This is a genomic window from Gordonia amicalis NBRC 100051 = JCM 11271, from assembly GCF_000332995.1.
GTDB classification, from domain to species: Bacteria; Actinomycetota; Actinomycetes; order Mycobacteriales; family Mycobacteriaceae; genus Gordonia; species Gordonia amicalis.
In genome coordinates this window covers 1-56,873 of sequence record NZ_BANS01000004.1, presented here as the reverse complement: position 1 = coordinate 56,873, position 56,873 = coordinate 1, and the positions used below count along the sequence as shown (strand labels likewise).

General features: G+C 67.6%; 53 protein-coding genes, 2 tRNA genes and 1 pseudogene (1 of these 56 running past the window's edge). 20 read left to right on the top strand and 36 right to left on the bottom strand.

Annotated elements, in window-relative coordinates:
• The 12 genes from GOAMI_RS02595 to GOAMI_RS23945 all read right to left on the bottom strand — a co-directional run.
• A protein-coding gene (locus GOAMI_RS02595; protein WP_040004518.1) for a hypothetical protein crosses the window boundary here: on the bottom strand, window positions 1–579 show its 5' portion. 168 nt of this gene lie to the left of the window's left edge; only the first 579 of its 747 coding nucleotides appear in the window; it begins with the start codon at window positions 577–579; its stop codon lies beyond the left edge, outside the window.
• A 59-nt stretch (window positions 580–638) separates the two neighbouring features.
• Entirely contained in the window at window positions 639–2,051 is a 1,413-nt protein-coding gene (locus GOAMI_RS02590) for a ComEC/Rec2 family competence protein (RefSeq protein ID WP_006434825.1), read from the bottom strand.
• A 4-nt stretch (window positions 2,052–2,055) separates the two neighbouring features.
• Window positions 2,056–3,057 carry a ComEA family DNA-binding protein gene (locus GOAMI_RS02585; RefSeq protein ID WP_040004517.1) on the bottom strand — a complete coding sequence of 334 codons (1,002 nt, stop codon included), beginning with the start codon at window positions 3,055–3,057 and terminating at the stop codon, window positions 2,056–2,058.
• 103 nt (window positions 3,058–3,160) lie between these two features.
• On the bottom strand, window positions 3,161–4,021 hold the full coding sequence (locus GOAMI_RS02580; RefSeq protein WP_006434822.1) for a DegV family protein: 861 nt from the start codon (window positions 4,019–4,021) through the stop codon (window positions 3,161–3,163).
• 59 nt (window positions 4,022–4,080) lie between these two features.
• Entirely contained in the window at window positions 4,081–4,830 is a 750-nt protein-coding gene (octT, locus tag GOAMI_RS02575; RefSeq protein ID WP_006434820.1) for a diglucosylglycerate octanoyltransferase, read from the bottom strand.
• On the bottom strand, window positions 4,827–5,540 hold the full coding sequence (locus GOAMI_RS02570; RefSeq protein WP_006434819.1) for a histidine phosphatase family protein: 714 nt from the start codon (window positions 5,538–5,540) through the stop codon (window positions 4,827–4,829). Before GOAMI_RS02570 ends, octT begins: the two co-directional genes overlap by 4 nt.
• Window positions 5,537–5,899, bottom strand: coding sequence for a ribosome silencing factor (gene rsfS / locus GOAMI_RS02565; RefSeq protein WP_006434818.1), 363 nt, complete (start codon window positions 5,897–5,899; stop codon window positions 5,537–5,539). Before rsfS ends, GOAMI_RS02570 begins: the two co-directional genes overlap by 4 nt.
• Window positions 5,900–5,917: 18 nt before the next feature.
• A complete protein-coding gene (gene nadD / locus GOAMI_RS02560) occupies window positions 5,918–6,679 on the bottom strand; it encodes a nicotinate-nucleotide adenylyltransferase (RefSeq protein ID WP_006434817.1) in 762 nt (253 codons plus the stop codon).
• 30 nt (window positions 6,680–6,709) lie between these two features.
• On the bottom strand, window positions 6,710–8,095 hold the full coding sequence (locus GOAMI_RS02555; RefSeq protein WP_006434816.1) for a vWA domain-containing protein: 1,386 nt from the start codon (window positions 8,093–8,095) through the stop codon (window positions 6,710–6,712).
• Window positions 8,095–9,018, bottom strand: a complete 924-nt coding sequence (locus GOAMI_RS02550) for an AAA family ATPase (protein WP_006434815.1) — start codon at window positions 9,016–9,018, stop codon at window positions 8,095–8,097. Before GOAMI_RS02550 ends, GOAMI_RS02555 begins: the two co-directional genes overlap by 1 nt.
• Window positions 9,018–10,301: a glutamate-5-semialdehyde dehydrogenase gene (locus GOAMI_RS02545; protein WP_006434814.1), complete on the bottom strand. Its 1,284-nt coding sequence runs from the start codon at window positions 10,299–10,301 to the stop codon at window positions 9,018–9,020. The genes GOAMI_RS02550 and GOAMI_RS02545 overlap by 1 nt, the downstream gene beginning before the upstream one ends.
• Window positions 10,302–10,412: 111 nt before the next feature.
• Window positions 10,413–10,571 carry a DUF8730 family Cys-rich protein gene (locus tag GOAMI_RS23945; RefSeq protein ID WP_085950431.1) on the bottom strand — a complete coding sequence of 53 codons (159 nt, stop codon included), beginning with the start codon at window positions 10,569–10,571 and terminating at the stop codon, window positions 10,413–10,415.
• A gap of 114 nt (window positions 10,572–10,685) precedes the next feature.
• On the opposite strand from GOAMI_RS23945, the gene GOAMI_RS02540 reads away from it, so the two are divergent.
• On the top strand, window positions 10,686–10,922 hold the full coding sequence (locus GOAMI_RS02540) for a YgaP family membrane protein (protein ID WP_006434813.1): 237 nt from the start codon (window positions 10,686–10,688) through the stop codon (window positions 10,920–10,922).
• Between the two features lie 110 nt (window positions 10,923–11,032).
• Here the strand turns inward: GOAMI_RS02540 and GOAMI_RS02535 are convergent, their stop codons facing one another.
• Entirely contained in the window at window positions 11,033–11,323 is a 291-nt protein-coding gene (locus GOAMI_RS02535) for a metal-sensitive transcriptional regulator (protein ID WP_374978496.1), read from the bottom strand.
• Between the two features lie 134 nt (window positions 11,324–11,457).
• Here GOAMI_RS02535 and GOAMI_RS02530 point away from each other — a divergent pair, with 134 nt between their 5' ends.
• The 3 genes from GOAMI_RS02530 (at window position 11,458) to GOAMI_RS02520 (ending at window position 14,753) form a co-directional block, all read left to right on the top strand.
• Complete coding sequence (locus GOAMI_RS02530; RefSeq protein WP_006434811.1) at window positions 11,458–13,620, top strand: MMPL family transporter; 2,163 nt, start codon at window positions 11,458–11,460, stop codon at window positions 13,618–13,620.
• Window positions 13,621–13,696: 76 nt separating this feature from the next.
• Window positions 13,697–14,101, top strand: a complete 405-nt coding sequence (locus GOAMI_RS02525; protein ID WP_006434810.1) for a DUF302 domain-containing protein — start codon at window positions 13,697–13,699, stop codon at window positions 14,099–14,101.
• 46 nt (window positions 14,102–14,147) lie between these two features.
• Window positions 14,148–14,753, top strand: coding sequence for a mycothiol-dependent nitroreductase Rv2466c family protein (locus GOAMI_RS02520; protein ID WP_006434809.1), 606 nt, complete (start codon window positions 14,148–14,150; stop codon window positions 14,751–14,753).
• 10 nt (window positions 14,754–14,763) lie between these two features.
• On the opposite strand, the gene GOAMI_RS02515 is transcribed toward GOAMI_RS02520, so the two are convergent.
• The 3 genes from GOAMI_RS02515 to GOAMI_RS02505 all read right to left on the bottom strand — a co-directional run bounded on the left by GOAMI_RS02515 (window position 14,764) and on the right by GOAMI_RS02505 (window position 19,599).
• Window positions 14,764–15,552 (bottom strand): HNH endonuclease family protein, encoded by a 789-nt coding sequence (locus GOAMI_RS02515; RefSeq protein WP_006434808.1) that lies wholly within the window; start codon window positions 15,550–15,552, stop codon window positions 14,764–14,766.
• Between the two features lie 148 nt (window positions 15,553–15,700).
• Window positions 15,701–17,953, bottom strand: coding sequence for an ATP-dependent DNA helicase RecG (gene recG, locus GOAMI_RS02510; RefSeq protein ID WP_006434807.1), 2,253 nt, complete (start codon window positions 17,951–17,953; stop codon window positions 15,701–15,703).
• Window positions 17,950–19,599 (bottom strand): DAK2 domain-containing protein, encoded by a 1,650-nt coding sequence (locus tag GOAMI_RS02505; RefSeq protein ID WP_040004515.1) that lies wholly within the window; start codon window positions 19,597–19,599, stop codon window positions 17,950–17,952. The genes recG and GOAMI_RS02505 overlap by 4 nt, the downstream gene beginning before the upstream one ends.
• Before the next feature lie 276 nt (window positions 19,600–19,875).
• On the opposite strand from GOAMI_RS02505, the gene rpmB reads away from it, so the two are divergent.
• Window positions 19,876–20,067, top strand: a complete 192-nt coding sequence (rpmB, locus tag GOAMI_RS02500) for a 50S ribosomal protein L28 (RefSeq protein WP_004023092.1) — start codon at window positions 19,876–19,878, stop codon at window positions 20,065–20,067.
• Between the two features lie 167 nt (window positions 20,068–20,234).
• The gene (locus GOAMI_RS02495; RefSeq protein ID WP_006434805.1) at window positions 20,235–21,005 is read left to right on the top strand and encodes an enoyl-CoA hydratase-related protein; all 771 of its coding nucleotides are present in this window, start codon (window positions 20,235–20,237) and stop codon (window positions 21,003–21,005) included.
• 79 nt (window positions 21,006–21,084) lie between these two features.
• On the opposite strand, the gene GOAMI_RS02490 is transcribed toward GOAMI_RS02495, so the two are convergent.
• From GOAMI_RS02490 to GOAMI_RS02475, 4 genes are read right to left on the bottom strand one after another with little or no spacing between them, the layout of a single operon-like run.
• Window positions 21,085–21,768 (bottom strand): uracil-DNA glycosylase, encoded by a 684-nt coding sequence (locus tag GOAMI_RS02490; RefSeq protein ID WP_006434804.1) that lies wholly within the window; start codon window positions 21,766–21,768, stop codon window positions 21,085–21,087.
• A 39-nt stretch (window positions 21,769–21,807) separates the two neighbouring features.
• A complete protein-coding gene (locus GOAMI_RS02485) occupies window positions 21,808–22,329 on the bottom strand; it encodes a gamma carbonic anhydrase family protein (RefSeq protein ID WP_006434803.1) in 522 nt (173 codons plus the stop codon).
• A 50-nt stretch (window positions 22,330–22,379) separates the two neighbouring features.
• Entirely contained in the window at window positions 22,380–23,744 is a 1,365-nt protein-coding gene (locus GOAMI_RS02480; protein ID WP_040004525.1) for a type I glutamate--ammonia ligase, read from the bottom strand.
• A gap of 58 nt (window positions 23,745–23,802) precedes the next feature.
• On the bottom strand, window positions 23,803–24,837 hold the full coding sequence (locus GOAMI_RS02475; protein WP_051349696.1) for a thiamine-phosphate kinase: 1,035 nt from the start codon (window positions 24,835–24,837) through the stop codon (window positions 23,803–23,805).
• Window positions 24,838–25,042: 205 nt separating this feature from the next.
• Between GOAMI_RS02475 and GOAMI_RS02470 the strand changes: the two genes are divergently transcribed.
• Window positions 25,043–25,288, top strand: coding sequence for an Lrp/AsnC ligand binding domain-containing protein (locus tag GOAMI_RS02470; protein WP_006434800.1), 246 nt, complete (start codon window positions 25,043–25,045; stop codon window positions 25,286–25,288).
• Window positions 25,289–25,345: 57 nt separating this feature from the next.
• The gene (locus GOAMI_RS02465; RefSeq protein WP_006434799.1) at window positions 25,346–25,978 is read left to right on the top strand and encodes a DUF3515 domain-containing protein; all 633 of its coding nucleotides are present in this window, start codon (window positions 25,346–25,348) and stop codon (window positions 25,976–25,978) included.
• A gap of 9 nt (window positions 25,979–25,987) precedes the next feature.
• Here GOAMI_RS02465 and GOAMI_RS02460 read toward each other — a convergent pair whose 3' ends face one another.
• On the bottom strand, window positions 25,988–26,995 hold the full coding sequence (locus GOAMI_RS02460; protein WP_006434798.1) for an NAD(P)H-dependent glycerol-3-phosphate dehydrogenase: 1,008 nt from the start codon (window positions 26,993–26,995) through the stop codon (window positions 25,988–25,990).
• 125 nt (window positions 26,996–27,120) lie between these two features.
• Here GOAMI_RS02460 and cofC point away from each other — a divergent pair, with 125 nt between their 5' ends.
• From cofC to GOAMI_RS02445, 3 genes are all read left to right on the top strand, one after another.
• Window positions 27,121–27,870: a 2-phospho-L-lactate guanylyltransferase gene (cofC, locus tag GOAMI_RS02455; RefSeq protein ID WP_006434797.1), complete on the top strand. Its 750-nt coding sequence runs from the start codon at window positions 27,121–27,123 to the stop codon at window positions 27,868–27,870.
• Between the two features lie 114 nt (window positions 27,871–27,984).
• Window positions 27,985–30,183 (top strand): RNA degradosome polyphosphate kinase, encoded by a 2,199-nt coding sequence (locus GOAMI_RS02450; RefSeq protein ID WP_006434796.1) that lies wholly within the window; start codon window positions 27,985–27,987, stop codon window positions 30,181–30,183.
• Window positions 30,184–30,223: 40 nt separating this feature from the next.
• Window positions 30,224–31,147 carry an NUDIX hydrolase gene (locus GOAMI_RS02445; protein ID WP_006434795.1) on the top strand — a complete coding sequence of 308 codons (924 nt, stop codon included), beginning with the start codon at window positions 30,224–30,226 and terminating at the stop codon, window positions 31,145–31,147.
• 85 nt (window positions 31,148–31,232) lie between these two features.
• Here the strand turns inward: GOAMI_RS02445 and GOAMI_RS02440 are convergent, their stop codons facing one another.
• The 3 genes from GOAMI_RS02440 to leuC form a co-directional block, all read right to left on the bottom strand.
• A complete protein-coding gene (locus GOAMI_RS02440) occupies window positions 31,233–31,853 on the bottom strand; it encodes an HU family DNA-binding protein (protein WP_006434794.1) in 621 nt (206 codons plus the stop codon).
• A gap of 184 nt (window positions 31,854–32,037) precedes the next feature.
• The gene (gene leuD / locus GOAMI_RS02435; protein ID WP_006434793.1) at window positions 32,038–32,631 is read right to left on the bottom strand and encodes a 3-isopropylmalate dehydratase small subunit; all 594 of its coding nucleotides are present in this window, start codon (window positions 32,629–32,631) and stop codon (window positions 32,038–32,040) included.
• A 49-nt stretch (window positions 32,632–32,680) separates the two neighbouring features.
• Complete coding sequence (gene leuC, locus GOAMI_RS02430; RefSeq protein WP_006434792.1) at window positions 32,681–34,117, bottom strand: 3-isopropylmalate dehydratase large subunit; 1,437 nt, start codon at window positions 34,115–34,117, stop codon at window positions 32,681–32,683.
• 95 nt (window positions 34,118–34,212) lie between these two features.
• Between leuC and GOAMI_RS02425 the strand changes: the two genes are divergently transcribed.
• Complete coding sequence (locus GOAMI_RS02425) at window positions 34,213–34,947, top strand: IclR family transcriptional regulator (protein WP_006434791.1); 735 nt, start codon at window positions 34,213–34,215, stop codon at window positions 34,945–34,947.
• 66 nt (window positions 34,948–35,013) lie between these two features.
• Window positions 35,014–35,502 (top strand): annotated as a pseudogene (locus tag GOAMI_RS02420) (PPOX class F420-dependent oxidoreductase); the annotation flags it as partial.
• 135 nt (window positions 35,503–35,637) lie between these two features.
• Here the strand turns inward: GOAMI_RS02420 and GOAMI_RS02415 are convergent.
• The 5 genes from GOAMI_RS02415 to GOAMI_RS02395 all read right to left on the bottom strand — a co-directional run bounded on the left by GOAMI_RS02415 (window position 35,638) and on the right by GOAMI_RS02395 (window position 39,040).
• Window positions 35,638–35,710: transfer RNA gene (locus GOAMI_RS02415), tRNA-Glu, on the bottom strand.
• A gap of 54 nt (window positions 35,711–35,764) precedes the next feature.
• Window positions 35,765–35,836 (bottom strand) — tRNA-Gln (locus GOAMI_RS02410).
• An 86-nt stretch (window positions 35,837–35,922) separates the two neighbouring features.
• Window positions 35,923–37,401, bottom strand: a complete 1,479-nt coding sequence (gene gltX, locus GOAMI_RS02405; protein WP_006434790.1) for a glutamate--tRNA ligase — start codon at window positions 37,399–37,401, stop codon at window positions 35,923–35,925.
• 44 nt (window positions 37,402–37,445) lie between these two features.
• Complete coding sequence (locus GOAMI_RS02400) at window positions 37,446–38,270, bottom strand: alpha/beta fold hydrolase (protein ID WP_006434789.1); 825 nt, start codon at window positions 38,268–38,270, stop codon at window positions 37,446–37,448.
• Window positions 38,267–39,040, bottom strand: coding sequence for a fumarylacetoacetate hydrolase family protein (locus GOAMI_RS02395; protein WP_006434788.1), 774 nt, complete (start codon window positions 39,038–39,040; stop codon window positions 38,267–38,269). Before GOAMI_RS02395 ends, GOAMI_RS02400 begins: the two co-directional genes overlap by 4 nt.
• Before the next feature lie 147 nt (window positions 39,041–39,187).
• Here GOAMI_RS02395 and GOAMI_RS02390 point away from each other — a divergent pair, with 147 nt between their 5' ends.
• Window positions 39,188–40,417, top strand: a complete 1,230-nt coding sequence (locus GOAMI_RS02390) for an MFS transporter (protein WP_006434787.1) — start codon at window positions 39,188–39,190, stop codon at window positions 40,415–40,417.
• A 99-nt stretch (window positions 40,418–40,516) separates the two neighbouring features.
• On the opposite strand, the gene GOAMI_RS02385 is transcribed toward GOAMI_RS02390, so the two are convergent.
• On the bottom strand, window positions 40,517–41,527 hold the full coding sequence (locus tag GOAMI_RS02385; RefSeq protein ID WP_006434786.1) for a 3-isopropylmalate dehydrogenase: 1,011 nt from the start codon (window positions 41,525–41,527) through the stop codon (window positions 40,517–40,519).
• Window positions 41,524–43,119, bottom strand: a complete 1,596-nt coding sequence (gene serA, locus GOAMI_RS02380) for a phosphoglycerate dehydrogenase (protein ID WP_006434785.1) — start codon at window positions 43,117–43,119, stop codon at window positions 41,524–41,526. Before serA ends, GOAMI_RS02385 begins: the two co-directional genes overlap by 4 nt.
• A 333-nt stretch (window positions 43,120–43,452) precedes the next feature.
• Between serA and GOAMI_RS02375 the strand changes: the two genes are divergently transcribed.
• Window positions 43,453–44,118, top strand: coding sequence for a chymotrypsin family serine protease (locus GOAMI_RS02375; RefSeq protein ID WP_006434784.1), 666 nt, complete (start codon window positions 43,453–43,455; stop codon window positions 44,116–44,118).
• A gap of 209 nt (window positions 44,119–44,327) precedes the next feature.
• Here GOAMI_RS02375 and ilvC read toward each other — a convergent pair whose 3' ends face one another.
• From ilvC to GOAMI_RS02360, 3 genes are all read right to left on the bottom strand, one after another.
• Window positions 44,328–45,341 (bottom strand): ketol-acid reductoisomerase, encoded by a 1,014-nt coding sequence (ilvC, locus tag GOAMI_RS02370; RefSeq protein WP_006434783.1) that lies wholly within the window; start codon window positions 45,339–45,341, stop codon window positions 44,328–44,330.
• 95 nt (window positions 45,342–45,436) lie between these two features.
• Window positions 45,437–45,940 (bottom strand): acetolactate synthase small subunit, encoded by a 504-nt coding sequence (ilvN, locus tag GOAMI_RS02365; protein ID WP_006434782.1) that lies wholly within the window; start codon window positions 45,938–45,940, stop codon window positions 45,437–45,439.
• Window positions 45,937–47,916 carry an acetolactate synthase large subunit gene (locus GOAMI_RS02360; RefSeq protein WP_006434781.1) on the bottom strand — a complete coding sequence of 660 codons (1,980 nt, stop codon included), beginning with the start codon at window positions 47,914–47,916 and terminating at the stop codon, window positions 45,937–45,939. The genes ilvN and GOAMI_RS02360 overlap by 4 nt, the downstream gene beginning before the upstream one ends.
• Window positions 47,917–48,250: 334 nt before the next feature.
• Between GOAMI_RS02360 and GOAMI_RS02355 the strand changes: the two genes are divergently transcribed.
• The 3 genes from GOAMI_RS02355 to ilvD all read left to right on the top strand — a co-directional run bounded on the left by GOAMI_RS02355 (window position 48,251) and on the right by ilvD (window position 52,277).
• Window positions 48,251–48,730 (top strand): PH domain-containing protein, encoded by a 480-nt coding sequence (locus tag GOAMI_RS02355; protein WP_006434780.1) that lies wholly within the window; start codon window positions 48,251–48,253, stop codon window positions 48,728–48,730.
• 77 nt (window positions 48,731–48,807) lie between these two features.
• Window positions 48,808–50,151, top strand: coding sequence for a magnesium transporter (gene mgtE, locus GOAMI_RS02350; protein WP_006434779.1), 1,344 nt, complete (start codon window positions 48,808–48,810; stop codon window positions 50,149–50,151).
• 281 nt (window positions 50,152–50,432) lie between these two features.
• Window positions 50,433–52,277, top strand: coding sequence for a dihydroxy-acid dehydratase (ilvD, locus tag GOAMI_RS02345; protein ID WP_006434778.1), 1,845 nt, complete (start codon window positions 50,433–50,435; stop codon window positions 52,275–52,277).
• Between the two features lie 84 nt (window positions 52,278–52,361).
• On the opposite strand, the gene GOAMI_RS02340 is transcribed toward ilvD, so the two are convergent.
• Window positions 52,362–53,606 (bottom strand): DoxX family protein, encoded by a 1,245-nt coding sequence (locus GOAMI_RS02340; protein WP_006434777.1) that lies wholly within the window; start codon window positions 53,604–53,606, stop codon window positions 52,362–52,364.
• Between the two features lie 106 nt (window positions 53,607–53,712).
• Between GOAMI_RS02340 and GOAMI_RS02335 the strand changes: the two genes are divergently transcribed.
• Window positions 53,713–54,816 (top strand): PQQ-dependent sugar dehydrogenase, encoded by a 1,104-nt coding sequence (locus tag GOAMI_RS02335; protein WP_006434776.1) that lies wholly within the window; start codon window positions 53,713–53,715, stop codon window positions 54,814–54,816.
• A 209-nt stretch (window positions 54,817–55,025) separates the two neighbouring features.
• Here the strand turns inward: GOAMI_RS02335 and gatB are convergent, their stop codons facing one another.
• Window positions 55,026–56,531 (bottom strand): Asp-tRNA(Asn)/Glu-tRNA(Gln) amidotransferase subunit GatB, encoded by a 1,506-nt coding sequence (gene gatB / locus GOAMI_RS02330; protein WP_006434775.1) that lies wholly within the window; start codon window positions 56,529–56,531, stop codon window positions 55,026–55,028.
• A gap of 115 nt (window positions 56,532–56,646) precedes the next feature.
• Between gatB and GOAMI_RS02325 the strand changes: the two genes are divergently transcribed.
• A partial coding sequence (locus GOAMI_RS02325) for a PspC domain-containing protein (protein ID WP_006434774.1) occupies window positions 56,647–56,873 on the top strand: 227 nt, incomplete at its 3' end.

Below are 56,873 nucleotides of genomic sequence, written 5' to 3'. Positions count from 1 at the left end.
GAGCGATGCCCGGCTGTCGGCGACGCGCCAGATGTACAGAGGTGTTCCCCGGAACTCGGGCCCGTTGGGGGTCCGTGCACACATCCGGACTCGGCCGGCACGCAGCATGATGGTTGCCATCGGTCCCACCGCGTGCAGCACCGCCCGGCTGCGCCACGCTGCTGCGGGCGTCGCACCGCTCAGCGCTGTCATCACGCGCGTCGTGGGTGACGAGGTCAGCTCGATCTGCCAGGTGAGGGTGTTGCCGAGTGTCACCTCGAACGTGTGGTCATCGGCCCACCCGACATCGATCGCCGGAACCTGACGGGTCGTCGCGTCCGCATCGAAATACCGCGGGCAGCTCCGCCCGGGTTCTGTTGTCGTATAGATCGTCCAGTGTCCGTTCGGATCTCGGTGCCATACGGACCGGTACGCCGGACCGATGGAACTGGCGATCATGTCACGCAGGGCCAGATAGTGGCCCGACCTGAACGGCAGGCCCATGACGCCGTATCCGGCGAAACGTTCATCGTCGCCGTCAGCGAGTCGCGGGTGAGCGCGGACATCGGTGACGACCTCTCGGGGTGTTCGTGTGTTCATGACCCCAGAGTCGTCCGCCATACGCCTCACCCGCGTGGGGCATCTGCCTCATCTTCCCCTCACCCCAGCACCTCCACACTCGCCCACCCCAGCACCTCCACACTCGCCCACCCCGGCCCGCCGAAGGTGTGCGCGCACCAGATCATCCACCACAGTTCCGGCCCCAGAGCTCGGACCAAGAGTTCGGCGATCCCGGCACCGAGGCCGTCGGGCGGACCGATCGCACCGATGAGGGCGGCAGCGGTACCGACGACGCTGATGATCGCGACCACGGGTGCGACGAGGAGGTTGGCCACGATCCCGACCACGGACAGCTGACCGGTCACCAGCACGACGATCGGTGCGGTCACCACCTGCGCGGTGACCGCCATCGCGATCACCTCCGCCAATCCCGGCGGACAACGCCACGCCCGCAACCGATCCCGGAGACGAGGCGCCCACAGCACGATGGCGCAGGTGGCCGCCACCGACAGCGCAAAGCCCGGCTGCAGCGCCAACTCCGGCCACCACAGCAGACCGCCGATCACTGCGGCCCCCAGAGCAGGCAGCGACTGCGAGCGTCGCGACGCGAACAGAGCCAACACCCCGACCCCACCCATCAGCGCCGCGCGCAACACGCTGGGTGTCGGCCGGACGAGCATCACGAAACCGACGATCACCACGAGGCCGACGATCGCCGACGAGCGCGGCGGCACCCCGATGCTGCGGACGATGAGAAGCGCTGCGCCGCAGACGATCGCGAAATTCGCTCCGGACACCGCGGTGAGATGGCTCAGGCCCGCGGCCCGGAAGTCATCGCGCAGTCCCTCGTCCACCCCGCTCTCGTCGCCGAGCACGAGCCCCGGCAGCAGACCCGCGGCCTCCGGACCGAGGGCGCGGGTCGCCACCAGTTGTAGGCGTTGCCGGATCGATCCCGCGACGGTCTGGTACGCGGGCGGTCCGCCGACGAGCTTCGGGGAAGACGCGGTGAGGGACGCGACGAGAAGAGTTCGGTCCGGTGGTGGCCGCACCTTCACGACGGCGACGACTCGTTGACCGGGCAGCAACCCCGCCCATGCCTGCGTTGCACCACGAAGGTCTGCCGGCGCGGTCGAGACCCGCTCGGTACCGATCTGTTCGACGTCGACGCGCGCGCGGATGCGTCCCTGCCCCGTCGGGCCGATCGGCAACGGATCGCTGCGAAGAGTCATGACCACCGTCGCCTTCCCCGACACATGCGACAGCGGATGATCGGCACGGGCCTCCTGCCGGAGCGAGAGGGATGTCGCACAAGCCGCGGCCAAACCCGCTCCTACGACGACCAGCCCCACCGCCTCCCAGCCGAGCCGGTGAGCACCGCATGCCAGCACCCCGGCGAGGGCCACCACCGCCGAGACGATCGCGACGCCGACGCCGACACCGACCGGGGCCACCAGCCCGCACGCCGTCACCGACCACACCATCACCGCCGGCACCAGCAGCCGGAAGTCCATCGCCTCAGACCGTCACGAGGTTCACCAGCTTCGCCAGCCGGGCCGGACCGATCCCGTCGACTTCGGCGAGCTGGTCCACAGATGTGAAGCGGCCGTTGCGTTCTCGCCAGTCGAGGATCGCCTTCGCCGTCACCGGACCGACGCCGGGGAGCGCATCCAGCTCGGCCTCGGTCGCCGTGTTGAGGTTGACCCGGCCGCCCGGTTCGGCAGCCGACGATGCCGGTGGCGGACTTCCCCGCCCGACCGACGGGCCCGGTGCAGGCACACCACCTTCGGCTCCGACCACCGCACTACGCAGCGACATCTGCCCCTCGCCGGCGGCATAACCGACGAGGATCTGATCTCCGTCGCGCAGAATCCGAGCGAGATTGAGCGACAAGAGGTCCGCGCCCTTGCGCGGCCCACCGGCCTGGTCGATCGCCTCGGCGACCCTGGCTCCCGGAGCGAGACGCACCAGTCCGGGTCTGTTCACCAGTCCGACGACGCTCACCACCAACCGGGCCGGCGTCGTACTCGGTGGCGCGCTGACCGGAGGCACCGATGCATCCGGCATCGACGACGAACCGGCCGTCGCGCCGAAATCCACGACTGGTGCGGAATCCGTTCCGCGGAACAGTCCGAATCCGGCCACGACACAGGCGATCACCCCGACCGCGATCAACGCGATCGCCGCGGGCGGTGCCACGGCGAAGCGTCGGCGCGGAACGGGATCCTCGTCCTCGTCCCGGTCCTCACCCGACCGATCGTCGTCGGGGTCGAGCACATCGTCGAAATGCCCACGCGTCGGCGACGTGGGCGGCGGCGCATCCAGCCACGTCGGCATCCCACCGATCCCCCACCCCGGATGCTCGGGCTCCTCGACCGCCACGGCTGCCGCGGCAGGGTCACCGGCACCCGGCGGTGGGTCGGAGCCGGCCGCGGCCGGCGACAAGTCGTCCCGGCTCGCCGGCCGCTCGACGACCGGCCCCAACCGGTCCAGCGGATTCCGCCGTCCTGATGCGCTCATGGCGTCACACGCTAGGGGTGTTCAGAACCGATCACGTGAGCTGTGGACGCCGACCACGAGATCTGTGGACAGGAGCGCGGCTGTCGACAGGAAACGGGCGCCGTCAGCCCTCCTCGAGCCCTTCGATCGGTTCGAGATGCGACGCGATGACGACGCCCACCGCCCCGGGACCCACGTGGGAACCGAGGATCGGCCCGAGGTCGACGGTCAGCTCGGAGGTCACCATCCGCAGCCGGTTGCGCAGGGTGGCGAGAAGTTCGGCCGCGACGTCCGGGGTCTCGCAGTGCTGCACTCCGACGGTGACCGCGCGACCTCCCGCCGACTCGACCGCGGCGCCGACCATCTTGTCGAGCGCCTTGGAGAACGTGCGATGGCGTTCCTTGAGCTGGAGCGTGCCGTCGACCATGTGCAGGATCGGCTTGATCGACAGCGCCGACCCGAAGAGTCTTCCGGCCGCGGAGATCCGGCCACTCTGACGCAGGTTGTCGAGCTGCTGTACGCACAGCAGTGAGTCCACCGTCGCGGCCTGCCGGATCGCGGACTCGTAGACGCGGTCGCGGTCGGCCCCACCGGCGGCCGCCTGGGCCGCGGCGATGGCGGTCAAACCCACTGCGAGACCGACAGATCGGGAATCGACGATGCGGACCTGCCCAGAGAACTTCTCCGCCGCCAGCCGTGCCGAACCCCAGGTGCCGGACAATCTCCGGGACATGTGCACGCTCACCACACCCGCTCCCTCGCTGGCCTCCAGCGCGGATTCGAAGTACTCGGTGAGTTCGGCGGGATTAGCTCCAGACGTGGTCACGCCGGGCATCGAGACGACATCCTCCGGAATGGGGTCGATGCCCTCGCGGTAGTCCTTGTCCTCGACCGTCACGTGCAGCGGCACCTGCCGGATCCCGTAATGCTCGGTGACCGACTCCGGCAACCGAGAAGAGGAATCTGTGACTACGACGACAGGCACCCGTCTACGTTAGCCGGTTCACCGGCCCGACCTCACACGGGAGTCGTGGCGTCCGTCGACTATCGGTTCGCGCGGCTCTTCTCGACCACCGGCGCCACCGCATCGGCGATCCGGCGATGGCACGAGAAGCCCCAGTGGATGCCGTCCGGGTTCATCTCCGCGGCCGGATCGTCGAACGCGTCCCGGGTCACCGGGTAGAAGTCAACGCAGGGCAACCCGTGTCTCTTCGCCCACCGCGCGATCGCCGCCGTCGTCGGGATACGACCCGTGTGGACGTAGCCGTAATACGGGCTGCGATGGGTCGGTGGCAGACACACGACGATCGGCAGCTCCGGGCGTAGCTGTGTGAGGGCCTCTCGGATCTTGTCCAGGTATTCGACGGTCACCTTCGGCGGCAACGCCAGCGGCCAGCCCAGACGCGAGCCGCGCGGCTGCACCCATGAATACGCGTTCCGCACCAACTGCCGCAACCGATTCGGCCGCACATATCGGATCTGCTCCCGCAGCGCGGTCGGCAGCGGCGAGGGCAGCGTGTCCATCCCCCCGAATGCCAGCACGACGACGTCGGCATGCGGCACCGTGGCCCAGATGTTCGGGTCCTGGGTCAGCGCCCACCACACATCGCGGCTCGTCCAGCCGATCCGGCCGAACAACCGCACGGGCAGACCGACGTCGGCGCCGACCAGCGACGGCCAGATCCGCGGATCGTCCGCGGGCAGCCCGCCGACCGGGCCGTAGTAGGCCAGCGAGTCGGACAGGACCAGTACACAGCGCTCCCCCGCAGGGGCATCGAGAGCCGGATCGGTCACTGCACGGCTGGATCGGAGTCCTCGGCCGACGCATTCCACACGTCGAGACGCCAGCGCGGGAGCTCGCCGGGCATGCCGTGCCCGGACAGCTGAACCCAGCTGGTGTTCGCCAACCCACCGAAAACCGGCCAGTTGTCCACCGGCAGTCCGAGCAGCGCAGCGGTCATCGCCGCGATCACCCCGCCGTGGGCCACCAGCACGACCGGAGCCTCGGGGTTGTCACCCACGCCCCATTCCGGCAGCTGCTCGATCAGCTCGTCCACCAGCGGGGTGGAACGCTTCGCCACGTCGACGCGGCTCTCGCCACCCGGCGGCGTCCACGTCGCGTCGTCGCGCCACACCACACGCGCTCCCGGCATCGCCGCGTCCACGTCGAGATGGGTGAGACCCTGCCACTCGCCGAGATGGGTCTCACGGAGGCGCTGGTCGACTGTCACCGAGAGCCCGGTGCGCTGCGCCAGCGCCTCCGCGGTCTCCCGTGCACGCTTCAGATCCGACGACCAGATCACCAGGGGCTGCCGCTTGGCCAGTTCGATGGCAGCCGAATTCGCCTGCCGCACACCAAGCTCGGAGAGGTCGGTGTCGAGCTGGCCTTGCATGCGGCTGCCCGCGTTGTACTCGGTCTGCCCGTGACGCAACAGGATCAGGCGCCGGACGACCGGGGTCAGGCGCTCGACCGAGGTGTCGTGATTGTCGGGACCGCCGCTCACGAAAGCCCTTCCACCTCGACCACCGGACAGTCCTTCCACAGACTCTCCAGTGCGTAGAAGCGTCGTTCGTCGGTGTGCTGGATGTGCACCACGATGTCGGCGTAGTCGAGCAGAGCCCACCGGCCCTCACGGGTACCCTCGCGGCGCAGCGGCTTGTGCCCGGCCTCCCGCAACTTCTCCTCGACCTCGTCGACGATCGCATTGACCTGTCGCTCGTTGTCCGCCGACGCGATGACGAAGGCGTCGGTGATCACCAACTGTTCCGACACATCGATCACGGTCACCTCATGGGCGAGCTTCTCCGCGGCCGCCAGAGCAGCCACCTTGGCCATCTCCAACGCTTCAGCTGACGCAGTCACACAAGTCCTCTCGAAAATTCACTTACCGGCCGAGGCCGCAGGCGCTCCCGGCGCAGGATCAACTCTGCCCGCTCGCTCCGCTCCCGGCGCAGGATCATTACCGCCCGCTCGCTCCGCTCCCGGCGCGGACACCCCGGGCGACGACGCCCGAGGCGCACGATACAGCTTCCTCTTGGCGATGTACTGCACGACGCCGTCGGGCACCAGGTACCAGACCGGTCGTCTCTGTGCCGCACGCGTGCGGCATTCGGTCGACGAGATCGCCAGCGCCGGGATCTCCAGCAGGTGCAGCGTGTCATCCGGCATCTGGGCGAGATGCTGCGCCAGATGCGTGGCGTCGAGCTCATACCCCGGCCGGCTCACACCCACGAACCGCGCCAGCTCGAACAGTTCCTCCCAGTCCTGCCACGACAGGATCGACTCCAGCGCATCGGCCCCGGTGATGAAGTACAGCTGCGCATCGGGCAGCTGTTTCCGCAGATCACGCAGCGTGTCCACGGTATAGGTGTCACCGTCACGGTCGATGTCGACGCGACTCACGCTGAACTGCGGATTCGACGCCGTCGCGATGACCGTCATCAGGTACCGGTCCTCGGGTGGGCTGACCATCGTGTGCTCGCCCAGCTTCTGCCACGGACGCCCGGTCGGGACGAAGATCACCTCGTCCAGCTCGAAACGGTGGGCGACCTCGCTGGCCGCCACCAGGTGCCCGTTGTGGATCGGATCGAACGTGCCACCCATGACGCCGATGCGGCGCGCGCGGTGGCGGTCGGTTGACATGGACGGTCAGTCTACGCGGTGACGGCCGGGTCAGACCGGCAGCAGGTCGGCGATGACGGTTCCCAGCTGCGTCGCATTGCGGCATTCGAACATGTCGATGACCTCCGCGTAGTCGGTGGCGACCGAATCACCGGTTCCCCAGTGCTCCTTGGCCTCGGGGTTCAGCCAGTACGCGTGCCGGGCGCGTTCGACCAGTTCCGCGAGCGCGTCGGCGTGCGCGTCGTGGTAGTTGTTGCGCGCGTCGCCGAGCACCAACAGGGCGCCCCGGTGCGTCAGCGTCTCGACGTGGTCGGCGACGAAACCGGCGAGCATGTTGCCGTAATCCGAATGTCCGTCGCGCGTGGAGATCCGCGCGGTCGAGATCATGTGGTGCATCGCAGCACCGAAATCCTCTTCGCCATGGTCGAAGAAGTCGGTGACCTCGTCGACGGTGTCGACGAAGGCGAACACCCGTACCTTCGAGAACTGTTGCCGCAGTGCATATACCAGCCGCAGCGTGAACTGGCTGAACCCGGCGACCGACCCCGACACATCGCAGATGACGATCAGCTCCGGGCGTCCGGGACGCGGCTTGCGGTGACTGAGTTCGATCGGGACGCCGCCAGTGGACATCGACGCGCGCAGTGTCTTGCGCACGTCGACCGCCCCGCGATGGGCACGACGCCGCCGCGTCTCGAGCTTGGCGGCGAGCAACCGGGCCAGTGGCTCGATCGTCTTGCGGATCTCCACCTGCTCCTTGGCGCCCGCGGAGAGGAAGTTGACGTTCTCCGGCAGGGGCGGCACCGCATACGCGCCGACCTTGTCCCGGCCGTTGCGATCGGCCATCCGACGCTGCGTCTCACGCTCGATCGCGGCCCGCAGGTCGGTGGCCTTCTGACGCGCGGCTTGCCGGTACAGCGGCTCGGTACCCGGTCGGGCACCGTCGCCACCGGCCATCGCCGCGGCGATCTTGGCGATCAACGTCTGCGGGTTGACCGCGGAGATCGCCTGATACGCCGAGAAGGCCTCGCCCTTCGTCGACCCGTAGCGCCCCAGTTCGTCGACGATCATCGCGATCGCCTGCTCGAGCCGCCCGTCACCGGCCGCCGCATCGTCGGCCAGCATCTCCGCCAGCGCGTCCCGCACCGCCTCGACGTCGAGGTTTCCGTCCTCGTCGCGCGGCAGATCCTCGGTGACGGTGCGCATTCCCGCGCCGACCGGGAACCACAGGTCGAAGACACGGTCGAAAACCCCTCGATGCGCATGGTCGACGAGCAGCGTCGTCGCCAGACCCTCACGGAGGCGGGACCGCTCGAGCAGATCGAGCACCTCCATCGCACTCGCCGCGTCGATCAGCGCCGACGGCCCGACGACGATCCCGCGACGACGCAGCTCATCGACGAAATCGGTGAGGTGCGCGACGAGCGGAGTCGTCATCAGCCCAGCTTGAGTTCTTTGAGAGCCGTCTTCAGATCGGGCCGGTGTTTGAGCACCACACCGAGGGTGCGGGCGATGAGGCCGTCGTCGAGTCCGCCGCGCTTGGCGTCGGCCTGTTCTCCCGCACCGAGCGCGAGCAGCGTGTGGGCCCAGTCGATCGTCTCGGCCACCGACGGCTTCTTGCGGATGTCCAGCGTCCGCAGCACACCGACGATCCGGACCAGTTCTGCACTCAGCGACGCCGACAGGTTCGGCACCCGCGACGCGAGGATCTCCTTCTCCCGCTCGGCGTCGGGGAAGTCGATGTAGAGGTACAGGCAGCGACGCTTGAGCGCCTCGGACAGTTCACGCGTGGCGTTCGAGGTGAGCAGCACGATCGGTCGGCGCTGCGCGGCAACGGTTCCCATCTCGGGGATGGTGATCGCGAAGTCGCTGAGCACCTCGAGGAGCAGCCCCTCCATGTCGACGTCGGCCTTGTCGACCTCGTCGATCAGCAGCACGGTCGAACCCTCGCGCGAGATCGCCTTCAGCAGCGGCCGCGGCAGCAGGAACTCGTCGGAGAAGATGTCGGTCTTCGCCTCTTCCCAGGCGCGGTTGCCCGTCGCCTGGATGTGCAGGATCTGCTTGGCATGGTTCCACTCGTAGAGCGCGCGGGCCTCGTCGATGCCCTCGTAGCACTGCAGGCGGACGAGCTCGGCATCCGTGGCTGCGGCGATCGACTTGGCCAGTTCGGTCTTGCCGACACCCGCGGGTCCCTCGACGAGCAGCGGCTTGCCCAGCCGGTCGGCGAGGAAGGTCGACGTCGCCGTGGCGTCGTCGGCGAGGTAGCCGGTGTCGCGGAGCCGTGCGACGACGTCGTCGACGGAGGTGAACGACGGGACGACCTGTGGTCCGGAACCGGTGTACTCCGTGGAGCCCGTCATCAGGCCGGCCGAACGTGGCCGTTGCCCCAGACCAGCCACTTGGTCGAGGTCAGCTCGGGCAGGCCCATCGGGCCGCGGGCGTGCAGCTTCTGGGTGGAGATGCCGATCTCGGCGCCGAACCCGAACTGCTCGCCGTCGGTGAAGGCGGTGGAGGCGTTCACCATGACGGCGGCGGCGTCCACGCGGCGGGTGAACTCGTCCGCGGCGGCGAGGTCGGTGGTGATGATCGCCTCGGTGTGACCGGTGCCGTAGGAGTCGATGTGGGAGACGGCGGCGTCGAGGTCGTCGACGACCTTCATCGCGATGTCCATCGACAGATACTCCTTGGTCCAGTCGTCCTCGGTGGCCGGTTCCATGCCCGGCTCGTCACCGTGGATCACGACGCCCTGGGACTGCAGGACCTGGGTGATGCGAGGCAGCGCGTCGGCCGCCACCGCCTTGTCGATCAGGACCGTCTCGGCGGTGTTACAGACACTCGGCCGGCGGGTCTTGGAGTTCAGGATGACGCGGACGGCGACGTCGAGGTCGGCGAGGGCGTGCACGTAGACGTGGCAGTTGCCCACGCCGGTCTCGATGGTGGGGACGGTCGCGTTGGAGACGACGGCCTCGATGAGACCGGCACCGCCGCGCGGGATCACGACGTCGACGAGTCCGCGGGCGCGGATGAGCGCGGTGACGCTCGAGCGGTCCTCGCTGGGCAGCAGCGACACGGCATCAGCGCTGACGCCCTTCGCGGACAGGGTCTCTCGCAGGACGCGGACGAGTTCGGCGTTCGACGACGCGGCCGACGACGAACCGCGGAGCAGCACCGCGTTACCCGACTTGAAGGCGATCCCGAAGGCGTCGACCGTGACGTTGGGCCGCGCCTCGTAGACGATGCCGACGACACCGAGGGGAACCCGTACCTGTCGGAGTTGAAGTCCGTTGGGCAGTGTCTTGCCGGAGACGATCTCACCGATCGGATCGGGCAGGACCGCGACCTGACGCAGACCGTTCGCGATGCCGACGACACGGGATTCGTCGAGACGCAGGCGATCGAGCAGGCTCGCCTCGGTGCCCGCCTCCTCGGCGCGCGCGATGTCCTCGGCGTTGGCGGTGAGGATCGTCTCCGACGCGGATTCGATGGCGTCAGCTGCCGCGAGCAGGACCTCGTTCTTGTCCGCCGACGTGAGACCACCCAGCGAGCGGGATGCCGATTTCGCCGCTCGCGCGAGTCCGAGGACGACCTTCTCGGTTCCGGACTCGTCTCTTGCGACGGAGGGCTCTGCGGTGGGTGCGCTCATCAACATCCTCGACTTCGCGGGTGGTCGCCGCGACGATGCCGCCGCGGGATGTATGCCGTCCTCAAGAGTAGCGCCGGGCCGAGCACGTCCCCAAAGAGCTATCCGGTCCGGTCAGGCTCTGGACCACCACTTCGAGCGCGGGGACGGCGCCTGCTTGTGCCCGTCGCACCACTGAGAGTCGAGAATGCGGCGTTTGAGGGCGTCGACATGACGACCGCACCCCGACCAGGTCGTCTTGCCACACGTTGGGCACTTCACCGGTGAACACATGCTCTCGGTCCTTACGTTCGAGTTCGAGACAACGCCGCCACTATACCCCAGGGGGTATAGTGGCATTGCCATCGATCCCGGGCGTTCACACGTCCCCAGCAGAAGGAAGACCCCATGACACGCGCAACCGGTACTCACGAGCCCCGATTGACGGTGGAGAGAATGGTGCCCGCGCTCGCGGGCGTGATGGTGACGATCAGCGTCATCCTCGTGCTGACAGTGTCCCCGTGGTGGACCGTGCTCACCCTCTTCGTGGCCGCCAATCTGCTGCTCTACAGCGCCGTCGGATGGTGCCCCGCCAGCCTGCTCATGTCGAAGGCGGGACTCCCTCGCGCCACATACCCCCGCTGAGCGCCCTGCTCACCCACCCACGAAAACACCCACATCCACGAAAGAGGGGGCCGATGCCTCGGCCCCCTCTTTCGTTCGCTCCTACTCGGCCACCGGCCCCGGACCGCCCGTCACGCCAGCGCGAGGAACAGCTTCTCCAGTGCAGCCTCGGACAACGGCGGCTGCTCACCGTCGGCGGTCTCGACACACTGCCGCATCCCCGACGCCACGACCTTGAAGCCGGCCCGGTCGAGCGCTCGCGACACCGCCGCGAGCTGGGTGACCACGTCCGCGCAGTCCCGGCCCGCCTCGATCATGGCGATCACCCCGGCAAGCTGGCCCTGAGCACGCTTCAGCCGATTCAGAACAGCCCCCATCGCCTCTTCCCCGACGGTCAAGCGCGGCCTCTCGTCTGCGGCCATGGTGATTCCTCCTCATGTTTCAACACCCACAGCTCTCGGTAGTCGGAGCTGTGGATCCTTGACGCCACCATACCCCCCGGGGTATCTTCGCGCCAGATCCAATACCCCTACGGGTATCAGACGAAAGGAATCTCATGGCGCCGAAGACGGCCCTGTCCGAAGACGAAGCAACACCTGACCCAACAGGTTCCGCAGCCGGAATCCTCGGTCGCTGGGGCGCGACGATGGCCGGCCGCGCCCGTTGGGTGTTCGGTGTGTGGGTGCTCCTCCTGGTGGTTCTGGGAGCGGCGGCGCCCTCGGTGTTCTCCTCACTCGCCGGCGCCGGATGGCAGGCGAACGGGTCCGAGTCCGTCCAGGTCCGCGAACTGGCCCAGCAGCACTTCGGCGGCAACTCCTCGGCTGCGGTGCAGGTGGTCGTCCATTCCGACCGCGATCGCGTCGAGAGTCCCGCGGTCCAGGCCGTCGTCGGAAAGATCACCGAACTCGCGGCGACCGATGACCGATTCGCCCAGGTCGTGCCACCACAACCGGGAATGTCCATCAGTCCCGACGGTCACACCGGCATCGTCATCATCGGCGCTGCTGCCAACACCGACGACATGGTGCGGGCAGTCGACGAACACAAAGACGAGCTGACCGGGCTGTCCGGGAACGGTGTCGAGGTCTACCCGACCGGTGCGTCCGCGTTGTGGAGTGACTTCAACAAGGCCAATCACGACGCGATGATCAAGGCCGAGCTGTTCTCCTGGCCGGTCACCTTGACGATCATGGTGCTGGCCTTCGGGTCGCTGGTCGCGGCCGGACTTCCCTTGCTGCTGACCATCGCCGGACTCGTCGCGTCCGCCGGCGGACTGGTCCTGCTGAACCAGGTCACCCCGATCTCGGTGTGGGCGATCAACTTCGCCATGATGTTCGCTCTGGCCCTGGGCATCGACTACGCACTGTTCATCGTGTCGCGCTTCCGCGATGCCATGCGCGGTTACGGCGACAACATGCGTGCCGCGGTCGCCGAGACCATGGACACCGCAGGAAAAGCGGTGTTGCTCTCCGGCATCACCGTCCTGGTGAGCTTGTCGGCCGTGTTGCTGGTTCCCGCACCCGCGGTGCGAACGATGGCCGTGGGCATCATGCTCGCCGTCGTCTTCGTCCTGGCGGCAACCCTGACACTTCTGCCCGCCGCGCTGGGCAAGCTGGGTCCCCGGGTCAATGCGGTGTCGATGCCGTATGCCCGCCGTCAGCAGCACCGTTCACCGGTGTTCGCCCGCTGGGGACTCTTCCTGCACCGTCACCCGTGGACCGTGGCCGCCGGTTCCCTCGCCGTTCTCATCGCGTTGGCGATCCCGGTCTTCGGCCTGAAGGTCGCGATGCCGTCGATCACCGTCGTCCCCGAGGATGCACCGGTGCGTCAGGGCTACGAACTCGTCCAGTCACAGATGGGTGAGGGCGCACCCGGGATGTTGCAGATCGTCGCACCTGCCAACGAGGCACAGCAGACCGCCCAGGCCGCTTCTCAGTCGCCGGGAATCGAGATGGTGACTCCCCCGATGCCCTCCGCAGATGGCTCGGATTACGTTCTGATGCAGGCACTCCCGTCGGTCGACCCGTCCGACGAGCAGATGGGCACGATCGTCGACGACCTGCGCAGCACCCTGCCCGACGGTGCACTGGTCGGTGGCGCGCCCACTGAGAACCTGGACCTCCAGCAGGCCCTGAACGACTACTTCCCGCTGGTTGTCGCCGTCATCCTCATCCTGGGCTTCCTGTTGCTCCTGGTCTCGCTGCAGGCACCTCTGATCGCCCTGATCGGCACCGTGGTCAGCCTGTTGTCGACGGCAGCTGCCTTCGGCGTCGCAAAGCTCATCTTCCAGGACGGGCACCTCGCGGACCTGTTGGGCTTCACACCACAGGGCTTCCTCGACGGGTGGGGACCGGTGTTCTTCTTCGCGATGATCTTCGCGATCGCGATGGACTACACGGTCTTCCTGCTCGCCACCGCGAAGGAACACTTCGAGCGGTCCGACAACGCCACACAGGCACAGATCGACGGGATGGCGCACTCCGGCCGGATCATCTTCGCCGCGGCAGCGGTCATGGTGGCGGTGTTCTTCACCTTCGCCCTGGCCGAACCTCTTCCCCCGAAGGAGATGGGGATCATCCTCGGTGTCGCCGTTCTGCTGGATGCCGTCCTGATCCGTCTCACACTCCTTCCGGCGCTGTTGCGGATCACGCGTCGCGCGGCATGGTGGTCGCCCGCCTGGTTGCGCCGCATCCTGCCCAAGATCAGCTTCGCGCACTGACAACCCGAACCGGATTCCGTCCCGGGCCAGCGGACAACCGTCTGGCCCGGGCCGGGTCCGAACCGAAAGGAACACAATGTCCCTCGCACTGAACACCACGCTGGCCGTCCCCTTCGACGAAGCGGTCGAGCGCACCCGCGCCGCACTCGCCGACCAGGGTTTCGGAGTCCTCACCGAGATCGATGTCCAGGCCACCATGAAGAAGAAGCTCGACGAGGACATGGAGCAGTACCTGATCCTGGGCGCCTGCAATCCGCCTCTGGCAAACCGAGCACTCGGGGTCCAACGCCAGATCGGACTGCTGCTGCCGTGCAACGTCGTCGTCCGGTCGGACCCGGACCATCCCGGCACGACACTCGTCGAGGCGATGAATCCGGATCTGATGGTTCAGGTCTCGGGTGAGCCCGAACTCGAGTCCGTCGCACGTGATGCCGCCACGAAGCTGCAGGCCGCGATCGACGCACTGTCGAACCAGTCCTGACCCCCGCCGATCCCAGAACAGAATCCCTGACACGACAGGAGTTGTCATGAACCGCTTCGACTTCTACTTCGATCCGGTGTGTCCCTTCGCGTGGGCCGCATCGCGGTGGCTCGCCGACCAGGCCGGGAGACACGATGACTCGGTCGACTGGCACGTCATGAGTCTGGCCGTCCTCAACGAGGATCGGGAACCCGCATCGGACCAGCAGCGACGGCAACTGGACACCTCCCGCCGGCTCGGCCGGGTGTTCATGGCCGCCGTCGCGAAGAACGGCGCGGACGCGATCGGGCCCCTCTACTCGGCGGTCGGCCGGCGTTTTCACCACGCGGGTGACGAGATGACCCCCGCGGTCGTCTCGGAGATCCTCGTCGAGGCCGGACTCCCCGGTGAACTGGCCGAGGCCATGGACGACGACTCGTTCGACGATGCCCTGAGGACAGCGCACCAACGCAGTCAGGATGTCCTGGGCGAGACCGGCGGCAGCCCGATCACCGGGATCAACGGAACCCACTTCTTCGGCCCGGTGCTCTCCGACATCCCGACCGGTGACGAGGCCGAGGCCCTCTACTCCGCGATCGTCACGCTCGGGGCCACGTCTGCCTTCTCGCAGCTCAAACGGCCCACCGGAGGCAAACCGACGTTCTCGGCCTGAGCTCGCCGCCTCACTGTCCGCACCGCAACGCGTCGGTCAGCACCTCACGCGATTCGGCATCGACCGTCAAACCGTATGTCGCGCTGACCATCACGAACTGGATCGCGTACTGGCACCAGAACCCGCGGACCGGTGGCATCCACCGGCCCGGTTCGGAGTCACTCTTGTCCTGATTCGAGGGGCCGTCGACGGCGACGAGGTTGGCCGGGTCGTTGGCGAAGCTCAGTCGTCGGCCGAGTTCCCACGACCACGCACCCATGTCCCATGCGTAGGCCAGCGGCACGATGTGGTCGATCTGCACACTCGACGCGTTGCGGTCGCGGCGGAACACCACGAACTCGCCGCTGTACGGGCTCCGGAACTCCCCCGCGAGAACCGCGCGCGGACAACTCGACACCGGTCCCGCCCGGATGTCCTGTAGATCTCGGGCCAGGATGTCGTTGCGGGTGTCGCATCCGTTGCCACCCCCGGCCACGGCCACCGCATCCGTCCACGCCGCGCCGAACGCGCTTCGGTCGTAGTCGTCGCGGTCGGGACGCTGTGCGTGCACGGGGATGGACGCCAAGCGCGCCAGAGCTTCTCGCGCCAGCGTCCGCACTCGCGGGTCGATGTCGGACTGCGGACCGAATCCACCTGATCCCACCGCGACCACGATCGCCGTGACGACCGCGAAGACCAGCAGCGACCACTGCCGGGCCGACCACGACCCCGATGCCGATGATCTCCAGGCGATCCACCGCACCCGCATGCGGAGCCGCCGGAGCGTCGGCGATCGGAACGTCGCGTCGCGGAGGACCATGGGACTTTGACGCAGCGCCGGGCGGCGAGGTTCCACGAAACGTGAAACCTGTTTCCGCGCAGCGGTTCACCTCGCGATGGGCGGTTTCCTTCGCGCTGACCGGATCTGCTCGGCGTGAGGGAAACACGACGGCGGGATCAGCCGACGGTCAGGACTTGTCGAGATACGCGATCTTCTGCGGCACCAGAATCCCGTCGACGAGGTCCGCGAGCGGGCGGTGGTGCAGAAGCGTGATGTCCTCGCTCACCACGTCCTCGGCGAGTCCGCGCGCATCCTCGATGACCTCCACGTCCTCGAGCAAGGACAGGAACCGCAGCGAGGTGTTGACGCCGGACTGCAGCGACCCGAGCAGGTCACCTTCGCGGCGTTGTTCGAGGTCCACACGGGCCAGTTCGAAGCCGTCGTTGGACCCCGCCACGGCACGCAGACGCTGCATCGATTGGGAGATGTCCTTGCTGTGCGTCATCAGCAGACACAGGCCGGCGTGCTGGCCACGACCGACACGTCCACGCAGCTGATGAAGCTGGCTCACCCCGAACCGTTCGGCGTCGACGATCACCATCGTGGTCGCGTTCGGCACGTCCACACCGACCTCGATGACGGTGGTGGACACCAGGACATCGACCTCGCCCCGTCCGAACGCGTCCATGATCGCGTTCTTCTCCTCGGGCGCCAGGCGACCGTGCAACATCTCGACTCGCCGATGCGCGAACGGACCGGCCACGAGAGCCTCGTACTGCTCGACGACCGACGTGGTCTTCGGACCCTTCTCGTCGTCGTCGGCTGCGGGTTCCGGGGCGTCGTCGTCGCCGATGCGCGAGCACACGACGTAGACCTGTCGGCCGGCGTCGATCTCCTCGTTGGCACGTGACCACACCCGGTCGACCCAGTTCTGCCTGCCCATCGGGACCACCGACGTCGAGATCGGCTGGCGGCCGCGCGGCAACTCGCGCAGGACCGACGTCTCTAGATCGCCGAAGGCGGTCATCGCGACGGTGCGCGGGATCGGCGTCGCGGTCATCACCAGGAAGTGCGGGATACGGCCGTCACGCCCCTTGCCGCGCAACACATCACGCTGTTCGACACCGAACCGGTGTTGTTCGTCGATCACCACGAGGCCGAGGTCGAAGAACTCGACCTTCTCCTCCAGCAGGGCGTGCGTACCGATGACGATGCCCGCCGAGCCGGTGACCACGTCGAGCAGCGTCTCGCGCCGACCTTTGGTCTTCATCGATCCGGTCAGCAGGGCGATACGGGTCGCCCCCTCGGCCGCGGTCAGCTCACCACCCTCGGCCAGGTCGCCCAGCATCTTCTTCATCGTTCGGTGATGCTGCGCCGCAAGCACTTCGGTGGGTGCGAGGATTGCGCACTGGTATCCGTTGTCGACGACCCGCAGCATCGCGAGCAGCGAGACGAGGGTCTTACCGGAACCGACCTCACCCTGCAGCAGCCGCGACATCGGTTGCGCCAGAGCCAGGTCCTCGGCGAGTTCCTCCCCCACCGCGAGCTGCCCCTCGGTGAGCGTGAACGGAAGACGCTCCCGCAGCTTGTCCTCGAGACCGCCGGGCACATGCGGGCACGGCGGAGCCGCTTCACTGCGGCCCTCGAGCCGTCGCTGTGCGAGCACCGTCTGGATCGCCAGCGCCTCGTCGAACTTCAGCCGATGCGAGGCGACCTTCACATCGTCCTCGGAGTCCGGTAGGTGGATCTTGCGGATCGCCTCGTCGGTGGAGACCAGTCCGCGTTCCCGGCGCTGCGCGTCGGTCAGCGCGTCGGGGATCGGCGCGCAATGGTCCAGCACCCGCCGCACGGCGCCCAGGATGTCCCAGGTCTGTACGTCTTTGGTGGCCGGATACATCGGGAGGATCTCGCGGTCGAACATCGCGACCAACGGATGCGCACCGCCATGTTCCCGGGTGACCTCCTCCTCGATCGCATACATCTCGGTCAGCATCTTGGAGCCGACGACGTGATCGATCTCGGGATCGCCGTCGGGCAGGATCATCCACTCCGGATGGGACAACTGGATCTGCTCGCGGAAGTACTTGACCGTACCGGCCATCATCACCCGGGCACCCGGGCGCAGCTGATGCCTGATGAACTTCGGATTGAAGAAGCTCGCCTCGTAGACCTCGTTCTCGTCGGTGACCTTGACCTTCAGGAACTGTCCACGGCGGCTCTTCATCTGGATCAGATCGGACTTGGTGATCCGGCCGACGATGGTCAGCCACTCGCCGGGTTCGGGCCGCTGATGGTCGGCCACGAGACCACGGCGGATGTAGCGACGGGGCGTGTAGCGCAGCAGTTCGCCGACGGTGGTCACGCCGAGTGCGGCGAGCTTCTCCGCCGGCTTGGGGCCGAGAACGTCGGACAGCGAATCCGCCAGCGCCAGTTCGGTCACTCGACACCCACCTGCAGCAGATCGCTGCGCTGCCCGGTGCGGTAGACCGCGAGTTCGATACCCGGGTAGCTGCGGCGCATCTGTTCCGCGACGGCCTCCAGCGCGGACTCGTCGACGGCGGTGCCGGCGAGCACGGTCACCAGCTCACCACCGGTCGCGAGCATCAGGTCGATCAGGGCGGTTCCAGCCGAGGTCTGGTCGGGCGCCACCACCAGGACGTCGTCGCCGATGAGCCCGAGGACGTCACCAACGTCCGACATCCCGGCCAGCGTCATCATCTTCGTGGTCGCGAGCTGCAGCGACCCCCACCGCGCACCGGCGGCGGCCTCGGCCATCGCATAGGCGTCGATGTCGGGGGTCTCACTCGGATCGTGCACCGCGAGCGCCGCCAGGCACTGGGTCATCGACGACGTCGGGAGCATCAGCACCGAACGCTGCGTCGAACGCACTTCGGTGGTGACGGTGACGAGATCCTGAGAACTCAACGCGCCGTTGGCCATGACCACCACGTGGGCACTGTCGGTGTCGCGGATCGACCGTCCCAAGGCCTGTGCGGTCAGCCCGCCGTCGGCGCGCAGCACGGTCGCCCCGGCCTCGGCGAAGAGGTCGGCCGCACCGTCGCCGAGCGCCACCGCCACCACGGCACGCTTGTGCCGCGGCGGAGGTTCGCTCGAATCGACTTGTGCGCGAATGGCATCGAGCGCGAAGCAGCTGATGCGGACATCCGAGAGCCGGCCGAGTCCCGCGCCGGCCTCCACCGCGGCACCGGGCTCACAGGTGTGGACGTGGACGGAGAAGCGCTCGCCCTCGCCGCTCGAGCTGTCGCCGACGATGACCACGGCGTCGCCCAGTTCGTTCAGACGCTCGCGGAGTTCGGCGATCTGTTCACCCGCCGCGCCGTCGAGCAGGTACATCACCTCGAAGTCCTGATCGCTGCTCTCCACGCAGGCGTCGTCGACCCCGTGTCCGAGGGTCGTGCTGTCGGTGAGGATGCCCCGGTAACGGCGCCGGCGGTTGACCACCCCGGTGATCACCCGGACCATGGCATCGACGATCACGAGGAACCCGCGTCCGCCTGCGTCGACGACCCCCGCGGAGGCGAGGACCGACAACTGCTCCGGCGTACGTTCGAGCGCCTCGGCGCAGTCGTCGGCGACGGCGCGGACGATGTCGGCGGCGGTCTCCTTCTCATGTGCGGCGGCCGCCTCGGCGGCCACGCGAACCAGGGTCAGCACCGTTCCCTCGCGCGGTTCGCTGACCGCGCGGGTCGCGGCGAGCGACCCGAGGCGGAGGCCGAGCGTCGCCAGATCACCGAAGGTCAGGGATTCGGTGTCGCCGAGGATCTCGGCGCCGTCGGCCAGGCCGACGAGGACCTGCGACAGGATGATGCCCGAGTTGCCGCGTGCCTGCGCCACCGCACCGTCGGCCATCGCGCGGGCGACCTGCGGCAACGACGCGTCGTCCGGTGCGGCCTCGGCGGCGTCCGCAGCCGCCCGCATGGTGAACAGCATGTTGCTGCCGGTGTCCGAGTCCGGGATCGGGAAGACGTTGAGGTCGTTGATCTCGCCTCGCAGATCCTCGAGCTGGTCGACACAGACACGGGCCCAGTCACGCAGCAGCTGCGGGTTGATGGTGCGGGCGATCACGCGGTGACTCTTTCTCGCTCTGACCTGGGCATACGACGGGGCTGCGCCGCGGGCCGAGGGGACGGTCTGGAAGGATGTGTGCAAGGTTACTCGGCGTCCCCGACGACCCGGAGACGTCCGCGCCTCGAGGCGGGGCACCGCGACCCGGATTTGGCCACGCCCACCCGAGCTGGTTATCCTTGCAGGGTTGCCTTTCGGTCCACGCGCACACTTCCGGTGGTGCCGATCCGCGAGGCTGACCACGAGACCATATTCATCTATCAAGGGAGTTCGACGATGGCTGCCGTCTGCGACATTTGCGGCAAGGGCCCGGGCTTCGGCAAGTCGGTGTCTCACTCGCACCGCCGTACCAACCGCCGCTGGAACCCGAACATCCAGTCTGTTCGCGTCGAGGTCGCCCCGGGCAACCGCAAGCGCAAGAACGTCTGCACCTCCTGCCTGAAGGCCGGCAAGACCGCAGCTGTCTGATCGTCATCACCCGTACGCGGGTGATGGGGTTCGAGAGCACGAGACCCGATGCCACCGAGCGTAAGCTCCCCGGCGTCGGGTCTTTGGTGTGTGCGAGATAATGTTCCGCGCATGACTTCCACGCAATCCCCACCACCGAAACCCCCCAGCCCGACGCGTCGGCTCCCGTGAGTGAGGCCAACGGCGTCCTGACGATCGCGGTGTCGGCTGCGGGCGCGGGCAACTCACTCGACGACGACGGGATCGCCGCGGGCACCCAGGCGCTGCGCGAGGTGGCACGCGGTCGTCGCGACGTCGGCGCGGTGCTCCTCGTCGGTGCGGGCAAGAACTTCTGCGCCGGCGGCAACGTGCGGGCCTTCGCCGCCGCCGACGATCGACCCACCTATCTGCGTCTGATCGCCGACAACTTCCACGCCTTTGTCAACGCCCTCTACGAGGCCGAGGTCCCGGTTGTCGCCGCCGCCAAGGGCTGGGCTGCCGGTGCCGGCATGTCGCTGGTGCTGCACGCCGACGTCGCCATCGGCGGCACCTCCTCCAAACTCCGTCCCGCCTACCGCGGCATCGGACTCACCCCCGACGGCGGGCTCACCTGGACCCTTCCCCGCGCGGTCGGCGCCGCGCGGGCACGCCAGATCATCCTCACCGACCGCGTCCTCTCCGCCGACGACGCGCTGAACTGGGGAATCCTGTCGGAGATCGTCGCCGACGAGGACGTCGAGACCGTGGCCCGCGCCAACGCCGAGACGATCGCGGCAGGGCCCCGCTCCGCCGACTCCGGCACCAAACGCCTGCTGGCCGTGTCGTCGGAGAACTCGCTGATCGAACAGCTCACCATCGAGGGACGTTCCATCTCCGAACGGTCCGGCCTCCCCGAGGGCATCGAAGGCGTCGACGCGTTCGTCGGCAAGCGCGCGCCGGACTTCGGCAAGACGCGCTGATCTTCTCGGCTTACCGAGTAGGCCACCGCTCCCTGAGATGGGTGGTTGTCCCGGGTTCTCTCGGAGACGAGAGCGGAACTCAGGGCAGCCGCCAGTCCACCGGATCGGCGCCGAGATCGGCGAGTTCTTCGTTGGCCCGGCTGAACGGCCGCGAACCGAAGAAGCCGCGCGACGCCGACAGCGGCGACGGGTGTGCCGAGACGATGGTCGGGACGTCCGGCAACCACTCCTGAAGCCCGGCCGCATCCTTGCCCCACAGGATCGCGACGAGCGGTTCGTCACGGGCGACAAGCGCCTTGATCGCGCATTCGGTGACCGCTTCCCAGCCCTTCTTGCGGTGAGATGCGGGCTCCCCCGGCGCGACCGTCAGCACCCGGTTCAGCAACAGGACGCCGTTGTCGGCCCACGGGGTGAGATCTCCGTTGGTCGGCATCGGATACCCGAGATCCGAACAGTACTCGGTGTAGATGTTGGCCAAGGACCGCGGAATCGGACGCACGTCGGGGGCCACGGAGAAGCTCAGGCCGACAGCATGCCCCGGGGTCGGGTACGGGTCCTGCCCGACGATGAGCACCCGCACGTCGTCGATCGGCCGGGTGAAGGCCCGCAGGATGTGTTGTCCGGCGGGCAGATAGCGGCGGCCCTCGGCGATCTCGTTGCGCAGGAACCGGCCCATCTCGGTGATGATCGGCTCGACCGGGGCCAGGGCCTCGGCCCAGCCGGGGTCGATGATCTCGGCGAGCGGTTTGGTCGGTGCGGTCACTCCGGTCTCCCCATCAGTCCCATCGGTGGATCATGTGTGTCAGTCGAGTCGCCGCAGCGATTCGCGGTAGTACTTGGCGTTCTGGAAGTACATCTCGCTGTTGAGTTCGGTGTGTCCCTCGGGGACCTCGTAGTTCTCCCGTAGTCGCGCGGGCACACCGAGTGCCATACGACGCGGCGGCACGTCGAATTTGAACGGGACGACGGCCCCTGCCCCGACGATCGCACCGCTGCCGATCGTCGACCCGTTCAGGACCACCGAGCCGGAGGCGATGAGACAGTCGTCGCCGATGGTCGCACCCTCGATGTGCGCATTGTGTCCGACCACGCACCGCGCGCCGATCACGGTCGGCTCGAAGACTGTGCAGTGGATGACCGTGCCGTCCTGGATGTTGCTGCGCTCACCGATGGTGATGGTGCCGTAGTCGCCCCGCAGAACGGCCCCCGGCCACACCGAGACACCGTCGCCGAGCGTGACGGCTCCGATCACCACCGCGTCGGGGTGGACATAGGTCTCGTCGCCCAGGACGGGCACGCGGTCGTCGAGTGCGTAGATCGCCATACGGAGACTCTAGCCACGTGCAGATACCGACCCGTGCCCACCCGCGCCGGTCACACGCTCCAGGCCAGCCGGAACCGCTCGGTCAGTGTCTCGGGGGTGTGATCGGGGAAATGGGTGACCTCGTACCGCCGGACCGCCACGAGTGCGTCGACCGCGGGGTCGCCCAGGATCCCGCGAAGCAGCGGGGACACCTCCATCCGGTCGACGACCTCACCTTGATCGGTGGACAGCGGCCTTCGCTCACCCAGTGGGCGGGTGCGGGGATCGACGCCGACCTCGGGCGGCAGGGTGGCCCTGCGTTCGATCCCGGCCGCGGCCGCGCCCAGGATGGCCGCGGTGGCGAAGTAGACGTTTGCGGACGGATCGATGATCTTCACCTCGACATTGGCGCCCCGACCCCGCGTTCCCGGAGCATCCTCTTGCGTACCAACGACACTCGCGATGTCCACCGCATCCGCACAGACCAGTCGCACCGCCGCTTCGCGGTTCTCCACACCCCAGCAGGCGTGTGCGCCGGCCCACTGCCCGGGCAGCATGCGCAGCCCGGACACCACCGATCCACACAGCACACCCTGCAACTCGAGGATCGCGTCGAGGATGCCCGCGACCGCGTGCTCGCCGTCGGGCGTCATCCCGGCGACCCCGGTTCCCCCGGACAGCAGTGGCCGATCACCGCGGTGCAGCGAGATGTGCTGATGGGCACCGCATCCCGCCTCGTCCACGAACGGTTTGGGTGAAAAGCTGGCACGCAGACCGTGTTTGCGGGCGAGCCGTCCGATCAGGATTCGGGTGAGCACGAGTCGATCGGCCGCGGTGATGGGGTCGGACGGACCGAGTGACACCTCGAACTGCCAGCGCGCGTGTTCGGGATGAAACTGTTCGACGATGATCCCCGCGGCCCGACACGAGATGAGGACATCCCGGACGAACCCCTCGAGTTCGACGAGGCCGACCGCACCGTACGGCGTCCACAGGGCGGACGGCAGCGGCGTCCCGTCCGATGCGACGAGCACGAACTCGAGTTCGTGACCCACCATGGCGTGCAGTCCGGCGTCGGCGAGATCGGCGACGACGCGACGCAGTGTGCCGCGAGCGCACTGCGGCACCGGATCACCCGTGAGGCCGAAGAACTCTCCGGGTGCCCAGCTCAAGGTCGGGTCGACCACCACCCGGGCGTCGAGATCGATCCGGATGCGCTGATCCCCCACCACTCCGACCTCGTCGCTGAACGCGATACCGGTCTGATCGATCGCGAACGCATGCCATGACGGGCTGGCCCCGAGACCCGCCGACGCGAACGCCGGCACTCGTTCGGGAGTGACCGTCTTCGCCAGCGTCAGTCCGGCCGGATTGACGACGGTCGCGAGAAGGATCGACGACGATGCGTCGTCGGCGGCATCCGATCGCGAGACCATGTCCACAGTGTCATGGAGCGGGGCGATTCCGGTGGCGGAACCGCACGGATCCGCCGGATCATCCGCGCGGAACGGCGAACGACTGCCACCCGTGTAGATCGGGCCCGTCCGGTCCGCCGACGCGCCGGCCGTCGACCCACACCTCTGGTGTCGGCGAAGAGGCCTCCCGGACCGACCCGATCACCGTCCAGCCGTCGGGCACGGACGTGACGTCGAAGGCGGCGAGAAGGTGGTGATCCTCACCGCCGGTCAGCACCCATTCGTCCACCTCGACACCGAGTTCTGTGGCCAGTGGGGCCAGATCGGGACGCCGCGGCACCGCGTCGACCTCGACGGCCATCGCCAACTGCGCGGCACGCGACATGGTGATCAGTTCTTCGACGAGCCCGTCGGAGATGTCGGTCATCGCATGCGCTCCGGCCGCGGCCGCGACGGGCCCCTGGCTCAGGTCGGGCATCGGAACACGATGCAGAGCAACGACTTCCGACCACAGTGACTCGTCGATGCCCGGGGTCGACAACACCGCCAGACCGGCTGCACTGGCGCCCAGCGGACCACTCACCGCGAGGACATCGCCGCTGCGGGCACCACCCAGCGAGACCGGCCGGCGACCTTCGAGCGCCCCGACGGCGGTGACGCTCACCACCACCTGCTCCGCGGCGACCAGGTCACCACCGAGAACCCGTGCGCCCAGGGCATGTGCGGCGCCCACGACTCCGTCGTTGAGGTCGAGGACGACGCTCACGGGAGTGGCCGACGGGCAGGCGATGGACACCACGAGCCCGGTCGTCCGGCCGCCCATCGCGGCGACGTCGGCCGAACTCTGGACCACCGCCCGCGCCCCGACCTGCTGCGGCGTCGACCAGTCGAACCGGAAATGCCGTCCCTCGACGACCGTGTCGGTGCTGATCACCGCCGACCCGCCGATCTCGAGGACGGCCGCGTCGTCGCCCGAGCCGATCACGATGTCGTCGGCGGGTCCGGCCGCGGTCGCCGCTGCGGTGAGCGCGGCGATCACCGCACGCTCACCGATCTCCCCCACGGTGTCGGTGTGGTCGGTGTCGACAGAGTCGGTGTGGTCGGTGTCGACAATGTCGAGGCGCTCGGTGCCGACGTCGTCGGAGGTCACTTGTCCGGTCTCACTCTCGTCGGGTCCCCGTCGAGTCGCGCGCGAACGGGATTGTCGGTGACAATGTGTGCCACAGTGTATTGGGCTCACGGCGAACGGTGTTCGCCGCGCAGCGCCCACTGCCGCCGGATTCGAACCCGTGTCGGCGATGGGGGCACAAACGGAGAGGATGCCCGTGGTTCAGGCGTACATACTGATCCAGACCGAGGTCGGTCGGGCCGCCCTCGCGGCGGCGACCATCGCCGAGATCTCGGGGGTCGCCTCATCCGAAGAGGTCAGCGGACCTTATGACGTGATCGTCCGGGTGGATGCCGCCGATGCCACGCAGCTCACCGAGAGTGTGGTTCCCCAGATCCAGAAGGTAGCCGGGATCACCCGCACCTTGACCTGCCCGGTGGTCGACCACACCCGCTGAGTCGGGTTTGCCGGTCCCGGCTTCGGCCGGGACGCGGCCGGCTCCTAGGGTGGTGGCGTGACGTCAGCAGGTTCGGATGACACCCCTCAGGATCCCGAGAACGACAAGGCGGACGATCCGGCGGCCGGTGACCTCGCCGGCCCGGAGGACCCTGCGGTCGACGAACGGTATGGTGCCGGCTCCCGCCTGAGTCCCGCGCTCATCGCGACTCTCGTCGCCATCCCGGTGATGGTGATCGCGGGCTTCATCGCTTTCGCCGCGTTGCGGCCCGAGACGGTGAACCCCGTCGAGTCATACGCCTCGGACGGCAGCGCGTCTGCGGACTGCACGCGTCTGCTCGACGCGGCGCCCCAGCGGTTCGAAGGATTCGGCGACAAGGAGATCTCCGGGGACCGCGCGACCTGGCCCGCGGAAGCGTCCGGCGACGACCTGACGCTGCGCTGCGGCGTGACGCGGCCGGCCGAGCTGTCCCCGACGAGCAACCTGCAGGAGATCCACGCGGCCGGCCGGGCCGGTGTGCAGTGGTTCATCACCGACACCGTCGACGGTTCCGGACAGGCCTACGTGAGCGTCGATCATCGTCCCTACGTCGCACTGTGGGTTCCGTCCAATGCCGGGAACGGTCCGATCACCGACATCTCGGGCCTCATCGACCAGACGCTCGAACGCGGTCCGCTCGACTTCGGCTGACGCTTCAGGTCAGTCCCGGTAGATCTCCGGCTTGGCGCTGCGGCCGAGCAGGGAGTTGATCGCGTCGGCGACCGATTGCCCGTCATGGCACACCTTGTGCACCGCGTCGGTCAGCGGCATCGGCACCTGGTGCTTCTCGGCGAGCGCGCGCACCGACGAACACGACTTCACACCCTCGGCGACCTGTCCGTTGGTGGCCGCCTGCGCTTCGGCCATCGTCGCGCCCTCGCCGAGTCGGGCTCCGAAGGTCCGATTCCGGGACAGCGGCGACGAGCAGGTCGCGACCAGATCGCCGACTCCTGCGAGCCCGGCCAGGGTCTCGATCTGTGCGCCGACGGCCACCCCGAGACGGATGGTCTCCGCAAGGCCGCGCGTGATGATCGTGGCGAGCGTGTTCTGACCGAATCCGACTCCGCTCGCGATGCCGCAGGCGAGCGCGATCACGTTCTTGGCCGAGCCACCGATCTCGCAGCCGATGACGTCTGTGTTGGTGTACGGCCGGAAATAGCGGGTGCTGAACGCGCTCTGCAGGGTGACGGCGCGGGACTCGTCGACGCATGCGATGACGGTCGCCGCCGGCTGCCCCTCGGCGACCTCATGCGCGAGGTTGGGTCCGGTGAGCACGGCGATCCGGTCATCGGCGACGCCGGTGACCTCGGCGATGACCTCACTCATCCGCAACAGCGTGCTGGTCTCGATGCCTTTGGCCAGCGACACGAGCGATGCGTCGGAACCGATGTGCGGGGTCCACTGCGTCAGGTTCTCCCGCAGGGACTGCGACGGCACGCCGCACACGACGATGTCTGCACCTGTCAGTGCGTCCACCGCGTCACTGGTGGCCGTCAGCTCGCCGGGCAACGTGATGTCCGACAGATAGTTCGGGTTCACGTGTTCGGAGTTGATCGCATCCGCCAGTTCCGGGCGTCGTGCCCAGATGACCGTCTCGGTTCCCGCATCCACGAGGACTTTCGCCACCGCCGTACCCCAGGAACCAGCACCCATGACCGCCGCGCGCACCGCACTCCTCCTGCCCCGGGTCCGTCTCTTCGGACCGAACGACTACCTGCCCACCCTAATGCCACGCACCGGCTGACCGACCCGGAATGTCACCCACCATCGCGCGGTGCACCATGATGGTCAGCATGGACCACAGCGCCGTCGACATGAGCGTCGACCTCAGCGCCGCCACGGGGAGCCCCGCGGCCGGCGGGGCGACGGTCGCGGCCGTGCTGGCCGTCAAGAGTCTCCAGCGCGCGAAGTCGCGGCTGGTGGCCACGCTGTCGGCCGCCACCGGCCACGACGAACCGACCACGCGGGGCTCTCTTGTCCTGGCGATGTTTCTCGACACCGTCGAGGCCCTTCGAGGTGCCGGCGTCTCGAGAGTGGTGGTCGTCAGTCCGGACGACGAGGTACTTGACGCGGCGCGACGGGCGGGCACGCACGGACTACCCGAGGTGGACTCGCCCACGACCGGTTCGGGCCTCAACAGCGCCTTCGGCCACGGTGCGCGGTGGGCCCGTGAGACATGGCCGGATTCGACGCGGCTGGTGTTCGTGCAGGCCGACCTGCCGGCCGCGACCAGCGATTCGCTGCGCGCGGTCCTGCGGGAGGCGCCGGCACACCGTCTCAGCTTCCTGACCGACCGCGACGGTACCGGCACGGTTCTCCTGCACGGCAATCTCCTCCCCGACGAGACCGGTGCTCTCGACGACGCACCTCGATTCGGCCCGGGTTCGGCGGCTGCGCACCGGGCCGCCGGCGCCGTCGAACTCGACCCCGCACACACCCGGTGGATCGATCTGCGCACAGACGTCGACACCGCAACCGATCTCGTCGCCGCACGCGCACTCGGCATCGGCCCCCACACCGCCGAGGCTCTGCGTCGTCTGTGACTGCCGCATGACTCCGCTTGTCGTGTGACGGCGACAGGGACATCGTGCCGTGGACGACGGGGTTCACGGGTCCTGCTCATGCCACGGGCTCCGAGTATGGGTCATCATTGATGGGTGAGCCCTGCCGACGACACCTCATCGACGACCGCCACGGTCACGACCACGCCGATCCCCAATGCCCCGCCGGCCGCAACGCTCGTCCCCGACGAGTCCGCGGACCTGCCCGAGGATCGGTATCTCAACCGAGAATTGAGTTGGCTCGACTTCAACTCCCGGGTGCTGGCACTCGCCGAGGACACCTCGCTGCCGTTGCTCGAACGCGCGAAGTTTCTCGCCATCTTCGCCTCCAACCTCGATGAGTTCTTCATGGTCCGGGTCGCGGGCCTCAAACGCCGCGACGAGACGGGCCTGTCGGTCCGATCGGCAGACGGACTCTCCCCGCGGGAGCAGCTGATGCGCATCGCCGGGCGGACCCAGAGCATCGCCGACCGTCACGCCCGCGTCTTCCTCGACTCGGTCCGACCGGCATTGGCCGACAACGACATCTATGTCGTGTCCTGGTCACAGCTCACCGATGACCAGCGTGCCCGGATGGTCGACTACTTCCAGGACGAGGTCTTCCCCGTCCTCACCCCGCTCGCGGTCGACCCGGCTCACCCGTTCCCCTACATCAGTGGCCTGTCGCTGAATCTCGCGGTGACCGTCAAGGACATCAACGAGAGCGGCGAGCACTTCGCCCGAGTGAAGGTCCCGGACAACGTGAACCGCTTCATCCGGGTCGATCAGCTCGCGCCCTACCGCGGCCCGGACGACGGGACGCACACGAAGAGCGCGGTGTTCCTGCCGATGGAACATCTCATCGCGGCCAATCTCGGCACGTTGTTCCCGGGCATGGAAGTAGTTGAACATCATGCCTTCCGGATCACCCGAAACGCCGATTTCGAGGTCGAGGAGGACCGCGACGAGGACCTCCTGCAGGCCCTCGAGCGTGAACTCGCCCGACGCCGGTTCGGTTCACCGGTGCGTCTCGAGGTGGCCGACGACATGAGCGAGCACATGCTCGAGCTGTTGCTGCGCGAGCTCGACGTCAACCCGGCCGATGTCATCCAGGTGCCCGGTCTGCTCGATCTGTCATCGCTTTTCGAGATCTACGACCTGGATCGGCCGCATCTGAAGGATCGTCCGTTCGTGCCGGCCACCCACCCGGCGTTCGGCGAGCGCGAGACACCCAAGAGTGTCTTCTCGACGTTGCGCGAGGGCGACGTCCTCGTTCATCACCCGTACGATTCGTTCTCCACGAGCGTGCAACGGTTCATCGAACAGGCGGCGGCCGACCCACAGGTTCTCGCGATCAAGCAGACCCTCTACCGCACCTCGGGTGATTCCCCGATCGTCAATGCGCTCATCGATGCCGCCGAGGCGGGCAAACAGGTCGTGGCGCTGGTGGAGATCAAGGCACGCTTCGACGAGCAGGCCAACATCAAGTGGGCGCGCAAACTCGAGCAGGCCGGTGTCCACGTCGTCTATGGACTGGTGGGGCTCAAGACGCACTGCAAGACATGTCTGGTGGTCCGCCGCGAGGGCTCGACGATCAAGCGCTACTGCCACATCGGTACCGGCAACTACAACCCGAAGACCGCGCGGCTGTACGAGGACGTGGGCCTGCTCACGGCCGCCCCCGACATCGGCGCGGACCTGACGGACCTGTTCAACACCTTGACCGGGTATTCACGCAAGAAGGAGTACCGCAACATCCTCGTTGCCCCCCAGGGCATCCGGGCGGGCATCATCGAGCGCATCCACCGCGAGATCGAACTCTTCCGCGCGGGCGACGACCGCGCTCGCGTGCAGCTCAAGGCCAATGCATTGGTCGACGAGCAGGTGATCGACGCGCTGTACCGGGCCTCGCAGGAAGGGGTCCCGGTCGATGTCGTGGTCCGCGGCATCAGCGCTCTGCGTCCGGGGATTGCCGGCGTCAGCGACAACATCCACGTCCGGTCGATCCTCGGCCAGTTCCTCGAGCATTCCCGCATCCTGCATTTCGGTGCCCAGAACGAGTATTGGATCGGCAGCGCCGACATGATGCATCGCAACCTGGATCGTCGGATCGAGGTGATGGTGAACGTGCGCGACAAGCGCCTCGCCGGTGAACTCGGCGACATCTTCGCCTCGGCGCTCGACCCGCGCACGCGATGCTGGGTCTTGCAGACCGACGGCAGTTGGGTGGCCTCCCCTGCCGCGGGCGAGGAGGTCCGCGACCATCAGCGACAGATGATGCGCCGCAATCGTCGTCGGCCGGAGATCAATTCGTGACCGGCTCCGCCTTGGCCCCGCATCCGGACAGCGATTCCCGATGACGAAGACGGTCCCTCGGAAAAGTGTGTGGGCCGCCGGCGCCGTCGTCTGGCGGCCGGGTACGTCGGGCTCCACCGCTCCGGAAGACCTGGAGATCGCCGTTGTCCATCGGCCGCGCTACGACGACTGGACCATCCCCAAGGGGAAGGGTGAGCCGGGCGAGACCCTCGTCGACACCGCGGTCCGTGAGATCGCCGAGGAGACGGGGCAACACGTCGTCCTCGGACGGCACCTCGGCGATGTTCACTATGACCTCGGGTCGGGGCGCAAGCATGTGCGCTACTGGTCCGCGCGAGGCGACAACGGTGCGTTCACCCCCGACGACGAGGTCGACGAATTACGCTGGCTCACGGTCGAGAAAGCGCGAAAGACGCTGAGCTATGACCTGGATCGCGAAACTCTGCGCGAGTTCACGCGACTGCCGGCCGATCTGCACACGTTGCTGCTGGTGCGCCACGCCAAGGCGGGGCGGCGCTCTGTTTACAAAGGTGACGACCGCCTCCGCCCGCTCGACGCCCTCGGTCGCACCCAGGCAGCGGCGCTCGTCCCGCTGCTGCTGGCCTTCGGTGCGCAACGGATCCACTCCGCGGATCGAGTGCGCTGTGAGCAGACACTGGAGCCGCTACGCTCCCGTCTCGGTGTCGAGTCCTGCAGCGAGCCGGACCTCTCCGAGGAGGTTTATCGCGCGGATCCGACCGCGGCACAACGCCGAATCCGGGAGCTGGCGTCCGAAATGCCGGACACCCTGGCGGTGTGCAGTCAGGGCAAGGTGATCCCACCGCTGATGGACTGGTGGGCCGAGCGCGACGGCATCACCCTGCCGAAGGCCTCGAACCGCAAGGGCAGCGTGTGGGTGTGCTCGCTCCACGACGGCCGGCTCGTGGCGGCCGATCACATCGCGAGTCCGCTTCCGTCCGACTGAGAGTCCCTCCGAACACAGATCAACCCCTGGTGGGGAAGTCACCAGGGGTTGATCTGAAAAGCGGTGTGCCCTACCGGGCCGGTCTTCAGCGGCGCGTCGACTTCTTGGCCGGAGCCTTCTTCGCCGCGGCCTTCTTGGCCGGAGCCTTCTTGGCTGCGGTCTTCTTGGCCGGAGCAGCCTTCTTGGCCGGAGCGGCCTTCTTCGCCGCGGTCGTGGTCTTCTTGGCCGGCGCGGTCTTCTTGGCCGCCGTGGTCTTCTTTGCCGCGGTGGTCTTCTTGGCCGCCCTGGTCTTGGCCGGAGCCTTCTTCGCCGCGGTCTTCTTGGCCGGAGCAGCCTTCTTGGCCGCGGTCTTCTTGGCCGGAGCAGCCTTCTTGGCCGCCGTGGTGCCGCTGCCGCGCTTCACAGCCGGACCGGTGGCGGCGAGCTTCTGCTTGCCGGCCACGACGGCCTTGAACTGAGCACCCGGACGGAACGCGGGAACCGAAGTAGCACGGACCTTCACGGTCTCGCCGGTGCGCGGATTGCGAGCGACGCGCGGCGCACGCTTCCGCTTCTCGAAAACACCGAAGCCGGTGATCGTCACGCTCTCGCCCTTGTTGACCGCGCGAACGATCGTGTCGACGACGAGCTCGACGGCTTCAGTCGCAGTCTTGCGATCCGCGTCGAGCTTCTTGGTCAGCTCATCAATGAGCTCCGCCTTGTTCATGAGTACCTCCGCAAGCTGATCTGACCGGTTTTCGGCCAGCTACCCACACACGGTAAACGTCGAATTTGAAAACGTCCATCTTCCACGCCAATTAGGACGCCGTGTTGCGAAATCGCATAGCAGCTCACAGGGTCTCCGCGTCGCGGGACCGGACCGTCCGCGCGGCCCCGAGAGGGGTCTCCGGTCAGTCCGCGAGAGTCCTCGGTTTGAACGACGGACGCTTCGACTCGTACTCGGAAATCGCGTCTACCTGCCGCAACGTCAATCCGATGTCGTCGAGACCCTCAATCAGGCGCCACCTGGTGTAGTCATCAATTGCCAACGGCACCACGAGGTCTCCTGCCGTGACGCTCTTATCGACAAGGCTCACCGTGATTTCCATCCCGGGGCTCTCCTCGAGTCGCTTCCACAGCAACTCGACGTCGGACTGTTCGACCTGGGCGGCGACCAGTCCGGCCTTGCCGGCGTTCCCGCGGAAGATGTCGGCGAACCGGGACGAGATCACCACGCGGAACCCGAAATCGGACAGCGCCCATACCGCGTGCTCGCGCGAGGAGCCGGTGCCGAAGTCCGGCCCGGCGACCAGAACGGAGCCGTTGCTCCACGGCTCGTTGTTGAGGATGAAGCCCGGGTCGGTGCGCCACCCGGCGAAGAGACCGTCCTCAAAGCCAGTGCGGGTCACCCGCTTCAGGTATTCGGCCGGGATGATCTGGTCGGTGTCGACGTTGCTGCGGCGCAGCGGGACGCCAATGCCCGTGTGTTCGGTGAACGGCTGCATGATGAAAGTCCCTGTTCGGAAGTTGTCTGGAATGTGGTCTGGGGGTTACTCAACCGAGATCGGCCGGAGCGGACAGCGTCCCGCGGATCGCGGTGGCGGCCGCGACGGCCGGTGACACCAGGTGGGTGCGTCCGCCCTTGCCCTGCCGCCCTTCGAAATTGCGGTTCGACGTCGAGGCGCACCGCTCACCGGGCGCAAGCTGATCCGGGTTCATCCCCAGACACATCGAGCATCCGGCCTGTCGCCATTCGGCGCCGGCGTTCAGGAAGACCTCCCCGAGGCCCTCTTCCTCGGCCTGGGCGCGCACGCGCATCGAACCGGGCACGATGAGCATCCGCATGCCGTCGGCGATCTTGCGGCCCTTGAGGATGTCGGCGACCGCGCGCAGGTCCTCGATGCGACCGTTGGTGCACGATCCGACGAACACCGTGTCGACCTTGATGTCACGCAACGGCGTACCCGGCTGGAGATCCATGTACTCGAGGGCCTTCGACGCGGCGCTCGATGCGACCTCGTCACCGAAGTCGGCGGGGTCCGGGACGGTCGCTCCCAACGGCGCACCCTGCCCCGGGTTGGTCCCCCAGGTGACGAACGGGGTCAACTCGCCGGCGTCGATGTGGACCTCGGCGTCGAAGACGGCGTCGTCGTCGGTGCGCAGGCTGTCCCAATACTCAACAGCCGCATCCCATTCGGCACCCTTCGGAGCGTGCGGACGACCCTTGAGGAACTCGTAGGTGACCTCGTCGGGAGCGATCATGCCGGCGCGGGCGCCCGCTTCGATCGACATGTTGCACACGGTCATCCGCGCTTCCATCGACAGGTTGCGGATCGCCTCGCCGCGGTACTCGAGGACGTAGCCCTGTCCACCGCCGGTGCCGATCTTCGCGATGATCGCCAGGATCAGATCCTTGGCCGTGACACCGGGGGGCAGTTGGCCGTCGACGTTGATCGCCATCGTCTTGAACGGGCGCAGCGAAAGGGTCTGCGTCGCGAGGACGTGCTCCACCTCGCTGGTGCCGATCCCCATGGCGATCGCACCGAAAGCACCGTGGGTGGCCGTGTGGCTGTCACCGCACACCACGGTCATTCCGGGCTGGGTCAGACCCAGCTGCGGACCGACCACGTGCACGATGCCCTGTTCGGCGTCTCCCATCGGGTGCAGCCGGATACCGAACTCCTCGCAGTTCTTGCGAAGGGTCTCGACCTGCGTGCGCGACACCGGATCGGCGATCGGCTTGTCGATGTCGACCGTCGGGACGTTGTGATCCTCGGTGGCGATCGTCAGGTCGGGGCGTCGCACGGGGCGACCCGCCAGTCGGAGGCCGTCGAAGGCCTGCGGACTGGTGACCTCGTGGACGAGATGCAGGTCGATGTAGATCAGGTCCGGATTGTTGTTTCCGGACGCATCGGCCTCACCGGGCACGACAACGTGGTCGCGCCAGACCTTCTCGGCAAGAGTTAGCGGCTGGGCTGGGCTGTTGCTCATGGCTGCACTCGATATCTTCTCGGGTTCGGCGGACGGTGCGCGCTCAGCTCGCGCTGAAACGTGCATCTCACTATTTGGACAGCTAGTATCGTCCTATGGGACAGGATAGCGCATCCGCGGTCAGCAGCGGAATCGGCGTACTCGACAAATCCGTGGCGGTACTCCACGCCATCGCCGAGGCCCCGTGCAATCTCTCGGAGTTGTGTGGGCGCACCGGACTCCCGCGCGCCACCGCACACCGGCTCGCGGTCGGCCTCGAGACCCATCGCTTCCTCGCACGAGACATCACCGGACGCTGGCAACCGGGGCCGGCGCTGGGCGAACTCGCCGCCTCCGCCCATGATCCCGTGACCGAGTCCGCGTTGATGGTCCTTCCCCGACTCCGTGACATCACCGGCGAATCCGTCCAGGTCTACCGCCGCGAAGGTGCCGAACGCGTGTGCGTGGCCGCGATGGAACCGCCTACCGGCCTGCGCGACACCGTGCCCGTCGGAACACGGTTCCCGATGAGCGCCGGCTCCGCAGCCAAGGTCCTGCTCGCCTGGGCCGACCCGGCGACGCAGCGCGCGCTGCTGCACGACAGCGTGTTCAGCGAGCGAGCCCTGCACGAGATCCGACGCCGCGGCTGGGCCCAGAGTGCCGGCGAGCGCGCGGCGGGCGTGGCGAGCGTCTCGGCGCCCGTGCGCGACGGCAACGGTGACGTCGTCGCCGCGATCTCGGTCTCCGGCCCCATCGACCGCATGGGCCGTCGGCCGGGCGCCCGCTGGGCCGCCGATCTCCTCGCCGCCGCCGATGCGATCCACAAGCGGCTGCAGACCTCCCGCGCCTGACCCGCCGCCGCAGGCGTTCCCGGCGTGACCGTTCCGCGCAGCGGACGGGTCGGATAGCTTCGTCACATGGGAGTCAACCAACGCAACCAGATCGTCATGTCCGACGCCGAGATCGAGGAATTCGTCGCGCGCAGCCGCACGGCCACCCTCGCCACCACGGGCCCCGACGGTGGCATCCACCTCGTCGCCATGTGGTACGGGGTCATCGACGGCGAGATCTGGTTCGAGACGAAGTCGAAGTCGCAGAAGGCGGTCAACCTCCGCCGCAACAACCGCTGCACGGTGATGATCGAGGACGGCGACACCTACGACACGCTGCGGGGCGTGAGCTTCGAGGGGACCGCCGAGATCCTCGACGACCCCGACTCCTGCCTGAAGGTCGGGATCAGCGTCTGGGAGCGCTACACGGCGCCCTACACTGAGGAATCGCGCCCCTTCGTCGAGCAGATGATGCACAAGCGTGTGGCCGTCCGTCTGGTGCCCACACGCACCCGTTCGTGGGATCACCGCAAACTCGGTATCCCGGAGATGCCGGCGTCGGGAAGCACCGCCCAGTCCTGTGAATCCGCCCACCCGATAGGCGGATCCCCCTCGCCCGTGTCGCGATGTGATCATCGCAACACGGGCGAGATCGTCTGCACCACAAAGAAAAACACCCTCCCGCTGCGATGCAGAGGGAGGGTGTTTCTGTAGCCCCGACGGGATTCGAACCCGCGCTACCGCCTTGAGAGGGCGGCGTCCTAGGCCGCTAGACGACGGGGCCTTGGAACTTTGTTGCGATCAAGACCCTAGCACGGTCTCGAACTCATTCAGTTCGCTGGGGTACCAGGACTCGAACCTAGAATGGCTGAACCAGAATCAGCTGTGTTGCCAATTACACCATACCCCACGGACTTCCCTTTTCCCTGAGGAAAAGTGCCGAGAAAGACAATAGCAAAGGGTTACCGGAAGTCCACAAACGTGCAGTTCAGAGGCCTATTTCGCAGCGATCTCACGAGCCGCGGCCAGACGGGCGAGGGTCTTGTCGCGACCGAGGATCTCCATCGACTCGAAGAGCGGCGGACTCACCTGCGAACCGGTGACGGCGACGCGCACCGGACCGAACGCCTTACGTGGCTTGAGCTCCATACCGTCGACCAGAGCCGCGTTGAGGGCGTCCTGCAGCTCCTGGGTGGTCCAGGACGTCAACGGCTCGATGGCGGCGATGGCGGCGTCGAGAACGGCCACTGCGTCGGCTCCCAGGTTCTTGCTCGCGGCCTTCTCGTCGATCGTGAACTCGTCGTCGGACACGTAGACGAACTTGATGAGGTCCCAGGCGTCGGCGAGTACCTGGATGCGCGTCTGCACGAGTTCGGCGAGTGCGGCGAATCTCACATCGTCGACCGGCTCCGACAGGTGTCCGTGACCGATCAGGAACTCCTTGAGGCGCGCAGTGAAGTCATCGGTCTCGAGCCGGCGGATGTGCTCGGCGTTGATCGCGTCGGCCTTCTTCTGATCGAAGCGCGCCGGATTCGAGTTCACCTGCCGCACATCGAAAGCGGCGATCATCTCGTCGAGTGAGAAGACATCGGTGTCGCTGGAGTAGCCCCAGCCGAGCAGCGCGAGGTAGTTGAGCAGGCCTTCCGGGATGAATCCACGGTCGCGGTGATGGAAGAGGTTCGACTGCGGGTCGCGCTTGGACAGCTTCTTATTGCCCTCGCCCATCACGAACGGGAGATGGCCGAACTCCGGGACGAACTCTGCGACACCGATGCGGATGAGTGCCTCGTACAGCGCGAGCTGACGCGGCGTCGACGAGAGGAGATCTTCGCCACGCAGCACGTGGGTGATCTTCATCATGGCGTCGTCCACGGGATTGACCAGGGTGTACAGCGGGTCGCCCGACGCACGCGTCAGCGCGAAGTCCGGAACGGTGCCCGCCTTGATCGTCGTCGTACCGCGGACCAGGTCGTCCCAGGAGAGATCGGTGTCCGGCATCCGCAGGCGCACAACCGGTTTGCGACCTTCGGCGCGGTAGGCCGCGCGCTGTTCGTCGGTGAGGTCGCGATCGAAGTTGTCGTAGCCCAACTTGGGATCACGTCCGGCCGCCTTGTGACGCGCCTCGACCTCCTCGGGGGTGGAGAAGGCCTCGTAGGCCTCCCCCGCCTCGAGAAGGCGTGCGACGACGCCGGCGTGGATGTCACGACGCTCCGACTGACGGTAGGGACCGTAGGGTCCACCGACCTCGGGTCCCTCGTCCCAGTCCATTCCGAGCCACCGCAGGGCATCGAGGATGGCCAGGTAGGACTCCTCGCTGTCACGGGAGGAGTCGGTGTCCTCGATGCGGAACACGAAGGTTCCACCGTCATGACGCGCCTGGGCGAAGTTGAACAGCGCGGTCCGTACGAGTCCGACATGGGGTGTACCGGTCGGTGACGGACAGAATCGGACTCGTACGGCTTCACTACTGGTCATGACCGTCAGGGTATCGAAACCCCGTCGAGCCCTGACCGGCGCGTTCAGTCCCGGAAACGCCCGCAGAAGTCGACCAGGACGCGGTTCACCTCGGCCGGTTGTTCGAGATAGCCGAAATGCCCGGCACGTTCGATCTGTACGTACTCCGCACCCGGGATCGCCTCGGCCACCTCACGCGCGAGGTGGGGCGGCAACGTGCGATCGTCGGCGAACCCGACGACGAGTGTCGGGCGCGTGATGTTGCGATACGCCGCGAGGCGGTCCGACTCCTTGTTGTGGAGCTCGAGCTGAGCGCGCACCCCCGGGGTCACCGTCTGCGGCGAGAACCCGATGATGTCGAGCCAGTCCCGTGCGGAGCGGTCGTCGTCGAGCGTGTGCGGCGACAGGTTCAGATGAGCCGTGATCGCGGCCTCGTACTCCAGCGGCAGCTTGATCTTGTTGTCGTAGAGCGCACGCTCACCGGCCGAGATCGCTTCCTGCAGAGGCGTGTTGCGGCCGTAGGTGGCGATCAGAACAGCGGCCTTGACGACGTCGGGCCGCGCCAGGGCGAGTTCCTGGGTGATCCGGGCGCCCAGTGAGGTGCCCACGACGATCGCCGGACCACGGCCGAGATGTTCGATCAGCGCGGCGGTGTCGGCGACCATGTCATCCAGGCCGAAACCCTCGGGACATTCCGACGACGGGGCGATGCCACGGTTGTCGAACGTGACGACGGTGTGGCCGGCCTTCACCAGTGCCGGTTCCTGATTGGCCTTCCACACGCGGCCGGGACTGCCCGTGCCCATGACCATCACGACCAGCGGGCCGCTCCCGGCCACGCTGTAGGAGATGTCGATGCCGTTGACGCGTGCCGTATTGGGAGCTGTCATGCCTTGTCCACCACCGGGTTGGAGAGCGTGCCGATTCCGTTGACGGTCACCGAGACCCGCTGTCCGGCAACCATTGGTCCCACTCCCTCGGGCGTGCCCGTGAGAATCACGTCGCCGGGGAGCAGGGTCATGATCCGTGTGATCCACTCGACGATCTCGCCGATGTCGTGCAGCATCAACGAGGTCCGCGTCCGCTGCTTGACCTCACCGTCGAGTTCGGTGACGAGTTCGACGTCGGAAGGGTCGAAGGAGGTCTCGATCCAGGGACCGAGCGGACAGAAGGTGTCGTAGCTCTTCCCGCGCGTCCACTGTCCATCGATCTTCTGCTGATCCCGGGCGGTCACGTCGTTGGCGATCGTGTAGCCGAGGATGACGTCCTTGGCCTGTGCGGCCTTGACATCCTTGCAGGGCCGGCCGATGACGACGGCGAGCTCACCTTCGTAGTCCACGCGTTCCGACGACGGCGGACGCACGATCGGGACCTCGGGTCCGATGATCGAGGTGTTCGGCTTGATGAAGATCACCGGGTCCGCGGGCGCCTCACCACCCATCTCGGCCGCGTGGGCGGCGTAGTTCTTGCCGATGCAGATCACCTTGCTGGCCAGGATCGGGGCCAGCACACGGACGTCGGCCATTTTCCAGGAACGTCCCGTGAACGTCGGGGTGCCGAACGGATGCTCGGCGATCTCCTTGGCGACGGCGTCGTCGCCCTCCCCTTCGACGGACACGAAAGCCACTCCGTCGGGACTCGCAATTCGACCTAAGCGCATGTCCAGACCCTATCGCACCGACCGATCCCATCCGTTGGGAGCCGAGTTGGCGGACCCGGCCAGCAGTTTTAGAATGTGAACAGTTTGTTCCATATTCTGAGATTCGATAGAGGCGAGTTCACGTGTGCAACGGGAGAGGTGAGTTCCATGGATGACGCCAGAGTCATTTCCGACACCAGACGGTGGGTCATCCTCGGTAGTTCACTTCTCGCCGCACTGACCACCACCTGCGTCGTCAGCGGCATCGCATATCTGATCCCCTCACTGCACACCGACGCCGGACTCACCCTGACCGAGGCGTCTACCCTGGCCGCGATCCCCACGATCGGCCTCACCACCGCCACCATCCTGTGGGGAATCCTGCTGGACCGCTATGGCGAACGCCGGATCCTGACGATCTCCCTGTCGATCTCGCTGGCCGGCGCCACCGGAGCGGCCGTGGCCGCAGCCGCCGACGCGTCGTATGTCGTCGTCGGTGCGGCTCTCCTGGTGGGCGGGATCGGCTCCGGTGCCGCCAACGGGGCCAGCGGCCGAATCGTGGTGGGCTGGTTCCCCGCTCATCAACGTGGCACCGCGATGGGCATCCGCCAGATGGCGCAACCCCTGGGCATCGGCGTGTGCGCACTGACGATGCCGGTCGTCGCCGCGACTCAGGGACCCGCTGCGGCACTGGCGATCCCGGCCGTGATCACGGCCGCGGGGCTGCTGGCCGTGCTCGTCGGGATCAGCGACCCGCCGCGGCGTGCGGCCCCGAGCGGAACCGGCGATGTTCCGGCCACCAGTCCAAACCCGTACCGCGGCAATTCGTTCCTCGCGCGCGTCCACGCCGTCAGCATGCTGCTCGTCATCCCGCAGTCGATGATGTGGACCTTCGTGCCCACCTGGCTGATCGTCGCGCACGACTGGTCACCGGCCGCAGCGGGCCTGCTGATCACCGTGACCCAGGTGATCGGCGCGTTCGGCCGGATCGCCGCGGGCCGATGGTCGGACGCGTGGTTGTCACGGATGCGCCCCGTTCGCATCATCGCCGTGACCGGGGTCGCTTCGATGTGCGCTCTCGCACTGGCGGATTGGTTCGACAGCCCGGTCGCCCCCGCACTGATGGCGGTGGCGAGCATCATCTCGGTGGCCGACAACGGGCTGGCGTTCACCGCCATCGCCGAGTTCGCGGGTCCCGACTGGAGCGGGCGCGGACTCGCGGTACAGAACACCGGCCAGTTCCTGGTCACCGCCGCGACCACGCCCGTACTGGGTGCGCTGATCGCCGCTGCCGGTTTCCCGGCGGCATTCGCGGTCACCGCGCTCGCGCCGCTGGTCGCCGCCCCCCTGGTCCCCAACGATCAGGACCTGCAGGTCGAGGAACTGGCCGAGGTCTGATCCGCCCCGCAAACCCAGCGGAAACAGATCATCCCACCACCCGAGTCGGGTGGTGGGATGATCCGTATCCGGTGGAGCTGTGGCGATCCGCCAAACGTCTCAGCTGAGCCGTTGGCGGATGCGCTTGCCGACCTCGCTGGTGTTCACCGGTCCGCTGCGTTCGGCAAGGTCATCGGCAACGGCCTTCTCGATCCGTGCCGCGGCGTCGTCCTCGCCGAGATGCTGGAGAAGCAGCGCCGTCGACAGGATCGCCGCGGTCGGATCGGCCTTGCCCTGGCCGGCGATGTCGGGTGCCGAGCCGTGAACCGGTTCGAACATCGACGGATTCGCGCCGGTGGCATCGATGTTGCCCGACGCCGCGAGTCCGATGCCACCGCTGACGGCAGCCGCGATGTCGGTGATGATGTCGCCGAACAGGTTGTCGGTGACGATCACGTCGAAGCGGCCCGGATCGGTGACCAGGTAGATGGTCGCCGCGTCCACGTGGCAGTAATCGGTGGTGACGTCGGGGAATTCTGCGCCGATCTCCTCGACCGCGCGGCTCCACAACGATCCGGCGAAGCCGAGCACGTTGGTCTTGTGGACCAGGGTGAGCTTCTTACGACGCTGCTGCGCGCGCTGGAACGCGTTGCGCACCACACGTTCTACGCCGAAGCGGGTGTTGACGCTGACCTCCGTCGCCACCTCGTGCGGGGTGCCGACGCGGATCGCACCGCCGTTGCCGGTGTAGGGCCCCTCGGTGCCCTCACGGACCACGACGAAGTCGATCTCGGGGTCGCCCGCCAGCGGCGAGGACACACCCGGGAACCGGCGCGACGGACGCAGGTTCACATGGTGGTCCAGTGCGAAGCGCATGGTGAGCAAGAGACCGCGTTCGAGGATTCCGGGCGGCACCGACGGATCGCCGATGGCTCCCAACAGGATTGCGTCGTGACGACGCAGCGACTCGAGGTCGGCCTCGGTGAGGAGTTCACCGTTACGGTGGTAGCGGCGAGCGCCGAGATCGAACTCGGTGGTGCTCACCGACGGGACGACCGCTTCGAGGACGCCGAGCGCCTCCCCGATGACCTCGGGGCCGATGCCGTCGCCGGCGATGACGGCGAGCTTCACGACAGATCCACCTGGACGATCAGCGTGGCGCCCACGGCCGCACCGATGGCCTCGACGACCTCGTCGGCCAAGACGCTGCTCACGCGCAGCATCATGGTGGCGCCTCCACCCTCGACGTCCTGCGACAGGCCTGCCGCGAGGATGTCGACGCCGGCATCGCCGAGCAGGGTGCCGATCTTGCCGAGCGAACCGGGACGGTCGGCGTAGCTCACGATCAGGTTGTGGCCCTCGGCGCGGAGGTCGAAGTTGCGTCCGTTGATGTTGACGATCTTCTCGACGAGACGCGGTTCGGTGAGCGTGCCGGAGACGTTGTGGATCGAACCGTCGGCGAAGACGGCCTTGACGTCGACGACGCTGCGGTGGTTCGGGCTCTCCGGAGCGGTGGTCACCTCACTGGTGACGCCGCGGCTCTCGGCGACGGCCGGGGCGTTGACGAAGGTGACCGGCTCGTCGAGGACGGCCGAGAACAGACCGCGCAGAGCAGAGAGTCCGAGCACCTCGACGTTCTTGGCGGCCAGTTCGCCGCGGACGTCGATGACCAGCGAGGTCGGCGGCTCCTTGCTGATGGCGCCGACGAGGACACCGGCCTTGCGGGCGACTTCGAGCCACGGTGCGACCTCTTCGTCGATCGCGCCGCCGGTGATGTTGACGGCGTCGGGCACGAAGTGACCGGCCAGGGCGAGACGCACGCTCTTGGCGACGTCGGTGCCCGCGCGATCCTGAGCCTCGCTGGTGGACGCACCGAGGTGCGGGGTCACGACGACCTGCGGGAGGTCGAACAGGGGCGAGTCGGTGCAGGGCTCGGTGGCGAAGACGTCGAGGCCGGCGGCGCGGACCTGACCGGAGTTGATGGCGTCGGCCAGTGCCTGCTCGTCGATCAGGCCACCGCGGGCGGCGTTGACGATGACGACACCCTTCTTGGTGCGGGCGAGCTGCTCGGCGCCGATGAGGCCGAGGGTCTCCGGGGTCTTCGGCAGGTGCACGGTGATGAAGTCGGCGCGCTCGAGGAGCTCGTCGAGGCTGACCAGCTCGATGCCGAGCTGAGCGGCGCGGGCCGGGGAGACGTAGGGGTCATACGCGATGACGTGGGTCTCGAAGGCGGCCAGGCGTGCGGCGACCAGTTGGCCGATGCGTCCGAGACCGACGACGCCGACGGTCTTGTCGAAGATCTCGACACCGTTGAACGCCGAACGCTTCCAGGTCTTCTCACGCAGGGTGGCGTCAGCGGCCGGGATCTGGCGCGACGCCGACATCAGCAGCGCGATCGCGTGCTCGGCAGCGGTGTGGATGTTGGAGGTCGGCGCGTTGACGACCATGACACCGCGAGCGGTGGCGGCGGGGACGTCGACGTTGTCCAGACCGACACCGGCGCGCGCGATGATCTTCAGCTTCTTGCCGGCGTCCAGGACCTCGGCGTCGACAGTCGTCGCGGAACGCACGAGGATGGCGTCGGCGTCGACGACGGCCTCGAGCAGCTTGGGACGGTCCGGGCCGTCGACCCACCGCACCTCGACACCGTCACCGAGTGCTTCCACGGTGGACGGCGCCAGTTTGTCGGCGATGAGTACAACCGGGCGGCCAGCAGAGCTCACAGTCTTTTCTCCAGGTTCGGGGCAGGTGCGATTTCTCACCTTTGGCGGGACGGAGCGTCGGAGACTCTCCGTACCACAGCTTAAAGGTCTGGACGATGGCTCAGAACAGGCGGTCTACCCCAATAGAGCAGTCGCCTCCGTGCGGCTGGGTAGAGTGTGACGGGCATTACGACACGCTGTTGCCTGCATCACGGAAGGGTTGCAAACCGACCGCGGGTCGATCCCACGCGGGCGCGAACGACGGTGGCTCCCGGTACGGTGTGTTTGACCGCCTGCCGCGACGAGTTGCGGCAGGCGTTTCGGCGCATTTGCGAAATCAGAAGTGGAGAGCGGATGACGAAGAAGCTGACGGCACTGTTGGCGGTTTTGGCTGCGACGGTGCTGGCCGGCTGGGGAGCGGGCGTCGCGGTCGCGGCCCCGGCGAAGATCTTCCTCGGGGGCGGCTCAGGAATCCTGGTTCTCAAAGGTGGGAACTCGGCTGCGGCCTGCACCTTGACGACGATCGGCCGCTCGAAGACCGGCAAACTGATCGGCATCACCGCGGGCCACTGTGGCAACCCGGGCCAGAAGGTCTATTCGGAGACCTTCCAGGACCGTGGACAGGCCGGCACCATCACCTACTCGGCCTCCGACCTCGACATGGCGATCATCGAGATGGACGCCTCGCGCGTGGTGCCGCTCCGGACCGTGCGTGGCGTGACGATCCGATCGGTCGACACCCGGCCGATCGGCTTCCCCACCATTGCCTGCAAGGAAGGCCGCACCACCGGCAACACCTGCGGCATCGCCTGGTTCTCCGACGGCGACGTCCATCTGAGCCAGCTGTGCGTGATCGAGGGCGACTCCGGTAGCCCGGTCGTCGTCGGCGACCGCCTCGTCGGCATGGTGAACGCCTACTACTTCCTCGGCTGCTTCGGCCCGGAGACCGGTACCAACATCAAACCGATCCTCGATCGGGTGGCCTCGCTCCCCGACTACAAGGGATACCGCGTCGCCTGACGCCTGATCGAACTTCCCTCGCGACGCCCCGGGTTACCACCCGGGGCGTCGCGCTTTCCCTGGGCCTTACGCAAAGCCACCCTTTTTCGGCATTTCCACCACCTCGCGGGGTGGTGGAAATGCCGAAAAAGGGTGGCTCTGTCGTTGGCAGACGACGGCAGGCCCGCACCTCCGAAGAGGTGCGGGCCTGCTGTCAGAGTGGCTGAGACTCAGGCGGTCTCGGTGATCGGACGATCAACCCAGCTCATCAGGTCGCGCAGCTTCTTGCCGGTGACCTCGATCGGGTGCTCGGCGTTCTGCTTGCGCAGGCCTTCGAGCTCCTTGTTGCCGCCCTCGACGTTGGCGACGAGGCGCTTGACGAAGGTGCCGTCCTGGATGTCCTTGAGGATGGCGCGCATGCGCTCCTTGGTGTCGGCATCGATGACGCGCGGACCGGAGACGTAGCCACCGAACTCGGCGGTGTCGGAGACCGAGTAGTTCATGCGGGCGATGCCACCCTCGTACATGAGGTCGACGATGAGCTTGAGCTCGTGCAGCACTTCGAAGTAGGCCATCTCCGGCGCGTAACCGGCCTCGACCATGACCTCGAAGCCGGCCTTGACCAGTTCCTCGGTGCCACCGCAGAGCACGGCCTGCTCACCGAAGAGGTCGGTCTCGGTCTCTTCCTTGAAGGTGGTCTTGATGATGCCGGCACGGCCACCGCCGATGGCGCTGGCGTAGCTGAGTGCGAGGGCCTGGCCCTCACCCTTCGGGTCCTGGTGGACCGCGATGAGCGCGGGGACGCCCTTGCCGTCGACGAACTGACGACGCACCAGGTGGCCGGGGCCCTTGGGGGCGACCATGGCGACGGTGACGTTGGCCGGAGCCTTGATCAGGCCGAAGTGGATGTTCAGGCCGTGACCGAAGAACAGCGCGTCGCCGTCCTTGAGGTTCGGCTCGATGTCCTCGGTGAAGATCTGTGCCTGCGAGGTGTCGGGCGCGAGGACCATGATGACGTCGGCCCAGGCAGCAGCCTCGGCTGCGGTGAGGACCTTGAGGCCCTGCTCCTCGGCCTTGGCCTTGGACTTGGAGCCCTCACGCAGACCGATGACGACGTCGACGCCCGAGTCACGCAGCGACAGCGAATGCGCATGGCCCTGGCTGCCGTAGCCGATCACCGCGACCTTGCGACCCTGGATGATCGACAGATCCGCGTCGTCGTCGTAGAACAGTTCGATGGCCACTTTGTTTCCCTTCGATTTGTGGCGCCCCTCGCGATTTTCTCTCTCGCCGAGGGACTTCTAAATTCTTCGCCGCTGTTTCCAGCGGAGTGTATCGGTCAGCGATTGACCGACATGCTCTTCGGTCCGCGACCCAGCGCGACTGCACCGGACTGGGCGATCTCACGGATGCCGTAAGGATCGAGCATCCGCAGAAGAGCCTCGAGCTTCTCCGACGTACCGGTGGCCTCGATGGTGAGCGACTCCGGCGACACGTCGATGACCTTGGCGCGGAACAGGTTCACCACCTCGATGACCTCGGTGCGCACCGTCGAATCGGAACGGACCTTGACCATCATCAGCTCGCGGGACACCGAGTTGGCCGGGTCCTGCTCGACGATCTTGATCACGTTCACCAGCTTGTTGAGCTGCTTGGTGACCTGCTCGAGCGGGAAGTCCTCGACGGAGACCATGATGGTCATCCGCGAGATCCCCTTGAGCTCGGTCGGTCCGACGGCAAGCGACTCGATGTTGAACCCGCGACGCGAGAACAATCCGGAGACGCGGGCGAGGACGCCCGGCCGGTCCTCGACCAGGACGCTGAGGGTATGGGTGGTGCTCACTTCTGGTCCTTCTCTGCTGCGCGGTCGGCCGGAGCGTTGTCGACCTTCTGGTCCACAGTCCCGCGTGGGGCGTTCATCGTCTCGTGGATCTCGACCGGGTCCGACGCCGACTCGTCGTCGTCGAACAGCGGCCGGATGTCGCGGGCCGCCATGATCTCGTCGTTGCCGGTGCCCGCGGCGACCATCGGCCACACCTGGGCGTCCTTGCCGACGATGAAGTCGATGACGACCGGACGGTCGTTGATCGCGCGTGCCTGAGCGATGACGTCGTCGACGTCCTCCTCACGCTCGACGCGGAAAGCGACGCAGCCCAACGCTTCTGACAGCTTGACGAAGTCCGGGATCATCCGCGAATGCGTCGCCAGATCGGTGTTGGAGTACCGCTCCTCGTAGAACAGGGTCTGCCACTGCCGGACCATGCCCAGGTTGCCGTTGTTGATCAGCGCGACCTTGATCGGGATGCCCTCGATCGCGCAGGTGGCCAGTTCCTGGTTGGTCATCTGGAAGCAACCGTCGCCGTCGATGGCCCACACCTCGGTGTCGGGTGCGGCGGCCTTGGCGCCCATGGCAGCGGGGACGGCGTAGCCCATCGTGCCCAGACCACCGGAGTTGAGCCAGGTGCGCGGCTTCTCATAGGAGATGAACTGCGCCGCCCACATCTGATGCTGGCCGACGCCGGCGCAGTAGACCGCGTCGGGTCCGGCGGCCTTGCCCAGCGCCTGGATGACGAACTCCGGCGACATCGAACCGTCGGTCTGACGGTCGTAGCTCAGTGGGTACGTCTTCCGGATGCCGTCGAGGTAGGTCCACCACTCCGACAGATCCGGCGTGGCGCCACTGGTCGCCCGCTCGTCGCGCAGCGTCTCGGTCAGCTCGGCGATGACGGCTTTGCAGTCGCCGACGATCGGGACGTCGACCGGCCGGTTCTTGCCGATCTCGGCCGGGTCGATGTCGGCGTGGATGACCTTGGCGTCGGGGGCGAAGGAATCCAGCTGTCCGGTCACCCGGTCGTCGAACCGTGCGCCCAGCGTGATCAGCAGATCGCTTCGCTGCAGCGCACCGACGGCGGCCACGGTGCCGTGCATACCCGGCATACCCAGGTGCTGGTTGTGGCTGTCGGGGAACGCGCCGCGCGCCATCAGGGTCGTGACGACCGGGATGCCGGTCAGCTCGGCGAGCTCGAGCAGCTCCGCGGACGCGTTGGCCTTGATCACACCGCCACCGACGTAGAGAACCGGCGACTTCGCGGCGTTGATCATCCGAGCCGCCTCGCGGACCTGCTTGCCGTGCGGCTTGGTGACGGGACGGTAGCCGGGCAGGTCGATCTGAGGCGGCCACGAGAACGTGGTCTGGCTCTGCAGGATGTCCTTGGGGATGTCGACGAGAACCGCACCCGGACGTCCGCTCTCGGCGATGTGGAACGCCTCGGCGATGGTCTTGGGGATGTCGATCGCACGGCTGACCAGGAAGTTGTGCTTCGTGATCGGCATCGTGATGCCGGAGATGTCGGCCTCCTGGAAGGCGTCGGTGCCGATCAGCGACCGACCGACCTGACCGGTGATGGCCACGACCGGCACCGAGTCCATCTGCGCATCGGCCAGCGGGGTCACCAGGTTGGTGGCACCCGGGCCCGAGGTGGCCATCATGACGCCCGCGCGACCGGCGACCTGGGCGTAACCGGTGGCGGCGTGGCCGGCACCCTGCTCATGGCGGACCAGGACGTGACGGACCTTGGTGGAGTCCAGAAGCGGGTCGTAGACCGGCAGGACCGCGCCGCCGGGGATGCCGAAGACGACCTCGACACCGAGCTCCTCGAGGGATCGGACCACCGACTGCGCACCGCTGACGCGCTCCGGCGCGACGGTGTGCTGACCTACCGCACGGATGTTGCCCGCCGCGGGCGACTGCTGACGCAGTCCGGCGTTACGCGTCGGCTCACTGCGGCCGGCGTCGTTGCGTGCTGTTGGTGCGCTCACTGCACGATCCTCATCTTGTCTGTATTTCGGTGGTGGGGTGATGTGACTACCTGACATGAAAAAACCCCCGACAGCTTCCGCTGTTCGAGGGTGGCGCGTCGATGCCGGTAGGGGTCTGCGAAGTGACCGGTCAGGCGACGCGCCAGCCGATTACTACGAGGATCCCGTTAATCATCACGTTGATCACGGTAGGACCGCGCGTCGTTCTGAGTCAAACTCCGGACCATGCCGTCCCACATGATGGGAAGGCACAGGTGGTGACGGACGTCTCACCCACTACTCACGGGTACACCCGACGCCGGACTCGCCGCGGCCGGGTTGGCACAATGGAGACGTGCCGACTGATTCCAGCGACCCTGCCGCCCAGCCTCCGCGCAGCTCCCGGACACCACGCGACGCGGCGGCCGCCGACGACTCCCTCGAGATCACCTACCCGGTGACCTTCCGGATGAATCGGCTCGCCTACTTCACCGTGCCGATGGTCGCACTGGTCGTGGTCCTGCTGATCGGCGCCTCGCCGTGGTTCGCCTTCGCCTTCGTGGTGCCGGCCGTGCTGTGGTTCTGGATTCATCGTCTGCGCACGATCGTCACCGAGGACGGATTGCGTGCGGTCGGATTCTCGACCACCGAGGTGGCCTGGTCCGACATCGCGGGCCTGCAGTTCCCCAAGTGGAGTTCGGTGCGCGCCGTCCTCCACAACGGTGAGCGAGTTCGCCTCCCCGCCATCGGTTTCCGCGACCTGCCCGCGCTGTCGATCGTCAGCGGAGGACGGATTCCGGATCCGTTCGAGGCGGCCGCGAGCCCCGACGAGTAGAACCGGCACGCCCCAGAGGCACAGAATCGACGCTGCGCGAACGGCTTTGACACGGACTCGGCCGTTAGGCTCGTCGGGTGACGTACGCGACGCTCGACGCGAACCAACTCGACGACCTGATCTCCGACGGTGAACTCGGCGCGGTCGCGACCGCGCTGTCCGCGATCCCCGCCGGTGACATCGCCGCTCTCCTCGACCGTCTCCCCCACCAGTCGCGGGGCGTGGCGTTCCGCCTCCTGCCCAAGGATCTCGCCGTCGAGGTCTTCGACGATCTCTCCGCCGACTCCCAGCGCAGGCTCATCGACGACCTCGGGACGGTCGAAGTGGTCGCCGCGTTCGATCACCTCGACCCCGACGACCGCGCGGGACTCCTCGACGAACTGCCCGCCGGTGTCGCCCGGGCACTCATCCAGCAACTGACCCGGGCCGAACGCGACGTCACCGCCGTCGTACTGGGTTATCCCCGCGGTTCGGTGGGGCGGCGGATGAGCCCGGAGTTCGTGCACGCCCGACTCGACGAGACCGCCGGCGCGGCGCTGAGCCGAGTGAAGGAGCGCGGGCACGCCGCCGAGACCATCTACACCGTGCCCGTGCTCGACGATGCCCGCACGCTGAGCGGCGTCGTCAGTCTTCGTGACCTGCTACTCGCCGATCCGGAGGCACCCGTCGCCGGTCTGATGCGCAAGCCGATGTTCGCGCACTCCGACGACGACGCGGAGTCCACCGCCCAGCGGTGCGTCGATCGGGGCATCCTCGCGATGCCCGTCGTCGACCGCGACAACCGACTCGTCGGCGTCCTCACCATCGACGACGCGGTCGAAGTCGTCGAACAGGCCCGCGACACCGACGAAGCCCGTGCCGGTGCCCGCGAACCACTTCGCGAGCCGTACCTGCATGCGTCGATACTGTCGATCACCCGCGCCCGGATCGTGTGGCTGTTCGTCCTCGCGGTGTCGGCGATCCTCACCGTGAACGTTCTGGAGATCTTCGAGGGCACGCTCGAACAGAAGGTCGCCCTCGCGCTGTTCATCCCACTGCTCACCGGGATCGGCGGCAACACCGGTTCGCAGGCCGCGACCACCGTCACCCGCGCCCTCGCGACCGACGACGTGACGACCCGCGACGTCGTGCGCGTCGCCGGCAAGGAGATCCGGGTCGGTCTGACGATGGGCTCGCTGCTCGGCGTCGTCGGATTCGCCGTCGCCGCACTGGTGTACGGCATCGACATCGGCACGGTGATCGGCCTGACCATCGTGTCGATCTGCACGATGGCCGCGACCGTCGGCGGGGTGATGCCGCTGGTCGCGAAATCCATCCGCGTGGACCCGGCGGTGTTCTCGACCCCGTTCATCTCCACGTTCTGCGACGCGACCGGTCTCATCGTCTACTTCTCCATCGCCAAGGCGGTCTTGGGAATCTGACGCCGCCACCCGGCATCGCGAGCGTCCGTCCACGGCCGAATCGTTTTGTTTCCGCATGTCACAGCGGAGTAGCCTGGTCTCTCGGCGACTCGCGACGCCCACCCTCAGCGTGCGACGCCCCGTTCAACCCAGTTCCCGGGGCACACGGCCCTGTGAAAAACACCCTCGGGATCCCGGTGTTGACGCCACGAGTCCGACGCGGCGAACGCCTCCGGCCCAGGAGCCCGAAGGCGTTCGGCCGGAACGACTCCGCCCGACCCGACGATCGATACGAGGAAGCCATGCCAGCCCTGAGGTCACGCACCACCACCGTCGGCCGCGAAGCCGCCGGCGCCCGCTCCCTGTGGCGCGCCACCGGGATGACCGACGACGATTTCGGCAAGCCGATCGTGGCGATCGCCAACTCGTACACGCAGTTCGTGCCGGGGCATGTGCACCTCAAGGATGTCGGCGAGATCGTCGCCGACGCAGTGCGCGCCGCCGGTGGCGTCCCCCGCGAATTCCACACCATCGCCGTCGACGACGGCATCGCGATGGGTCACGGCGGCATGCTGTACTCGCTGCCCAGCCGCGAGATCATCGCCGACTCGGTCGAATACATGGTCAACGCCCACACCGCCGACGCGCTGGTGTGCATCTCCAACTGCGACAAGATCACCCCCGGCATGCTCAATGCCGCGATGCGCCTGAACATCCCGACCGTGTTCGTCTCCGGCGGACCGATGGAGGCCGGCAAGGCCGTCGTCGTCGGCGATGTCGCTCATCCGTCTTCGGACCTCATCACCACCATCTCCGCGTCGGCCAACAGCGACGTCGACGAGGCCGGGCTGGACGAGGTCGAACGGTCGGCCTGCCCGACCTGTGGCTCGTGTTCGGGCATGTTCACCGCCAACTCGATGAACTGCCTCACCGAGGCTCTCGGACTCGCCCTGCCGGGCAACGGTTCCACGCTGGCCACCCACGAGGCGCGGCGTGCGTTGTTCGAGCGCGCGGGCAAGGTGGTCATCGACGCCGCGAACCGCTGGTACCGCGACGACGACGCCTCGGTCCTGCCCCGCAACATCGCGACCCCGGCCGCCTTCCGGAACGCGATGGCGCTCGACGTCGCGATGGGCGGCTCGACCAACACCGTGCTGCACATCCTCGCCGCGGCACAGGAGGGCGAGGTCGCCGATTTCGACCTGTCGACCATCGACGAGATCAGCCGCAGGGTCCCGTGCCTGTCGAAGGTGTCCCCCAACTCCGACTACCACATGGAGGACGTCCACCGCGCCGGCGGAATCCCGGCGATCCTCGGTGAACTCCGTCGCGCCGGACTGCTCGACGACACCACCTCGACCGTCCACACGCCGACGATGGCTCAGGCCCTCGACGACTGGGACATCCGCGGCGGCAAGGCTCTCGACGAGGCCGTCGAACTGTTCCACGCGGCGCCGGGTGGCGTGCGGACGACGACCCCGTTCTCCACGGCGAACCGGTGGAGTTCACTCGACACCGACGCCGCCGGGGGCTGCATCCGCGACCTCGAGCACGCCTACACCGTCGAAGGCGGGCTGTGCGTGCTGCGCGGCAACCTCGCGCCCGACGGTGCCGTTCTCAAGACCGCCGGCATCGACGAGGACCTGTGGCACTTCGAGGGTCCGGCCCGCGTGGTCGAGAGCCAGGAGGATGCCGTCCAGGTCATCCTCTCGAAGACCATCCAGGCCGGCGAGGTCCTGGTCGTGCGCTACGAAGGCCCTGCGGGTGGTCCGGGCATGCAGGAGATGCTGCACCCGACCGCCTTCATGAAGGGCACCGGCATGGGCAAGAAGTGCGCGCTCATCACCGACGGCCGGTTCTCCGGCGGATCGTCGGGTCTGTCGGTCGGCCACATGTCGCCGGAGGCGGCGTCGGGGGGCGCGATCGGACTCGTCGAGGACGGCGACCGGATCCTCATCGACGTCAAGACGCGTCGACTCGAGGTGCTCGTCGACGACGACGTGCTCGCCGAGCGCCGGGCGAAGATGGAGGCCTCCGAGCGTCCGTGGCAGCCGAAGGACCGTCAGCGCACGGTCACGACCGCGCTGCGCGCGTACGCGAAGCTCGCGACCTCGGCCGACAAGGGCGCGGTCCGTCAGGTCGACTGACGCCTCTCAGCAGAAGATGCGGGGTGCGTACCGGAGTCCGGTACGCACCCCGCATCCTGTGTCGGAGCTTGCTCGTCGTGCGACTCAGTTGAGCGGGTTGGTGCCGTTCGCCAGAATCCAGACGGCAGCGGCCGCCCCGATGCCGACGATCAGCCACACGAAGGACCCGACGAACGGTCGACGGGCCCAGCCCCGCGGGTAGTCCAGTGAGTACAGGCCGGGACCGGTGAGGATGACCGCGGCCGCGGTGGCCGCGAGGAACAACTCGTACTCCGCTCCCTGTGCCGCGGCGAAGAATTCGAAGCCGCCGGCCGAGGACACCCGGTACGCCGCGGCGACGAGCATCGTGCCGAGGATCGCCGACGCGCCGATCGGGGTCAGCAAGCCGAGGATCACCATGAGGCCGCCGACCGTCTCCGCGAGTGCGCCGACGATCGCGAGGATCTGCGCGTAGTCGGCGTTGAACCCGCCGTCGACGAGCATCTGCTCGAATCCGCTGAGCCGCGGCCCGTTCCAGAGGCCGAACAGTTTCTGCAGGCCGTGTGCGCCGACGAACGCGCCGAGCGCGATCCGCAGCAGCAACAGGCCGAGGTCGATGGTGCCGCGCCGCGACTTCGCGACAGCGTCCTCGAGTTCGTCGTCGGCCACCGACCTCGTGTCGTACTCGTCCTCATGCGCCCGGCTCCGTCGACGACCGAACAGTCGCCGACCCGGTGACTCGTCGTCGAGCAAAGCGGTGTCCGACGAACGCGGTTCGTCCGGGTGCGCGCGGTAACGGCCGGTGTCGTCCTCGTCGTCGAGGAAGTCGTAGCGGCCGGTGCCGACCGGTGGCAACGCGGGTTCGGGCCTGGTCGCGGTGTCGTCGGCGGGGATCTCGACGGAGGTACCGGTCTGGGCGGCCGGGCGGCGCCCGAACGCGACGGTCAATTCGCAGTCCGACTGCGGGCTCCGGGACTCCGGAGTGCTCGCAGGTCCCGCGGTGCCCCGAGGTTCCGGGGAGCGAGCAGGTACGGGGCTGCTCGCAGGTTCCGGGGTGCGCACGGTTTCGTGTACAGGTGCCGGTGGCGGGTTGTCCACGGTGCCCCTGATCTGGCGGGTCTCCACATCGCCGGGATCGATGTCGTCGAGTTCGTCGACCCGCGAATACGGTGCCGGCGAACGCCGTGCGTGCCGGTTGTAGAAGTCGTCCCGGTCGACCGCGGGCGGCGGTACGGCGGTCGGTGGATGGTCCGTCACCGGGATCTGACCGGTCGGCTCGTCGTATGGGCTGGTCGCGGACGGGCTCGACGTATCGGGCTCCCTGTCGCTCGGCGTGTCGCGTTCGCTCACATGCCCGACTCTAGAGGCTCGCGGTGTGCGGTCCCCGCACCCCGACGGGGTGAGTCGGCACACCATTACTGTGGACGCCATGTGGAAGGGGCGGCCGACGGGCCGAATGCTGGTGGCGGTTCTGGCGGTGATCGCGCTCGCTCTGGGCGGCTGCGCGAACTTCACCGAACAGGACCGTCAGCGGGAGGCCGGCGCGTTCAGTCCCAACAACCGTCCGAGTGGCCAGGCCGAGCCGACGCCGCCCCCGGAGACGCCGCGGGAGACCCAGCCGCCGCCGACGGGACCGTGCGTCGACCCCGATCCCGCGGTGATCGCGACCTGTCTCGCGTCGACGGGTGGGGTGATGCCCGGGGACGAGCAGGGCGAGGTCACGGTGGTCGCCGAACGCACGACCGGGAAGATCATCACCACCAAGCGCTATGGCCCCGAACGGGTCCTCGGTCAGGCGCCGGTCGACGCGTCGGGCGACGGCGGACTCATCGATTTCGCCTTCTCCCCCACCTACTCCCAGGACCGCCTGATCTACGCACTGATCACCACGCCGTCGGACAACCGGGTCGTCCGTCTCGCCCCCGGCGACGTGCCGAAGCCGATCCTGACCGGAATCCCCAAGGGGGCCACCGGGAACATGGGCTCTATGTACTTCCGCTCGCCCACCGAGCTGGTGGTCGCCACCGGCGACGCCGGGTACCCGGCCGCCGCTGACGACGCGTCGTCACTGGCCGGGAAGCTGCTGCTGATCACCTCGTTCACCTCGGGTGTGAGCCCGCGCCCGCAGATCCTGGCCTCGGGCTTCGGATCATCGGTCGCCCTGTGCCCCAACGCATCCACCGGGACCATCTACGTCGCCGACCAGAAGGCCACCGAGGACCGCGTGCAGGTCATCGAAGAAGGTGGCCCCAAGGTGCTCTGGACGTGGCCCGACAAGCCGCAGATCGCCGGGTGCGGCGTGGTCGGCGGCAGCATCTTCGTCTCGACGACCCGCACCCAGCGGATCGAGGGCATCCGGGAACCGACCCGCGAGGACCCGACGATCACCCCTCCCGTCGTAGCCCTCGACCGCCGCTACGGCGCGCTCGGCCGGATGGCCGCTCTTCCCAACGGACTCCTGCAGGTGGCCACCGTCAACAAGCAGGTCGGCAATCCGAAGCCGACCGACGACCGCGTGTTCCGCTTCCTCCCGCAGGGAGGGGGCAACGACCGGACCTGAGCGGGCTTCGACCGCACCGGGCTTCGACGCGGTTCCTCGCTGCGCTCGGTACCGACTCAGCCGGCAGCAAGCGCCACCGGCACTGCGCTCGGTACCGACTCAGCCGGCAGCAAGCGCCACCGGCACTGCGCTCGGTACCGGCTCAGCCGACAGCAAGCGCCACCGACGCTGCGCTCGGTACCGGCTCAGCCGGCAGCAAGGGCCACCGACTACGAGCAGGCCGCGAGCACCAGTTCCTTGACCCGTGCCGGGTCGGCCTGTCCGCGGGTGGCCTTCATGACGTCGCCGACGATCTTGCCGGCCGCGGCGACCTTGCCCCCGCGGATCTTCTCGGCGATGTCGGGGTTGGCGGCCAGTGCGTCGTCGACGGCCTTCTGCAGGGCCGAGTCGTCGCGGACGACCTCGAGGCCGCGATCGGCGACGATCTGAGCGGGTTCGCCCTCGCCGTCGAGCACCGCGGTGGCGACCTGCTGGGCGAGCTTGGTGGTCAGCTTGCCCTCGTCGACGAGTCCGATGATCTCGGCGACCTGCGCCGGCGTGACGGACAGGTCGGCGAGTTCCACGCCACGCGAATTGGCCTGCTGCGCAAGGAACGACACCCACCATCCGCGGGCCGCCTCAGGTGACGCGCCGGCGTCGACGGTGGCGATGATCAGGTCGACGGCACCCACGTTGACCAGGTCGCGCATGACCTCGTCGGACACACCCCATTCCTCCTGGATGCGCGCGCGACGCAACCACGGCAACTCGGGCAGCGTGGCTCGGAGTTCCTCGATCCACGCCGAATCCGGCTGGACCGGAGGCAGATCCGGCTCCGGGAAGTAGCGGTAGTCCTCGGCGGTCTCCTTGCGGCGTCCGGCCGAGGTGGTGCCGTCGGCCTCGTGGAAGTGCCGGGTCTCCTGCACGATCTCGCCCCCGGCCTGCAGAATCGCGGCCTGGCGGCGCATCTCGTAGCGAACGGCGACCTCGACGCTCTTGAGCGAGTTGACGTTCTTGGTCTCGGTGCGGGTGCCGAATTCGGTCGCGTCCTTGGCCATCAGCGACAGGTTCACGTCGCAGCGCATCGAGCCCTGGTCCATCCGCACGTCCGACACGTCGAGGGACTTGAGCAGATCACGCAGCGCCGTCACATACGCGCGGGCCACCTCGGGTGCGCGGTCGCCCGCGCCCACGATGGGACGGGTGACGATCTCGACGAGCGGCACACCGGCGCGGTTGTAGTCGAGCAGCGAGTGGCTCGCGCCGTGGATTCGCCCGGTGGCGCCGCCGATGTGCAGCGACTTGCCGGTGTCCTCCTCGATGTGTGCGCGCTCGATCTCCACGCGCCACGTGGTGCCGTCGCCGAGCAGGACGTCGAGGTAGCCGTCGTATGAGGTGGGCTCGTCGTACTGCGAGATCTGGTAGTTCTTCGGCTGGTCCGGGTAGAAGTAGTTCTTCCGCGCGAACTTGCTCGACGGCCGGATCGAGCAGTTCAGCGCCAGGCCGATACGGATCGCCGATTCGATGGCCTTGGCGTTGGCGACCGGCAGCGAGCCGGGCAGACCGATGCACACCGGGCACACCTGGGTATTGGGGTCGGCGCCGAAGTCGGTCGGGCATCCGCAGAACATCTTGGTCGCGGTACCCAGCTCGACGTGCACCTCGAGGCCCATCACCGGATCGAAAGCGGCGATGACCTCGTCGTACTCCAACAGTTCGACGGCGGCGGAAGTCATGGCTGCCAGTTTATGCGGCGATATCCCAGGGATACGTTCAGGGTGATCACCGATGCCGGGAACCGGTCGTCGAACCTACCGTCGAAGACATCAGTTCACCGACCGAGGAGTCCCGATGACCACCGCACAACCCGCTTCCCCCGCACCGCGACTGACGCGATCACGCTCGAACGCATGGCTGGGCGGTGTCTGCGGTGGTATCGCCGAACGATGGGGCTGGGACCCGACCCTGGTGCGTGTCCTGTTCGTGCTGTCGATGCTTCTCCCCGGCCCCCAGGTGCTCATCTACCTGGCGCTGTGGATCGTCATCCCCCGCGAACCCGCACCGGCCGTCACCGTGGT

What these genes read in the sequence shown, in the direction of transcription:
- GOAMI_RS23945 (WP_085950431.1), bottom strand. Translation starts at nt 10,571, where the DNA reads ATGTGTTCACCGGTGAAGTGCCCAACGTGTGGCAAGACGACCTGGTCG.
- GOAMI_RS02485 (WP_006434803.1), bottom strand. Translation starts at nt 22,329, where the DNA reads ATGGCGATCTACGCACTCGACGACCGCGTGCCCGTCCTGGGCGACGAG.
- GOAMI_RS02520 (WP_006434809.1), top strand. Translation starts at nt 14,148, where the DNA reads ATGAACCGCTTCGACTTCTACTTCGATCCGGTGTGTCCCTTCGCGTGG.
- ilvD (WP_006434778.1), top strand. Translation starts at nt 50,433, where the DNA reads ATGCCAGCCCTGAGGTCACGCACCACCACCGTCGGCCGCGAAGCCGCC.
- GOAMI_RS02445 (WP_006434795.1), top strand. Translation starts at nt 30,224, where the DNA reads ATGACGAAGACGGTCCCTCGGAAAAGTGTGTGGGCCGCCGGCGCCGTC.
- GOAMI_RS02590 (WP_006434825.1), bottom strand. Translation starts at nt 2,051, where the DNA reads ATGGACTTCCGGCTGCTGGTGCCGGCGGTGATGGTGTGGTCGGTGACG.
- GOAMI_RS02550 (WP_006434815.1), bottom strand. Translation starts at nt 9,018, where the DNA reads ATGACGGGCTCCACGGAGTACACCGGTTCCGGACCACAGGTCGTCCCG.
- GOAMI_RS02530 (WP_006434811.1), top strand. Translation starts at nt 11,458, where the DNA reads ATGGCGCCGAAGACGGCCCTGTCCGAAGACGAAGCAACACCTGACCCA.
- GOAMI_RS02525 (WP_006434810.1), top strand. Translation starts at nt 13,697, where the DNA reads ATGTCCCTCGCACTGAACACCACGCTGGCCGTCCCCTTCGACGAAGCG.
- leuC (WP_006434792.1), bottom strand. Translation starts at nt 34,117, where the DNA reads ATGAGCAACAGCCCAGCCCAGCCGCTAACTCTTGCCGAGAAGGTCTGG.
- GOAMI_RS02400 (WP_006434789.1), bottom strand. Translation starts at nt 38,270, where the DNA reads ATGACAGCTCCCAATACGGCACGCGTCAACGGCATCGACATCTCCTAC.
- GOAMI_RS02535 (WP_374978496.1), bottom strand. Translation starts at nt 11,323, where the DNA reads ATGGCCGCAGACGAGAGGCCGCGCTTGACCGTCGGGGAAGAGGCGATG.
- GOAMI_RS02585 (WP_040004517.1), bottom strand. Translation starts at nt 3,057, where the DNA reads ATGAGCGCATCAGGACGGCGGAATCCGCTGGACCGGTTGGGGCCGGTC.
- GOAMI_RS02545 (WP_006434814.1), bottom strand. Translation starts at nt 10,301, where the DNA reads ATGAGCGCACCCACCGCAGAGCCCTCCGTCGCAAGAGACGAGTCCGGA.
- nadD (WP_006434817.1), bottom strand. Translation starts at nt 6,679, where the DNA reads ATGTCAACCGACCGCCACCGCGCGCGCCGCATCGGCGTCATGGGTGGC.
- GOAMI_RS02440 (WP_006434794.1), bottom strand. Translation starts at nt 31,853, where the DNA reads ATGAACAAGGCGGAGCTCATTGATGAGCTGACCAAGAAGCTCGACGCG.
- GOAMI_RS02555 (WP_006434816.1), bottom strand. Translation starts at nt 8,095, where the DNA reads ATGACGACTCCGCTCGTCGCGCACCTCACCGATTTCGTCGATGAGCTG.
- gatB (WP_006434775.1), bottom strand. Translation starts at nt 56,531, where the DNA reads ATGACTTCCGCCGCCGTCGAACTGTTGGAGTACGACGAGGTCATCGCC.
- cofC (WP_006434797.1), top strand. Translation starts at nt 27,121, where the DNA reads ATGGACCACAGCGCCGTCGACATGAGCGTCGACCTCAGCGCCGCCACG.
- gltX (WP_006434790.1), bottom strand. Translation starts at nt 37,401, where the DNA reads ATGACCAGTAGTGAAGCCGTACGAGTCCGATTCTGTCCGTCACCGACC.
- GOAMI_RS02480 (WP_040004525.1), bottom strand. Translation starts at nt 23,744, where the DNA reads ATGGTCTCGCGATCGGATGCCGCCGACGACGCATCGTCGTCGATCCTT.
- GOAMI_RS02375 (WP_006434784.1), top strand. Translation starts at nt 43,453, where the DNA reads ATGACGAAGAAGCTGACGGCACTGTTGGCGGTTTTGGCTGCGACGGTG.
- leuD (WP_006434793.1), bottom strand. Translation starts at nt 32,631, where the DNA reads ATGCAGCCGTTCACCGAACACACGGGCATTGGCGTCCCGCTGCGCCGC.
- GOAMI_RS02395 (WP_006434788.1), bottom strand. Translation starts at nt 39,040, where the DNA reads ATGCGCTTAGGTCGAATTGCGAGTCCCGACGGAGTGGCTTTCGTGTCC.
- GOAMI_RS02515 (WP_006434808.1), bottom strand. Translation starts at nt 15,552, where the DNA reads ATGGTCCTCCGCGACGCGACGTTCCGATCGCCGACGCTCCGGCGGCTC.
- GOAMI_RS02470 (WP_006434800.1), top strand. Translation starts at nt 25,043, where the DNA reads ATGCCCGTGGTTCAGGCGTACATACTGATCCAGACCGAGGTCGGTCGG.
- GOAMI_RS02425 (WP_006434791.1), top strand. Translation starts at nt 34,213, where the DNA reads ATGGGACAGGATAGCGCATCCGCGGTCAGCAGCGGAATCGGCGTACTC.
- GOAMI_RS02540 (WP_006434813.1), top strand. Translation starts at nt 10,686, where the DNA reads ATGACACGCGCAACCGGTACTCACGAGCCCCGATTGACGGTGGAGAGA.
- GOAMI_RS02335 (WP_006434776.1), top strand. Translation starts at nt 53,713, where the DNA reads ATGCTGGTGGCGGTTCTGGCGGTGATCGCGCTCGCTCTGGGCGGCTGC.
- GOAMI_RS02390 (WP_006434787.1), top strand. Translation starts at nt 39,188, where the DNA reads ATGGATGACGCCAGAGTCATTTCCGACACCAGACGGTGGGTCATCCTC.
- rpmB (WP_004023092.1), top strand. Translation starts at nt 19,876, where the DNA reads ATGGCTGCCGTCTGCGACATTTGCGGCAAGGGCCCGGGCTTCGGCAAG.